Source organism: Campylobacter concisus (genome assembly GCF_003048605.1).
Classification (GTDB): Bacteria; Campylobacterota; Campylobacteria; order Campylobacterales; family Campylobacteraceae; genus Campylobacter_A; species Campylobacter_A concisus_BM.
In genome coordinates this window covers 108,813-166,483 of record NZ_PIRX01000002.1, presented here as the reverse complement: position 1 = coordinate 166,483, position 57,671 = coordinate 108,813, and the positions used below count along the sequence as shown (strand labels likewise).

Annotated in this window: 45 protein-coding genes (2 of these 45 cut by a window edge); 26 read left to right on the top strand and 19 right to left on the bottom strand. The window is 39.5% G+C overall.

The annotated features are described in order from the left end of the window. The 3 genes in view from CVS86_RS02100 to CVS86_RS02090 are tightly spaced (at most 29 nt apart) and all read left to right on the top strand, a layout consistent with a single transcriptional unit that may run on beyond the window. Positions 1-217 carry the 3' portion of a tannase/feruloyl esterase family alpha/beta hydrolase gene (locus CVS86_RS02100; protein WP_107790811.1) on the top strand. Its footprint begins 1,355 nt before the window's first position, so the window shows 217 of its 1,572 coding nt (coding positions 1,356-1,572); its start codon lies beyond the left edge, outside the window; its stop codon occupies positions 215-217. A 29-nt stretch (positions 218-246) separates the two neighbouring features. Further along, the gene (locus tag CVS86_RS02095; RefSeq protein ID WP_103645424.1) at positions 247-807 is read left to right on the top strand and encodes an NAD(P)H-dependent oxidoreductase; all 561 of its coding nucleotides are present in this window, start codon (positions 247-249) and stop codon (positions 805-807) included. Next, positions 804-1,034, top strand: coding sequence for a DUF2798 domain-containing protein (locus CVS86_RS02090; RefSeq protein WP_002940611.1), 231 nt, complete (start codon positions 804-806; stop codon positions 1,032-1,034). Before CVS86_RS02095 ends, CVS86_RS02090 begins: the two co-directional genes overlap by 4 nt. 38 nt (positions 1,035-1,072) lie before the next feature. Here CVS86_RS02090 and CVS86_RS02085 read toward each other — a convergent pair whose 3' ends face one another. Together CVS86_RS02085 and CVS86_RS02080 are read right to left on the bottom strand one after the other, a co-directional pair. Further along, on the bottom strand, positions 1,073-1,363 hold the full coding sequence (locus tag CVS86_RS02085; protein ID WP_107790810.1) for a DUF5339 domain-containing protein: 291 nt from the start codon (positions 1,361-1,363) through the stop codon (positions 1,073-1,075). Positions 1,364-1,474: 111 nt separating this feature from the next. After that, a complete protein-coding gene (locus tag CVS86_RS02080) occupies positions 1,475-2,119 on the bottom strand; it encodes a ferritin family protein (RefSeq protein WP_021091887.1) in 645 nt (214 codons plus the stop codon). Between the two features lie 136 nt (positions 2,120-2,255). Here CVS86_RS02080 and CVS86_RS02075 point away from each other — a divergent pair, with 136 nt between their 5' ends. The 11 genes from CVS86_RS02075 to CVS86_RS02025 all read left to right on the top strand — a co-directional run bounded on the left by CVS86_RS02075 (position 2,256) and on the right by CVS86_RS02025 (position 15,684). Next, positions 2,256-2,453: a hypothetical protein gene (locus CVS86_RS02075; protein WP_012140635.1), complete on the top strand. Its 198-nt coding sequence runs from the start codon at positions 2,256-2,258 to the stop codon at positions 2,451-2,453. Then, positions 2,446-2,715: a type II toxin-antitoxin system YafQ family toxin gene (locus CVS86_RS02070; protein WP_107790809.1), complete on the top strand. Its 270-nt coding sequence runs from the start codon at positions 2,446-2,448 to the stop codon at positions 2,713-2,715. The genes CVS86_RS02075 and CVS86_RS02070 overlap by 8 nt, the downstream gene beginning before the upstream one ends. A gap of 135 nt (positions 2,716-2,850) precedes the next feature. Further along, positions 2,851-3,507, top strand: a complete 657-nt coding sequence (locus CVS86_RS02065) for a thiol:disulfide interchange protein DsbA/DsbL (protein WP_103567132.1) — start codon at positions 2,851-2,853, stop codon at positions 3,505-3,507. An 8-nt stretch (positions 3,508-3,515) separates the two neighbouring features. Continuing rightward, on the top strand, positions 3,516-4,136 hold the full coding sequence (gene dsbI, locus CVS86_RS02060; protein WP_107790808.1) for a protein-disulfide oxidoreductase DsbI: 621 nt from the start codon (positions 3,516-3,518) through the stop codon (positions 4,134-4,136). A 47-nt stretch (positions 4,137-4,183) separates the two neighbouring features. Next, a complete protein-coding gene (locus CVS86_RS02055) occupies positions 4,184-5,833 on the top strand; it encodes a sensor histidine kinase (RefSeq protein WP_107790807.1) in 1,650 nt (549 codons plus the stop codon). 3 nt (positions 5,834-5,836) lie between these two features. Next, on the top strand, positions 5,837-6,517 hold the full coding sequence (locus CVS86_RS02050; protein ID WP_107790806.1) for a response regulator transcription factor: 681 nt from the start codon (positions 5,837-5,839) through the stop codon (positions 6,515-6,517). A gap of 69 nt (positions 6,518-6,586) precedes the next feature. After that, positions 6,587-6,769, top strand: a complete 183-nt coding sequence (locus CVS86_RS02045; RefSeq protein ID WP_107790805.1) for a hypothetical protein — start codon at positions 6,587-6,589, stop codon at positions 6,767-6,769. Positions 6,770-7,039: 270 nt separating this feature from the next. Next, the gene (locus CVS86_RS02040) at positions 7,040-9,877 is read left to right on the top strand and encodes a retention module-containing protein (protein WP_107790804.1); all 2,838 of its coding nucleotides are present in this window, start codon (positions 7,040-7,042) and stop codon (positions 9,875-9,877) included. 133 nt (positions 9,878-10,010) lie between these two features. Continuing rightward, positions 10,011-14,174: a hypothetical protein gene (locus CVS86_RS02035; RefSeq protein ID WP_107790803.1), complete on the top strand. Its 4,164-nt coding sequence runs from the start codon at positions 10,011-10,013 to the stop codon at positions 14,172-14,174. A gap of 150 nt (positions 14,175-14,324) precedes the next feature. Then, positions 14,325-14,861 carry a hypothetical protein gene (locus CVS86_RS02030; RefSeq protein ID WP_103637339.1) on the top strand — a complete coding sequence of 179 codons (537 nt, stop codon included), beginning with the start codon at positions 14,325-14,327 and terminating at the stop codon, positions 14,859-14,861. An 88-nt stretch (positions 14,862-14,949) separates the two neighbouring features. Continuing rightward, entirely contained in the window at positions 14,950-15,684 is a 735-nt protein-coding gene (locus CVS86_RS02025; RefSeq protein ID WP_107790802.1) for a hydroxymethylpyrimidine/phosphomethylpyrimidine kinase, read from the top strand. Positions 15,685-15,726: 42 nt separating this feature from the next. Here CVS86_RS02025 and ilvD read toward each other — a convergent pair whose 3' ends face one another. Together ilvD and CVS86_RS02015 are read right to left on the bottom strand one after the other, a co-directional pair. Then, positions 15,727-17,400 carry a dihydroxy-acid dehydratase gene (gene ilvD / locus CVS86_RS02020; protein ID WP_107790801.1) on the bottom strand — a complete coding sequence of 558 codons (1,674 nt, stop codon included), beginning with the start codon at positions 17,398-17,400 and terminating at the stop codon, positions 15,727-15,729. A 92-nt stretch (positions 17,401-17,492) separates the two neighbouring features. Next, positions 17,493-18,527 carry a type II asparaginase gene (locus CVS86_RS02015; RefSeq protein ID WP_107790800.1) on the bottom strand — a complete coding sequence of 345 codons (1,035 nt, stop codon included), beginning with the start codon at positions 18,525-18,527 and terminating at the stop codon, positions 17,493-17,495. Between the two features lie 361 nt (positions 18,528-18,888). Here CVS86_RS02015 and CVS86_RS10115 point away from each other — a divergent pair, with 361 nt between their 5' ends. The 5 genes from CVS86_RS10115 (at position 18,889) to CVS86_RS01985 (ending at position 37,930) form a co-directional block, all read left to right on the top strand. Beyond that, positions 18,889-22,098: a retention module-containing protein gene (locus tag CVS86_RS10115; RefSeq protein ID WP_107790799.1), complete on the top strand. Its 3,210-nt coding sequence runs from the start codon at positions 18,889-18,891 to the stop codon at positions 22,096-22,098. 172 nt (positions 22,099-22,270) lie between these two features. Further along, positions 22,271-23,677, top strand: coding sequence for a hypothetical protein (locus CVS86_RS02005; protein WP_107790798.1), 1,407 nt, complete (start codon positions 22,271-22,273; stop codon positions 23,675-23,677). A gap of 160 nt (positions 23,678-23,837) precedes the next feature. Then, complete coding sequence (locus CVS86_RS09805) at positions 23,838-28,280, top strand: hypothetical protein (protein WP_159070806.1); 4,443 nt, start codon at positions 23,838-23,840, stop codon at positions 28,278-28,280. A 314-nt stretch (positions 28,281-28,594) separates the two neighbouring features. Then, a complete protein-coding gene (locus CVS86_RS01990; protein ID WP_159070805.1) occupies positions 28,595-37,510 on the top strand; it encodes an Ig-like domain-containing protein in 8,916 nt (2,971 codons plus the stop codon). Positions 37,511-37,576: 66 nt separating this feature from the next. Further along, entirely contained in the window at positions 37,577-37,930 is a 354-nt protein-coding gene (locus CVS86_RS01985; RefSeq protein ID WP_021086308.1) for a hypothetical protein, read from the top strand. Between the two features lie 32 nt (positions 37,931-37,962). Here the strand turns inward: CVS86_RS01985 and CVS86_RS01980 are convergent, their stop codons facing one another. The 4 genes from CVS86_RS01980 to CVS86_RS01965 all read right to left on the bottom strand — a co-directional run bounded on the left by CVS86_RS01980 (position 37,963) and on the right by CVS86_RS01965 (position 42,862). Then, positions 37,963-39,729, bottom strand: coding sequence for an aryl-sulfate sulfotransferase (locus CVS86_RS01980; RefSeq protein WP_107790796.1), 1,767 nt, complete (start codon positions 39,727-39,729; stop codon positions 37,963-37,965). Positions 39,730-39,992: 263 nt separating this feature from the next. Continuing rightward, complete coding sequence (locus CVS86_RS01975) at positions 39,993-41,117, bottom strand: cytochrome d ubiquinol oxidase subunit II (protein WP_107790795.1); 1,125 nt, start codon at positions 41,115-41,117, stop codon at positions 39,993-39,995. After that, complete coding sequence (locus CVS86_RS01970; RefSeq protein WP_107790794.1) at positions 41,110-42,645, bottom strand: cytochrome ubiquinol oxidase subunit I; 1,536 nt, start codon at positions 42,643-42,645, stop codon at positions 41,110-41,112. Before CVS86_RS01970 ends, CVS86_RS01975 begins: the two co-directional genes overlap by 8 nt. 1 nt (position 42,646) lies before the next feature. Next, positions 42,647-42,862, bottom strand: coding sequence for a DUF4492 domain-containing protein (locus CVS86_RS01965; RefSeq protein WP_048809899.1), 216 nt, complete (start codon positions 42,860-42,862; stop codon positions 42,647-42,649). 126 nt (positions 42,863-42,988) lie between these two features. Here CVS86_RS01965 and CVS86_RS01960 point away from each other — a divergent pair, with 126 nt between their 5' ends. The 5 genes from CVS86_RS01960 (at position 42,989) to CVS86_RS01940 (ending at position 48,560) form a co-directional block, all read left to right on the top strand. After that, the gene (locus CVS86_RS01960; RefSeq protein WP_103598868.1) at positions 42,989-44,623 is read left to right on the top strand and encodes a CTP synthase; all 1,635 of its coding nucleotides are present in this window, start codon (positions 42,989-42,991) and stop codon (positions 44,621-44,623) included. A 159-nt stretch (positions 44,624-44,782) separates the two neighbouring features. After that, the gene (locus tag CVS86_RS01955) at positions 44,783-45,385 is read left to right on the top strand and encodes an outer membrane beta-barrel protein (protein WP_021089217.1); all 603 of its coding nucleotides are present in this window, start codon (positions 44,783-44,785) and stop codon (positions 45,383-45,385) included. A 312-nt stretch (positions 45,386-45,697) separates the two neighbouring features. Then, on the top strand, positions 45,698-47,272 hold the full coding sequence (gene recJ, locus CVS86_RS01950) for a single-stranded-DNA-specific exonuclease RecJ (protein WP_107790793.1): 1,575 nt from the start codon (positions 45,698-45,700) through the stop codon (positions 47,270-47,272). Between the two features lie 206 nt (positions 47,273-47,478). Next, positions 47,479-48,069 carry a hypothetical protein gene (locus CVS86_RS01945; RefSeq protein ID WP_225724075.1) on the top strand — a complete coding sequence of 197 codons (591 nt, stop codon included), beginning with the start codon at positions 47,479-47,481 and terminating at the stop codon, positions 48,067-48,069. A gap of 107 nt (positions 48,070-48,176) precedes the next feature. Next, complete coding sequence (locus CVS86_RS01940; protein ID WP_159070804.1) at positions 48,177-48,560, top strand: hypothetical protein; 384 nt, start codon at positions 48,177-48,179, stop codon at positions 48,558-48,560. A 24-nt stretch (positions 48,561-48,584) separates the two neighbouring features. Here CVS86_RS01940 and CVS86_RS01935 read toward each other — a convergent pair whose 3' ends face one another. Further along, positions 48,585-48,803, bottom strand: a complete 219-nt coding sequence (locus CVS86_RS01935; protein ID WP_103574159.1) for a hypothetical protein — start codon at positions 48,801-48,803, stop codon at positions 48,585-48,587. Between the two features lie 169 nt (positions 48,804-48,972). On the opposite strand from CVS86_RS01935, the gene CVS86_RS01930 reads away from it, so the two are divergent. Then, the gene (locus CVS86_RS01930) at positions 48,973-49,557 is read left to right on the top strand and encodes a hypothetical protein (protein ID WP_103570718.1); all 585 of its coding nucleotides are present in this window, start codon (positions 48,973-48,975) and stop codon (positions 49,555-49,557) included. Between the two features lie 137 nt (positions 49,558-49,694). After that, complete coding sequence (locus CVS86_RS01925; RefSeq protein ID WP_021092609.1) at positions 49,695-50,180, top strand: hypothetical protein; 486 nt, start codon at positions 49,695-49,697, stop codon at positions 50,178-50,180. A gap of 18 nt (positions 50,181-50,198) precedes the next feature. Here the strand turns inward: CVS86_RS01925 and CVS86_RS01920 are convergent, their stop codons facing one another. From CVS86_RS01920 to CVS86_RS01875, 10 genes are all read right to left on the bottom strand, one after another. Next, positions 50,199-50,831: a protein-L-isoaspartate(D-aspartate) O-methyltransferase gene (locus CVS86_RS01920; RefSeq protein ID WP_107790791.1), complete on the bottom strand. Its 633-nt coding sequence runs from the start codon at positions 50,829-50,831 to the stop codon at positions 50,199-50,201. Positions 50,832-50,891: 60 nt separating this feature from the next. Beyond that, a complete protein-coding gene (locus CVS86_RS01915) occupies positions 50,892-51,659 on the bottom strand; it encodes a carbon-nitrogen hydrolase family protein (protein ID WP_107790790.1) in 768 nt (255 codons plus the stop codon). Continuing rightward, positions 51,660-52,154 carry a hypothetical protein gene (locus tag CVS86_RS01910; protein WP_199906501.1) on the bottom strand — a complete coding sequence of 165 codons (495 nt, stop codon included), beginning with the start codon at positions 52,152-52,154 and terminating at the stop codon, positions 51,660-51,662. Further along, positions 52,141-53,163, bottom strand: coding sequence for a ribonucleotide-diphosphate reductase subunit beta (locus tag CVS86_RS01905; RefSeq protein ID WP_009494790.1), 1,023 nt, complete (start codon positions 53,161-53,163; stop codon positions 52,141-52,143). Before CVS86_RS01905 ends, CVS86_RS01910 begins: the two co-directional genes overlap by 14 nt. Before the next feature lie 71 nt (positions 53,164-53,234). Then, on the bottom strand, positions 53,235-54,359 hold the full coding sequence (locus tag CVS86_RS01900) for a PepSY-associated TM helix domain-containing protein (protein WP_107790788.1): 1,125 nt from the start codon (positions 54,357-54,359) through the stop codon (positions 53,235-53,237). An 80-nt stretch (positions 54,360-54,439) separates the two neighbouring features. Further along, positions 54,440-55,180 carry a spore coat protein gene (locus CVS86_RS01895; protein WP_107790787.1) on the bottom strand — a complete coding sequence of 247 codons (741 nt, stop codon included), beginning with the start codon at positions 55,178-55,180 and terminating at the stop codon, positions 54,440-54,442. 429 nt (positions 55,181-55,609) lie between these two features. Beyond that, positions 55,610-55,888 (bottom strand): type II toxin-antitoxin system RelE/ParE family toxin, encoded by a 279-nt coding sequence (locus CVS86_RS01890; protein ID WP_107790786.1) that lies wholly within the window; start codon positions 55,886-55,888, stop codon positions 55,610-55,612. Beyond that, the gene (locus CVS86_RS01885) at positions 55,869-56,102 is read right to left on the bottom strand and encodes a hypothetical protein (RefSeq protein WP_107790785.1); all 234 of its coding nucleotides are present in this window, start codon (positions 56,100-56,102) and stop codon (positions 55,869-55,871) included. The genes CVS86_RS01890 and CVS86_RS01885 overlap by 20 nt, the downstream gene beginning before the upstream one ends. Positions 56,103-56,146: 44 nt before the next feature. Further along, positions 56,147-57,601, bottom strand: coding sequence for a phage terminase large subunit (terL, locus tag CVS86_RS01880; protein WP_107790784.1), 1,455 nt, complete (start codon positions 57,599-57,601; stop codon positions 56,147-56,149). After that, a protein-coding gene (locus tag CVS86_RS01875) for a glutamyl-tRNA amidotransferase (protein ID WP_107790783.1) crosses the window boundary here: on the bottom strand, positions 57,555-57,671 show its 3' end. 390 nt of this gene lie beyond the right edge of the window; 117 of the gene's 507 nt are visible here — the last part of the coding sequence; its start codon lies beyond the right edge, outside the window — the gene reads right to left on this strand; the stop codon is at positions 57,555-57,557. The genes terL and CVS86_RS01875 overlap by 47 nt, the downstream gene beginning before the upstream one ends.

The window sequence follows — 57,671 nt, the reverse complement described above, 5'->3', positions numbered from 1 at the left end:
ACCTGGGATGAATCACTGCGGTGGCGGCAACGGCATAGATGACGTCGATCCGCTTAGTGCGCTTGAAGCGTGGCACGAAAAGGGCGAAGCGCCAAAGAGCATGCTAGCAAAAAGCAAAAGCTATGCTGGCAAGGAATTTTTAGTGTGTGCCTATCCAAAGGTGGCTACTTACGTGGGTGGCGACGCTAGCAAGGCAAGTAGCTTTGTTTGCAAGTAAATTTAAGAAAGTAAATTTAAGGGGCAAAAATGAGTGAAATTTTAGTCGTATCAGGTCACACCGACCTTGAAAATTCTTTTGCGAATAAGATCATTTTGGACGAGCTAAAAAAGCACTTGCCAGAGGCTAAATTTGACATACTAAGCGAGCTTTATAAAAACTACGCTATCGATGTAAAAGCCGAGCAAGAAAAGCTAGTAAAGGCTGATGTGATCGTGCTTGTTTATCCATTTTTCTGGTACGGCGTGCCATCGCTTTTACAAAAGTGGTTTGAAGATGTGCTAGTTCATGGCTTCTCTCACGGCAGCAAGGGAGATAAGCTACATGGCAAAAAGCTAGTGCTTTCATTTACCTCTGGCGCGCCTGAGGAGCTTTATAAAAAAGAGGCGCTTCAGCGCTATGAGATAGAGGAATTTTTGCCACCACTTAAGGCTTTAGCAAATATGTGTGGCATGGAGTTTGCAGGCTATGTTTATAGCGGAGGGCTATCGTATCAGAGCAGACACGATGAGGCAAAGCTTGCTTTGATGAGGCAAAAGGCGCTTGATCATGCAAAGAGGCTAGAGGAGCTGATAGGTAAAATTTCATGATACCGGCGAAATTTTATAGATATGTTTTTGCGTTTATAATGTCAGCATTTATGGCGTTTTTTATGTCATTTGTGCTGACGTATCTAAACCTTGGCTTTGTTGATGGCTTTGTGAAAATTTGGCTAATCGCTTATGTAAAAGCCTTTGTAGTGGCGTATCCTGTGCTTTTGCTAGTTTCGCCGTCTGTTGCAAAGATCACGCAAAATTTATGTAAAAAAGAGGGGTAAATTTGAAGTGTGGCTAGAGAGCCTAGCCACGCGGAGTTTTATTTTAAAAGACCTTGTTTTTTCATTTGGTCCATTACTTGAGCAAACATCTCTTTAGCTTGTTTGCAAGTAGCGTCTTGTTGCTCTTTTGGAAGTGCAGCAAGTTGATCCATTGATTGTTTCTTTTGATCTTCGTACATTTTTACTTGTTGCTCTTGACCAGCTTGTTTGTAAGCCTCAACCATCTTATCGATGTCTGAGAAGTAAGACTTGCAAGTATCTGTAAGATCCGCAGCGTTTAGGCTTAGTGCAAAGCCAATAGTGGCTAAAACTAGAAGTGATTTTTTCATATTTTCTCCTTGTGAAAAAGTATGCGAAAGTATAACATTTTTGATAGTGGTTGTGTGCTTAAAAAATTATAAATTTAGCCAAGACAAGCGCCTTGGCTATTTTGGCTATTTTTAGCCTAGAAATTCGCGTTTAAAATACTCTTTTGGAGCTTTGCAAAGTGGGCAAGCGCCTGGAGCTTTTTTGCCTCTGTGAACGTGTCCGCACACCTCGCAAACCCAAATATCTTCTTCGTCGCTCTCAAAAAAGCCCTCTTCATCAAGCATCTTTTTAAGCTCTAAATACTCTCTTTCATGCTCTACTTCAACCTTGCCGATCGCATTAAATAGCCTCTCAACATCTCTTAGCTCTTCTTCTTTTGCGATCTTTGCAAAGTCTGGATACATCGTCGTATGTTCGTAGTTTTCGCCAGCTGCAGCGTCAAGTAAATTTTTATCCATCTTATCGATCGGATCATTCATTAACTCGTGATATTTCTTAAACTCAGCCCTTGCGTGCCATTTTTCGTTTTCAGCTGCCTCGTAAAAGTGTCTGGCTATCGCGTGATAGCCAGCTTCCTTAGCTAGGTCGCCGTAAAGCTCGTACTTATTTCTAGCTTGTGACTCGCCAGCAAATGCCTTCATCAAATTTACCGCTGTTAAATTTTCAGTCACGCACTTCATCTCTTCGCCGCAACAGGTTAATGTGCCGCCGCCAACTTTTTGAACTTCGATCTCGTTGCCGCATTTCTCGCATTTGTATGTTTCGTACTGTCTCATTTTGACTCCTATTTTGATAAAATTTGAGCGGATTATAACCAAATAATTAAAATATGTAAATAATAATTTTTATTGATAACGTATATTATTTTTATAAATTTGAAGTTATAATAAAACAAAAATTTAAAGGCATAAGATGACTACAACTATTGATTTTAAAAATGCTGACTATGGATTTATCGAGCTTATAAAAGAGATGGCTAGGCAGGCAAATGTAGAATTTGAGCAAAGAGATAAAGTCTCAAGGCTTGACAAAGCTATCAAAGAGATCGAAAATGGCGAAGTAGAGAGATTTAAAACATTTGAAGAATTTGAAAAGAGCCTTGATGCTTGAGATAGAGTATTCAAAGAGTTTTAAAAAAGCTTTTAAAAAGCTAAATGAAAACGAAAAAAAATTAACTAAAGATATCATCTGGCAGTTAGCAAATAACGAGGAATTAGCATCAAAATATAAAGATCACGCTCTTATTGGAAGCTATAAAGGATTTAGAGAGTGCCATGTTAAGCCAGACTTGCTCTTGATATATAAAAAACAAAATGAAATTTTACTTCTTACATGCGTTGAAATAGGAAGCCACAGCGAACTTTTTCAATAAATTTAACAAAATCACTAAATCCATCATCATAAATTTAAAATAGACAAATTTCAGCCAAAATTTATTCTAGCGTTAAAAGTGCGGTTGAACTTGGTTGTAGAATAACTCAAAATAAATCATCCAAAGGAGATCATCATGAGTTTTCTATCTAAATTTAGTAAGGCTATCTTTGCCGTTGCGGTAGCTGGAGCGATCAGTGCTAGCGCATTTAGCGAGGGCGAGGACTACGTCAAGCTCGAAAAGCCACTAAGTGTCGGACAAAACACGCTAGTTAAGGTTTTTAGCTACGCTTGCCCATTTTGCTATAAGTACGACAAGAGCGTCACTCCAAAGGTAGTTGAGAAAATCCCTGGTCTAAAATACGAGCCATTTCACCTAAAGACAAAGGGCGATTATGGCGAGGTTGCGAGCAAGGTTTTTGCCGTGCTTATCACTATGGACGAGGCAAAGGGTGTTAGTTTATTTGATGAAAATTCGCTATTTAAAAAGGCTAAATTTGCCTACTACAAGGCTTATCACGACAAAAAAGAGCGCTGGGGCGATGGCAAAGACGTTGAGGGCTTTTTAAAGACTGGACTTGATGCAGCTGGTGTTAGCAAAGCAGACTACGAAAAAGAGCTAGCTAATCCAAAAGTGACTGAGCTACTTAAAAAGTGGGACGAGAGCTACGATGTGGCTAAAATTCAAGGTGTGCCAGCATTTGTCGTAAATGGCAAATATCTCATCATGACAAAATCAATCAGCTCACTTGACGGCATGGCAGCACTCATCGAAGAGCTTCTTAAAAAATAAGGCGCCACATGAGCTTTTTTAAAAAAATGGCTAAATTTCAAGACTCACGCATCTCTTGGGCGATCCTAGTCTTTGTGAGCATCGCGCTTGTCGTTATCGCGCACTCGCTCTTTCAAAACTACGCCTATATGCCACCTTGCGAGCAGTGCGTCTATATACGTTTTGCCTTTTTATGCATGGCGCTTGGCGGAGTGATAGCTATCATAAACCCTAAAAATTTGCTCTTTGCCTTAGTTGGCTATCTCTTTGCCTTTTGGGGAGCGGTGCAGGGCATAATGTATAGCGTGAAGCTAGCCAAAATCCACGACGCGGTGCATGGCGACGATCCTTTTGGCGTGCAGGGCTGCTCGACTGAGCCGCACTATCCATTTGGCTTGCCGCTTGAGAAGTGGGCGCCTGACTGGTTTATGCCAACGGGCGACTGCGGATATGACAGCCCTATGGTGCCTGACGGCGCGGTGCTAAGCGATCTTCAAAAGAGCATAGTTGATCTTTACGCAGACGGCTGGTATCTTATCCCGTCGTCTAAATTTATGTCGATGGCTGATTGCACGCTACTTGGTTTTGGCATTTGCTTTGTTGTGCTTGCACTTATGCTTGTTTCAAAGCTTTTATCTTTTAAGAAATAAATTTTAGTTAGCCCTATTTTTGGGCTAACTTAGGATATACTGCACGCATGGGTATTAATTTAAAATCACAAAATATTAAAATTTATGCGATCATCTTGCTAGCAAGCCTCTTTGTCGTGCTTCTTGGGCTAAACAGCTACAACAATGCAAAAGAAAAGATCATCGAACTATCTGATAAAAACAACATCGCAGTTAGTAAAAACATCGTTAGCAACTTTCAAATTTGGCTTGATGAGCGTCTAAATTCGCTCGTCCGTGCGTCAAAATTTATCCAAAACTCTGGCATCATAGATGACGATGCTAAGGTGGCAAATTTCATAAAGCTCTTTAAAGAAAATGCAAAAGAATTTGATCTCATGCAGCTTCTAAGAGAGGATGGCGAGATCTTTGTAGATGGGCAAAAGATCTCAGAAGAGGTGATGTCAAAGCGTGAGCGAGCGGGGCTTATCTGGTATGTCGAGACAAAAAATACAAATGCCCCAAGCGTAAATTTCATGCAAAATCACAAAATTTTAAAGGACTCTACTTTAAATTTATGCGTGCCAGTTGAAAAAGACGGGAAATTTGAAGCAGCACTTTGTGGCGTCGTGCGAATAGGCACTATCTTTGATAGCATCAAAAACTTTAGTCTTGCGCCAAATTCTTACTCATTTTTGGTAACTCACAGCGGCGAGATCCTCACATCGATGGCTGATGCGACGCTTAAAAAAGAGATCGAGGAGAAATTTAAAGAGCTATTTTTAAAAGATGAGGACATCACTAGCCTAAAGATAGGGCAAAATTTGATCCAAGTAGCCGAGATACCGACGATGAACTGGTTTATCGGAGCTGGCACAAACAACGAAGAAGAAATTTTAGCCATGACAAGAGAGGCGCTAAAAAACGCCCTAAATTTACTCTTTGCCTTCGTCGCACTTGCGTTTTTGGCAAACAGCCTGCACAACTTCATGTATAACAAGATAAAAAAGGTGCAAGATGAGTACGAGACCTTGCTAGCGCACAGAGCCAAGATGAGCGAGGCTGGAGAGCTCATAAGTGGCATAAGTCATCAGTTCATCCAGCCAGTAAATTCGCTAAAACTGATGCTAAGCTCGGCGATAATGCTAAAAAAAGAGGGCAAGCTAAGCGATGAGGAGCTTGTAAATTTACTAGAAAAAGGGCAAAGCTCGATCGAGCTTCTTTCAAAAACAATCGAAATTTTTAGAAATTTTTACAAAAGCGCTGAAAATGTGAGCGAATTTGAGATCCAAACAAGCGTTAGAAATTTAATAACACTTATGCACACAGAGCTTAGCCGTGCAAACGTGAGCGTGAAATTTAGCGGATTTGAAGAGATGAGGGTCTGTCAGATAGAAAACATCATCCAGCAAATTTTGCTAATCCTAATCCACAACGCAAAGGATTCACTCGTTGAAAGCTACAAAGATGAGCCGCTAAAACGCGTGATAGAGCTTAAATTTAGAAGCTTTGAAGATAAGTGCTACATCGGCGTTTATGATGGTGGCAGTGGCGTGAGCTACGAGATGAGTAAGAAAATTTTTACCTGGCTAAACACGACTAAAAAGCAAGGAAATGGCATAGGACTTTACTTTGCTAAAAAGCTCGCGCGTGAGAAGCTAAATGGCGACATCACGCTTGCGCACAACCTAAAGCCAACGATTTTTGAGCTAAGCTTTGATAAGAATTTAAAGGGTTAAAAGATGCAAGAGGCGCTAGAAATTTTAAAAAAAGTATCTATCTTAGTAGCTGAGGATGACGAGATGGCAAGGGAGCTCATCATCACTGGGCTTAAGCCATACTGTGGTCAGGTCGTAGGCGCAAAAGATGGGCAAGATGGGCTGGAGAAATTTAAAAAACAGGGCTTTGACATCGTGATGAGCGACATTCACATGCCAGTGCTAAATGGCTTTGAGATGATGAATGAGATAAAAAAGCTAAAACCTCATCAGAAATTTATCGTCTTTACTTCATACGACAGCGATGAAAATTTGATCAAAAGCTATGAGCAGGGGGCGACCTTGTTTTTGAAAAAACCTATCGATATAAAGGATCTTAGATCGATGCTAATAAGCCTAAGCTTTGACCGAGATGAGAAGCTAGTACGCCTAAGTGATGAGGTGAGCATAAATTTAAAAAGAGAGAAAATTTATAAAAATGGCAGCGAAGTCTATCTAAGCTTCTTGCAAAATAAGATATTTTGGCTATTTGCTTACAACCTAAACAAGCTCGTGACTTACGAGATGATAGAGGAGTTTGTCTATGAGAGCACTGAAGTAAGCAAGGCTGCTATACAAAATGTCGTACTTCGCCTAAAACGCGAGCTTGGCGTGAAATTTAAAAACATCAGCGAGAGCGGGTATATCTTAGTCGCCAAGAGCTAAAAAGCATAAATTCAAAATAGTAAAACTAATATCTTTATCTAAGAATATCTTAAAAGTAGTGATAAATTTATGTCACAACTAGCTAAAATTTATAGAAAAAGAGATAAAAATTTGCAAAATTTGATAGATAAACTTAAGAAAATTTATGTCACAAGTGGGTATAAATTTATGATAGTTATAAATAAAAAACATTTTGATATAAAAAGGCTAAATTTAGTGGCAATAAGGCTAGATAAAGGCTTCTTTGGTTAAGAATTTATACGCTTAAAATGAAAATTGTTATGTGACATTTTTGGGTTATTTTATCAACTACTATGCTATTTTGATGAACAAAAGCTTAAAAATTTAAAATTTATAATAGATAAACATAAAAAATTTCACATATTTATAAAAAATTACACATTATTAACCCCTAAACTTAGGCTTTTCTTAAGGGTATTGTACCAAAGTACAATATAACTAAATTTTTTTCTTAGCTAAAATCTTGATATAGATCAATAAAATCAAAAGGGAGGCACTAAGATGCAAAAGTTAGGCGTTATCAAAAATATCCTAGGCGGTGAAATCGTAGCTGTTGATAAAAGTGGCAACGAAAGAGTCTTGAAGGTGGGCGATAGCATTTTTGAAGGCGAAACCTTAAAGGCTAATGGCTCTGCAAAAGCAGTGATCGCAGCAAATGACGGTAAAGAAGTCAGCTTGCAAAATGGCGAAAGCCTGAGTCTAGATAAAGAGGCAAACGCACTTAGTGACAACCCAGAGATAGCCTCTATCCAAAAAGCCTTACTAAACGGCGCAAACATCACTGATCTTGAAGAGACTGCAGCAGGTGGCAACCAAGGCGGTGGTAACGCTACTGGAGATGGCGTAAGTTTAGGCGCTGCAAGCTTTGCCGAGGGCGGCCACTACTCAAATATCAATGAAAACTATAGAAATTTAACCGACGCAAATAGAGCTTTTCAAACCCCAGAAAGCTCAATAGGTGGATATAACGATGCAGGTACAGATGCAGATACGACAACTCCTATCTCGCCAGCTACACCTGTCACGCCGAGTACTCCACCAACACCAAGTACTCCTGGCGTCACCGTAACCCCAGGTACTCCTTCACCTGCTAATCCTCCAGTCATCACGCCTCGCCCTGGTGCAGTAGAGATCACTACTAGCATCGATCCTGCTGCTAGCGAGGCAAGGGAGAGTGGCGCTGGAGCAAACGGCGAGGGCGGACACTATCTTGTTTATAAACTAGGTCTATCAGGCACTCCAGTAAGTCCAAGCGGCGAGACTACAGATCTAGGTTTAAATTTCCTCGGCGGCACTAGAGGAGAGGACTATTCAAGCGTAGTTGAGTATTCAACTGACAATGGAGCGACATTTCAGCCACTAACAGGCTACACGATAACTGGCGTAAATATAGAAGATATCTCAAAAGTGCAAGTAAGGATAAAGGTGCTTGACGACTATGGACAAGCAAATTTAGACCATCACAACCAAAATGAAGGTAGCAGGGCAGAAATTTATGGTGTAGATGATAACAATAGCCCAGTAAAAAACGGTCTCACCCAAGGTGTTGAAAATTTTGGCGTTTATAAAGAAGGTGTAAGTCTAAGCGTCGCTCCAACTAGCAGCTATCTACTACCAACAACAGCCGCAAATAGAGCCGAAGGCTACATCATCGATAATGATGATAATCTAGAGATAACAAGCGATCTTAGCTATGCAGATGGCAACAACTACCGCATAAAAACCTTAGATGGAGATGATACAGTAACTATCAAAGCAAATGTTAAAGGCACTCAGATCAACACCGATGATGGAGATGATATTGTAAATTTTGATAAGGCTGGTATTGCATTTGGCAGTGAAAATATCGATGAGCATGCAAGTATCAATATGTATGAAGGCAACGATACTGTAAATATAAATGAGGCTATGAAATTAGGCAAAGCTCACATAAGTCTTGATTTTTATGAAAATAGCACAGGCAAAGATACTCTAAATATAAATGCAGATGTCACTGGTTTAGGTACTACAAATAATAGCTCTTTTTATCTTGGCGGTGGTGATGACGCGATAAATATCAAAAACGCAACTGTAAGTGGGGTAAATATAGATGCTAGCAAAGGCGCAGATACCATAAGTATAGATAATGCCACTATAGAAAAGACAAACATTTTCTTGACACATCGCGATAAGTTAAACGAAGCTGATAAGGTTGATATAAACGACGCTACCCTTATAGGTTCATCGATAGGCGTTTATAACTCTTCTTATAATGGCGAAATGGCTGATTTAAATAATGATCAAGTGATAAATGTGCGTGGCAAGACAAGCTTTATAAACACAGGCACTAATGATAGCGGTGGGCTTAGTGCAACCCATGTAAATATAAATGGCACTGACAGCGATAAGATACTTTTTACAGGCGCTTCAAGCATTCATGGCAAAGAGATCAATATAGATCATGCACTATTTAGTCATGGTGGCGAGATAGGAAATTACGTTGGCGATCAAGGTAGAAACTACTTTTCAGATGCTACTGTAACACTTTCAAATACCCAAACAGATGATAAAGTTGGCTTTAGATTTGATGCTGGAAATGACACTTTGACATTTAATGGCAACAACACTTTTGGTAATGGCGCTGAAGGTTCAGGTGCTGGTATAGACATGGGTGGTGGCAACAACACTATAAATTTCGTGGGTAAAAATAGTGCTGCTAGTTTAAATTTAGAAACTGGAGACGGAGCTGATACTATAAATATAGGCGGAGAAACTAGCTTTGGAGGAACATTTACAGGCAGTACTGATAGCAATACCTTTAAACAAAGGGTTAGCATATCAACAGGTTCAGGCGATGATACTATAAATATCGACAAAGGCGCTGTTTTAAAAGCTGCGACAATAAATACTGGCGATGGCAACGATAATGTAAAGTTAAATGGAGAACTACAAGACACACCTGATTATTGGCATTCTACTAGTAGCATAGATCTAGGTAATGGCAATGACACTATACATGTCGGCAAAGATGCAATAATGGGAAGTGGTACAACTATCAAGGGTGGTGCAGGCACTGATACGCTAGATATTGCTGGAAATATCGACTTTAGCAAGGTAGCTGGCTTTGAAAAACTTACTCTTGGTGGCAGTGAAAACAACGTAACGCTAAATTTAACACTAGATGATGTGCTAAATATAACTCGTGGAAACGCGAGCAACACACTTAGGATAGATGGTGAAGATGGCGATCATGTACATATGAGTAGGGACGACTTTACACCAGGTGCGTCAAGTGGTGGATATACAACATTTACGGCCAATACATTTACTATCGAAGTAAAAGACGAATTAGTTTTCTAATCAAATTTCATGCCCTAGTCTCCCAAAACTAGGGCAAATTCTTACAAAATTTCAAATTTTAGTACCATAGTACAATTTACAAATCTTTTTCAAGATATTAAAATACGTTCAAAATTTTAGATAAGGAAGTAAAATGGCAACAAGGATAGGCGTAATCAAAAGCATCTCACAAGGATCAAGCGTAATCGCAACTGCAAAGGACGGCACACAAAGAGTGTTAAAAGTAGGCGATGAAATTTTTCTTGGTGAGACTATACAAACAACTGATTTTGACTCAAAAGTAGTCATAACTGCAAACGATGGCAAAGATATCGCGATCATCGGAAAAGATACTCTAAATTTAGACAAGAGTGTAGCTCACAACGAGAGCTTTGGAAATGATAGCGTAGCTGATGTAAGCGCTATCCAAAAAGCACTTCTTGATGGTGCAAACATCACTGATCTTGAAGAGACCGCAGCTGGTGGTAACCAAGGTGGCAACGCTGGCGGAGACGGCGTAAGCTTAGGTGCTGCAAGCTTTGAAGAGGGCGGTCACTACTCAAACATTACTGATGATTATAGAAATTTACCTGATTCAAACAGAGTCTTTCAAACTCCAGAAAACTCAATCGGCGGCTACAACGATGGCAATGACGCAGGCAATGCAACTCCTGTTGCACCAGTCATACCTCCAATCAGTGTTGATATCAAAACTTTAACTGATGATTTTGGCACTATAACTGGCGATTATAGCCTAGACGCACCAAGCGTACCTCGCACAAATGACGCTACTCCAACCATAAGTGGCACAGTTGAGCCTACTGCTGTAAGAGCGGTTGTTAGCGTGCTTGACAAGAACGGACACGAAGTCTTTACAAAAACTCTAAATCCAAGCGACTATACTGATGGTAAATTTAAATTTACAACTGATGAGTTAAGCGTAAATGGTAGCCATGATGGCGACTATGAAGTAAAAATAGTAGCAACTGGAAGAGACGGCAGTACTGCAACCGATACTGGTAATTTCGTGCTTGATACAGTTGCAAAAATAACTATAAATGTTGAAACCGAGATGAGCCTTGTTAAAGAGTCTGAGATGAGTAGCGGACTAAAAGGAAATTTCTGGTTTAACCATATCTATGAAGAAGGCGTAAGAGGTACTGAGCTAAGAGACTTTAAAAATAAAATACCTGGCGGTTTTGAAAATACAGAATATGCTCATAACGGTATGAAGCAAAATGATTTTATCGAATACTATATGAACAACACTAAGCCTTGGGCAAGTTTTAAAGCAAAAGAGCTAAATTTCCAACAAGGTAAAGGTGGCGATAGAGATAATGTTGATAGTGATGCTGGAACAGTCTCAGGACTAGATGGCGCTCATAATATGATAGGCAAGGTCGATCTTGATGGTAATGTAGTAACCCCAAATAATGAGTGGGTAGCTCCAAATTTCAAAGCACTTGAGTATTTCATCGACAACGCAAAAGGAAAAGGTAGTGATATTCATATCGTAAGAGATGCTCCTAATGGCAAAAATACAACAGCTGGTGCGATGATAAATTTAAAAGGCACTATGTATCTTGAGCCGGGCGATTATAAATTTGACGCAAAAGGTACTGATGATAGCGTGAGATTTAAGGTTGATGGCGTTACTATGGTTGATTATGACACTATTCACTCAGAAAATAGAGCCACAGTTACAACTTTACATGTTGATAAAGCAGGATACTATGACTTTGATATGAGCTACGCAAACTATATCTTTTGGGGCAGGTTAAAACTAACAGTTTCAAAAGATGGCGGACCTGAGAGCATACTTGGCTCAGAGGCAAGTGGCATAAAACTAAATTCAACCGACTTTGACAGCTACGTAGATACAGTAACAAGAAATGTCTATAAAGTAACTCAAAAGATCACAGGAACTGTGGATAATGTAGAAGACGGACAGATCGTAACTGTCACATCAAGCACAGGCGAGAGCCATACAGCTAAAGTGGTGGATGGCAAATATGAAGTTGAGTTTAAAACAAGCGATCCAAAAGCGACATACACAGCTAAAGTTAGCGACCTTGTAGGCAACGAGGCGCAGGCATCATCAACTAAGCTAAATGTCGCTAATACAGACCTAATAGATGCTATAGATAATGATGCAAGCAATGTAAGTGCAAATACAAATACAGGTATAAACGATGCAACTAAATATTATAAATATACAACAGATGACATCGCTCAAACTGATAAATTTTCATCTAATGCACCACTACCAGTACTAAGCGACAAGACACCGACATTTACAGGTAGCATAGATAGCAGTGCAACTAAAGCGATCATCACTGTACTTGATAAAAATGGACATAAAGTCTTTACAAAAGAGCTTAGCCAAAGTGAATTTTCAAATGGTAAATTTGAAGTCACATCTGATAACTTAGAGGATGGTAGCTATAACATCAAAGCAACTGCTGTCTTTGCAAATGGCGACAAGAGTACGATAGTTAGCGAATTTGTAGTTGATAAGACACCAGTTACTATAGAAAACATCAAGATTATCGAAAATGATGAAGAGGGGCAACACCATACGATCAATTTTAACCTCAAAAACTATGAGGATGGAGATAAGATCGAGAGTATAAAAGTGGTAACAGCTGACGGAACTACTAACGTAATCTCTGTTGGCACTACTAAGCCAACTAATGGTGTGCTAAGCTTTGAGTATGATCACAAGATAAAACTAGGCGATAAGATCGAAGTTGAGATGACTGATAAAGCTGGCACAAAATATACTCATGTAAATGAAATTTTAGTTCCAACTATGACGCAGTTTGAAAATGGCAATGACACAACTACAAATGCAAATAACCGCTCAGCTGAGAAGTTGTGGGGCACTATGGAGATGAGTGAGAGTGGCCTTAGAGCTGATGGCTCAAGGATCGTTTCAAATGACGCTATCCCATACCTAAGAGCTGTGATCCCAGAGGATACAACAGCAGGCAATGCTAGCGACAATCAAACTGTAAGTGAGTTTTTAAATAGCGGTAGAGGCATAGCATGGGGCACTGGCGATGTTAGATTTGTAGCAACTAACGTTGATAAAGGTGTTTCAAAAGATCTATTATCTCAAGCGATAGAAAAACCAATAGGCAATGTAACGCCTGATCACTACGACAGACTTACAGGCTATAACAACAGACTTGATGCCGCTGGCAAAATGGCTGATGGTGTTTATGATGTATCTATAAAAGGCAAATACCAAGGTGGAGATGAGCTACTTTACAACTCTATCAGATTTACGATCGATGCAACAGCTGCAACGATAAATGACTCAAAATTACACTACGATGCAGCTGCAAATAAAACCACATGGAGTGGAAATTTAAGTGAAAATGGCGTTGGTGCAAGCTATACGCTAAAAGAGCACTTTGAAGAGACAGTAAAAGGCATAGCTTTAAAAGATAGCATCACTTTAAGAGATGCAAATGGACACATCATAACTGCAAATTCTGTAACGCTTGATGATAATGGAAATTTCGAAGCAGTATTTAACGGCGAAGTAAAAGCAAGTGATGTCTATCTACAAATTTCTGATATCGCTAAAAATACAATAGTAGATGCAGAAAATAATAACAATAACAATGTCATCACAACAAGCGAAGGCAACGATATCATCAATGTTGGAGATGGAAACAACGTGATCAATGCAGGACGCGGTGAAAATGAAATTCGCACAGGCAATGGCAACAACGTAATCATCACAGGAGATAACAACGACGTCATAACCACAGGAAGTGGCAACGACTACATAGACGCTGGCAGAAGTGGCTATACTGGCATGAACAAAGGCGATCTAGTAAATGCTGGCGCTGGCGATGATAAGGTTGTATTTACCTTTGATAATCCAAGAGCAGCTCTATCTCAAAGCCTAGATGGCGGCACTGGTACAGATACACTTATCATGCGTCCAGTGGCAAAGGATGGCACTATCGACTTTGATAAGATAGACAACAAAGGCTTGAATAACGCGATCAAGAGTTTTGAAGAGATCCAACTTGGCATGGATGAGCATGGCAATGACAACCAAGATGTTAAGCTACTAAATTTAAAAGCGGATAATGTATTTAGCATCACTGATGATGTAAATACTATCTTAAAAATAAGTGGTGACAACAATGATAGCGTTTCATTAAAAGGATTTACTGCGGCTGCAGATCAAAGTGGTGTCCAAGCTGGATATACAAGATATGAGGGTCAAACAAGCTCAGCTACTCCGACAACTATCTACATAGATGTAGATAATGATATAAACAAACAACTTGTATAAAATTTGGGCTTTTTAGCCCAAATTTTTTCTTTTAAATTTCTATTTTTACTCCCAAAAAATGCCTTTAAAAACCATCTTTGTACCAAAGTACAATATACAAATTTAATAAAAAACACTAGAATAAATCAAAAATAAAAGTAAGGAATAAAGATGGCAGCTGTAGCCGGTAAGGTAAAAAGCGTCACATCTGATGTTATAGCGATAGATAAAAACGACCGTGTAAGAGTTCTAAACGTAGATGATGAGGTTTATATAGGAGAGAGTATAAAGGGTGAGAGCCAAAGTGCTAGCGTGACTATCACTGCAGTGGATGGTAGCGATATATCACTAAATGGATATGACACGATATGGCTTGATAGTAGCGTGGTAAGTGCTGATACAAGCGCCGAAAATAGCATCGATACTGATGCACTTTTTAGAGCGCTTCTTGGAGAAAACTACGCTGAGATACTTGATCAGATGAATGAAAAAGTAGAAGATATGTTTGCAAAAGCGCAGCCAAATGAGGCTGAAAATAGCTCAAATAGCCTTGAGAGCAGTGAAAATTTAGCGCACAAACATAGCGCAAATGATGAGATTTTATCTGACTCAAACGAGCTAAAAGTAGATAACTCTTATGAGCATGCAAATTTTGACGCAACTACGATATATATCGAGATCGATAACGATCTAAACAAACTTTCATAAATTTGAGCCTCTTGGCTCAAATCATTTTAAAAAACTCAAATTTAACTAACATCTCTTATAATAAGCCAAAATTTACAAAAGGAAAACGATGAAGAAAATTTTAATCATCGCAGGCTCTTGCAATAGTGGCACAGCAGGGCTTCAGGCTGATATAAAGACATGCGCTAAGCTAAATTGTTACAGCGCAACGGCGGTCACTTCGCTAGTTGCTGAGACCACAGATGCGATAAAAAGCGTAGTTTGTTTAGAGTCTAGCTTTGTTAAAGATGAACTTAGCACGCTTGCGGAGGAATTTAGCTTTGATGCCATAAAGATCGGCATGCTATTTAGCGAGGAGATAATGGACGTGGTGCATGATTTTTTACTCACTCAAAAGTGCAAGATCGTGCTTGATCCAGTCTGCGTCTCAAAGAGCGGCCACAAGCTCATAAAAGATAGCGCAGTAGAGAAGCTAAAAGAGCTAATGAAGCTTGCCACCGTCGCCACGCCAAATTTAGATGAGGCAAACGTCCTTTTTGGAGGGAATTTTAAAGATCTGCCTTGCGATATCATCGTGAAAAAACATGTAAGTGAGGATAGCAGCATAGATACGCTTTATAGAAAAGATGGCTCACTGCAAAATTTCAAAACCCCGCTTGCTAGCCCGCTTGTGATGAGCGGCACTGGTTGCACTTTCTCAACGGCGCTTGCTTGCTACCTTGCAAAGGGCAAGAGCTTGGAGGAGGCTATAGGGCTTTCAAAAGAGTATATTTGTCAGGTTATAAAAGAGAGTATCGACACAAAGCTAGGCAAAAACCGCCTACTTTGGCACGGAGCAAAGTAAATTTAAGCCTAAAATTTAGGCTTAAATTTGATAGTTTTTAAACTACGCTTCTAATATCGCTCCATTGCTTGCGTTTGTGACTAGTTTTTGATACTGCCTTAGCCAGCGAGAGGTTAGCGCTTTATCGACTGGTTTAAATTCCGCTCTTCTCTTTGCGATCTCAGCTTCGCTTAGGCGAACGTTTATCTCGTATTTATCGACGTCTATATCGATGATGTCGCCGTCTCGTAGCAAGCCTATCATGCCGCCTTCTGCCGCTTCTGGGCTTACGTGACCGATGCTTAGACCTCTTGTCGCCCCGCTAAAGCGACCATCTGTGATGAGCGCTACGTCCGCGCCAAGTCCTCGTCCCATGATGAGCGAAGTAGGGCTTAGCATCTCTTGCATGCCAGGGCCTCCGCGTGGGCCTTCGTAGCGGATGACGACGACATCGCCTTTATCTACTTTACCGCTTGAAATTCCAGCTATCGCTTCATCTTGTGAGTTAAAGCAGACCGCTTTACCGCTAAATTTACGCTCGCCAACGATGCCAGCCGTCTTGATGACACAGCCTTGCTCGGCTAAATTTCCAAACAAAATGGCAAGTCCGCCAACTTGCGAGTAGGCATTTTCCACCTTGTGAATGACGCTTTCATCTTTTATGTCGCTAGATTTTACGCGCTCGCCCAAAGTTTCGCCGCTAACTGTTAGGTTGTCTAAATTTAACATGCCATTATCTCTGCGTGAAATTTCTTTTATCACCGCATTCATACCGCCAGCCCTGCCGACATCCTCCATGTGCACGTTTGGCAAGCTTGGGCTGATCTTAGCTATGTGAGCGATGTTTTGGCTGATCTTATTTAGCTCTTTTATCTCTAAATTTACGCCAGCCTCTCTTGAGATAGCTAGCATGTGAAGGACAGTGTTGCTACTGCCACCCATCGCCATATCAACGACAAGTGCGTTGCGGATCGCCTTTTCATTTAGTATGTTTCTTATCTTAAATTTCTCATCAAGGGCGATCTGACAAATTCTACGAGCAGCCTGCCTGATGAGCTCCTCACGCTCTGGAGTAAGTGCAAGGATAGTGCCGTTGCCAGGGAGCGCTATGCCCATCGCTTCGCAAAGCGTGTTCATAGAATTTGCCGTAAACATACCGCTACAGCTGCCACCACTTGGACATGCGTTGCACTCGATATCTCTTAGCTCAGCCTCGTCTATCTCTTTGGTTTCAAATTTACCAACCGCCTCAAACGCAGTCGCAAGGTCTATCGGCCTGCCATCTTTTGTGTGGCCTTTTTTCATCGGACCACCGCTTACGAAAATGGTTGGGACATTGACTCTTAAAGCGCCCATAACCATGCCAGGGACGATCTTATCGCAGTTTGGCATACAAACAAGCGCGTCAAGTGCGTGCGCGTTCATCACGGTCTCAATAGAATTTGCGATGATCTCGCGGCTAGGCAAGCTATATAGCATGCCTCCATGCCCCATCGCTATGCCGTCATCCACGCCGATGCAGTTAAATTCAAACGGCACACAGCCATTTTTGCGAATTTCATCTTTTAAAATTTGTGCGTATTTGTTTAAGAAAAAGTGCCCAGGGATGATCTCTATAAAGCTGTTTGCAACGCCGATAAATGGCTTAGCAAAGTCCTCGTCTTTTAGCCCAGTCGCACGTAAAAGTGAGCGGTGCGGGGCTCTTGTGTAGCCTTTTTTGATTATATCGCTTCTCAAATTTGATCCTTTTTTAAAATTTGAGAGGATTTTATCACATCTAAAGTATCAAAAATTTTAAAGCTTGGCCGCGCATGGCAGCCAAGTAAATTTTAGTATTCGTCAAAGAATTTTTGAATTTCTTTGGTGTCGCTCGTCTTTGTGAGGGCTAGCATGAGTAAAATTCTAGCCTTTTGTGGGTTTAGATCGCTTGCGGTGATGAAATTTCCATTGTCATCCATCTTTTTACTGCTATCTACGTAGCCGCTACCAACTATCGCGCTTCTTACTATTTTTATGCCTTTGGCGTTTGCCTCTTGAAGCACGGTAAATACATTGTTGTGGATGCTGCCATTACCTGTACCTGCGTGGATGATGCCCTTTGAGCCAACATCTATCAGGTGTTTTGCGATATCGCCGTAGTCATTTGCGTGTGAGTAGATGATATCAACTCTTGGTAAGGTCTCTAACTTGCTTATGTCAAAGACGCTGTTTGCGGTGTGTTTTTTGAGGCTTTTTGTGCTATAAACGACCTTACCATAATAGACCCTGCCGATGGCACCAGTGTTTCTTGACTTAAATGTATCGACTGATGAGGTATTTGTTTTTGTAACCTCTCTAGCAGCGTTGATCTCGTCATTTAGCACGACCAAAACGCCATTGCCAATGCTTTCTTTGCTAGCTGCTACGCTTACTGCGTTATATAAATTTAGCGGACCATCAGCGCTCATAGATGTGGCACTTCTCATAGCACCTACTAAAACTACAGGCTTATCTGACTTGACGACCAAATTTAAGAAGTAAGCAGTCTCTTCGAGGGTATCAGTGCCGTGAGTTATGACGATACCATCCACGTCCTTGCTGGCAAGTAGCTCATTTACACGCTTTGCAAGCTTTAGCCAAATTTCATCAGTCATGTTGTTTGAGCTGATGTTTGCTACTTGCTCGCCTTTTACATTTGCTAAATTTGCTATCTCAGGTACGGCTTTGATGAGGATATCGACGCCAAGTTGAGCCGCGTCGTACTGGGCATTTGTCGCGCCACTAGCGCTTCCTGCGATCGTACCGCCTGTGGCTAAGATGACGACGTTTGGCTTTGCATAGAGCGAAGCAACTAGAATGCAGATCAATAAAACTAGCTTTTTCATAGCTATCCTCCTAGTAAGAATTTTTACGCATTTTTAAATTTTCGTAATACCAAACCAAGCAAATAGACAAAAAATAAAGTAGCTCAAATAAATTTTTAAAATATTTTTATAAATTTAAAAAATATTATTTTCGCTCATTTTATCACAAAAAGCACACGTTAAATTTAACTCTCTCTTAAAAGATAAGACAGATAAAATGAAATTTGCCTTATTTTGATCAAAATGATATATAAATTGATAATGTAAAATTGTCATATATGTGTCACAAATGCCGAATTTAAGGGCCTTATTGTACCTAGGTACAATATACATGAATTATAAAATTCATTAAAATGCGAGAAAAAATTTAACAAGGATGAACATGGCAGCAAAACTAGGAAGTATAAAATCAATTTCAGGTCAAACTGAAGTGATCGCAGTTGATAAAAGTGGAAATGAGAGAATTTTAAAAGTTGGCGATAGCTTGTATGAGGGCGAGAGCATAAAGACAACTTCAGCTGATGCGAAGGTAGTCATCGTTGCAAATGACGGCAAGGAAGTCTCAGTGGTAGGCGAAGATACTATCTCGCTTGATCCAAAAGAGGTAGCAAGCGCACAAAGTGCTAACCCAGAGATCGCAGCGCTTCAAAACGCTCTTTTAAATGGTGCAAACATCACAGATCTTGAAGAGACAGCAGCCGGTGGTAACGCAGCAGCTGGTGCTGGCGGAGACGGCGTGAGCCTTGGAGCAGCTAGCTTTGCTGAGGGTGGCCACTACGCAAATATCAATGAAAATTTTAGAAATTTAACTGACGCAAATAGAGCTTTTGACTCTTTTAATAGCCCAATCGGCGGTTATGCTGATAATGGCGACAATAGCACGAGCGATAATGTTGCACCGCAAAACCCAGCAAACCCTGTAACACCAGTAACTCCGGTTACTCCAACAACCCCAGTAACTCCAGTGGCTCCAGTAACGCCTGTTGCTCTAAGCGTATCGCTTGAAGGTAACGGCGAGGCAAGAGAGGCAACTCCAAACGAGTATCTAGTATATAATCTTGGCCTATCAGCTGCTACAAGCTCAACTACACCTACTGATCTAACGCTAAATTTAAGCGGTGCAAGTGCAGGCAGAGACTACTCAAACGCTATGGAGTATTCACTTGATGGCGGACATAGCTGGACAGCGATACAAAATGGCGGCACGATAAGCGGCATCGCACCAAGCGATATCGCAAATGTAAAGGTTAGAGTGCAAGTGATAGATGACTACGGTCAAACAGCAGGTAATCAAAACGAGGGCACAAGCAGCGAGGATCTAGGTGCAAATATCGCTCCTGGCATAAAAGACTACGGCGTTTATAAAGAGGGTGTAACTCTTAGCGTGACTACAAACAACGCAGCTATCACATCTGGCGAGGCTGAGGGCAAGATCATCGATAATGATGACAATATAAATATCACAGAAAATATAGATGCATCTACAGAGGGCTTAAACCCTGCTCTTGTAAATTCTGACCCAGATAATGGCAACACCATGAAAACTATCATAGACACAAAAGATGGTGATGATACGATAACTATAAAAGAGGAAGTCTATTTTTCAAGTGGGTTATATGATCTAAAAGAAAATGCCAATGATGTCATAAAAATGGGCGATGGCGACGATGTGTTTAATACAGAAAAAGATGCTGTTGTAGAAAACACTAGGATAGACCTTGGAAACGCTGGCGGAGAGAAAAATCAAGATACACTCAATATAAATGGAACTGTTATAACAGATACAAGATTTACAAGTCACGATGGCAATGATGTATTTACTATAAAAGATGATTCTGGTCCAAGCCTTGGTAGTACTATTTTAGACAATGTCTTGTTTAAAACAGGAAGTGGCAACGACACTGTAAATATCGAAAAAAGCGATAATCATCAGCTTATAAAAAATACCAAAATAGACACCGGTGCTGATAACGACACCGTAAATATTAAAAGCGACATGTATGCTTACGTTACTAATAACGGAACAACTGACGAGACTGAGTATGCAGGAAGCAGAACTGATAGCTTTATAAAAACAGGTGAGGGCGACGACACTATAAATGTAACTGACGCAAGTATCAGTAGAGTTGATATCGATACAGGCGACTCAGACACAGGCGATATGCTAAATTTTATCAGTGCAGGCATATATAACTCTGAAATAAAAAGTGGCAATGGCAATGATAAGATCGTACTTCAAGATACCAAAGCAGATGTCATGGATATCTACACAGGCGAGGGCAATGATAGCCTAACTATCAAAGGCAGCACTGAAATAAAAAATAATAGCGCCACACATAATGACCCTATAAGCTCACCAGCTCACGTGGCAAATCCAGTAGCTAACCAAGCTGGAATTTACTCAAACTACATAGAGATGGGCAAAGGTCGCGATACACTAACTATCGAAAGAGGCGCTGAAATTTCAAACACTAAGATAAACACTAGCTCAGCTGATGCTGGAGTAAGTGACGATAGAGACAGCGTAGATGTTACTGGCGCTAAATTTAACAACGCTGCCATTGAGACTGGATATGGCGATGATGAGATAAATTTAAAAGATGTCACCATGATCTCAAACGATGGATTTAGCACATATATCGGCGCAGGCGGCGGAAATGACACTATTAACGTCTCTGGAAATAGCTCATTTGACAAGGCTATCATCTACACAAATGGCGGAGATGACCGTGTAAATGTCGATGGTGATGTTTCTATGGTGGATTCAAACATCATGCTTGAAAATGGCAACGTAACGCTAAATGTCGCAAGAGCTACTGGTCTAGTTGATACAAACATAGAGGGTGCAGGCGTTGGAAATGCTGGTGTAAAAACCGTGACTATCGATAACGCTGAGCTTAGAAGGGTTACTATAAATACCGCGGATGACGGCGATAGCGTGACTATCGGAGCTGGCACTCATGATAACACCGATGTTAAAATTTTCACTCAAGGCGGAGACGATACGATAAATATCAACGCTGACCTAACTGGCACATCAAATGTAAATTTAAGTCCAGCTGCAGGCGAAGCTGCGCATGACTACGATACATCAAACATCAACTCAGGCAAAGGCAACGACACTATCAATATAGCTGATAACGTGACGCTAACCAACACCTATCTTTCAGGTGGCGACGGCAATGACTTAGTCAATCTTGGCAAGGACGTAAGCCTAAATGGTACTGCTATAAATGGAGGTGACGGCATAGATACGCTAAAAGTTCATGACGCATCATTTAATACGACAAATGCTGGCAAGATAAGTGGCTTTGAGGTGCTTGATATGTCAGATATTAATGCTGATGCTAAATTTATATTTCATAATGCCTCAGATATCGCAAATTTCATAAAAAATGTCGGTGGAGAAGGTGCGACATCGTTAATCGTAAAAGGTGTAGAAGGTGTTGGTAAATTTGAAGAAGGCTCATCTGAAATAGCAAGTGCTGGTAAAGAAGATAGCAATGGAAACCACGTATATAGCGTAAATGATGGCGGTCAGACATTTACTCTTACAATAGAAAATGATATTACTATAAATCCCTCAATGTAAATTTTAGACCCATTTTTGGGTCTAAACTCCTCTTGCTTCATTTAATAAAATTTTTTATACAAAAAGCCTAAATTTAGGCATTTCTTTTGATAATCAATATAATTTATATTTCAATGTGATTTAAAAACGCTTATTAAAATCCAAAAGTCAATTTTTTTAAGAAAGGATTAATATGAGCGTAGAAGTAGCCGACAAAGAGGGGTTAAATTTAAGCGGTGGCGTGATCCAAAATGGCAACCAAAATGACCCTCACGTGAGGATCATAGAGGAGATAAAGTCGCTTGAGATACTTGAGTCCAAGAATTTTCTTGCTGAGCTATACGGACAAAGGGTGGCAGACGCGAGGCCAAAAGCGCAGGATCAAATTTTAAACATCGCAGACGCAACCACGAGCGCAAACGATGTGCGTTTTGACAATGGCAACGACATAGTCGATATGACAAGATCTATCGTAAATGATGCCAAGATAGACGCAGGAGATGGCGATAATAAGCTAAGAATTCACGATAATATCGAGGTTAGAGGGCTGAGATTTGACGCTGGGGCTGGCAATGACGAGATAGAGATAAGAAACAATGTCGGCATAAAAGATCATACGCTTTTATACACAAATAACGGCGATGATAGCGTGAAAATTTATGGTGCGACGATGGAAAATGCTGCCATTCATACAGGTCTAGATAACGACGTTATAGATATCCAAAGATCTGAGATCAAAAACGGCGCAGATATAAGGCTTGGCGGAGGAAATGACACTATAAATACCGACTGGGTGGGCTTTTTTGGTGATACAAAAATTTCTCTTTCTAGCTTTACAAATCCAAACGAAGTAGATACGCTAAATATGGACAACACTATCTTTAACGGACACACTACTATCGAAGCGAATGATGGCGAAAAGACCACTATGAATATAAAAGTGTGCGGTGGAGACGGCGAGATAGATATAAAAGGCTCACATGCAAATTTAGACCATATGCCGCTTTTTGATATGAATTTCCTTGGGCCAAAATTTATGGGTGACGTTAAATTTGACGGCAGAAATAACAAGGTCAATATGCACATAGACGACTCAGAATTTCATGGTAAAAATAACGAATTTTACTTCTCAGATAATCAAAATGATACTTTAAATGTGACATCAGCTATCATAAAAAATTCTAAATTTTATCTAGGTGGTGGAGACGATACAGTTAGTTTAACTATGACAAGAACAGATATAGATAATAATACTCAAATATTTGGTGGAAAGGGCTATGATACTCTTGTGCTTGATAATAATATCGACTTCTCAAAGGTCTCTGGCTTTGAAGAATTAAAAGTAACGAGCGGTGCTTATGTGACATTAAATGGTAATGATGTGGCTCATTTAAGTGACATTTTAGACAATGGCTCTAATGTAGTTAAATTTAGCGAGGCGCATGGGACCGTAAAACTTAATGGTTTTAGCGAAACTAGCGGAGCAGAAAATGGCTACCATAGATATGAAAGTGCCTATAATACGCACTTGTCAGACGGTAGCGATCGTCAAGGTACAGTCTATATAGATATAAAAGAAGACATTCACGTCGATCTTTAAATTTAGATCCCTTTTTGGGATCTTGCTTATATTTATCAAAAATTTAAATTTTAAAACCCACTGCAACAGCGTAATCTTATGAATTAACATCATATTTACATTACTTTATATTTAAAAGAAATATTTATAATGTGTCAAATTGATTTTAAAGGAGGCAGCGATGGCTGTTAAAGTAGGTGTTATTAAAAACATTCTTGGCTCCAAGGAAGTAGTAGTTATAGACAAAAATGGCAACGAAAGAGTTGTTGTCGCGGGAGATAGTTTATACGAGGGCGACGTTGTTAAAGCAAACGGCGCAAAGGTAACTATCGCATCAAACGACGGCAAAGAGTTCGAGCTAAAAGATGGCGAAACTCTAAATTTAAATAACGACCTTAGCTCAGACAAAGAGGTAGCAGCTATACAAAAAGCCCTTTTAAAAGGTGAAAATTTAGCAAATCTCGAAGAGAGTGCCGCTGGCGGCAATAGCGGTGGCAGAGGCGGTGACGGCGTGAGCCTTGGCGAGACAAGGTTTGAGCATGGCGGTCATGAAAGTTCTGATGTATCAGCTAGCTTTAGATCACTTTCGGATACTTTTGGCGCTGTAAAACTAACTAACCAAGAGGTAAAAGGTGGCGGTAGTGATGTTTTTGATGGTTCAGATAGTGATATAAATTCTGCCATTGCACCTGTAGCCCCAGTTGAGCCATCACAACCAGAAAATCCAGCTCCAACTCCGCAGCCTAAACCGGTTGAGCCAGTAGAGCCTAAACCTGAACCAAAACCAGAGCCAACTCCAGAACCTAAACCAACTCCAGAGCCACAACCTAAACCTGAACCACAGCCTGAGCCTAAACCAGAACCTAAGCCAGAACCTAAACCTGACGAGAGCAAAGATATAGTTAAAAATATCTCGGTTGAAAACAAGTCAGAATTTGGCTATGAAAAGAGCTCAGACGACAAATCATACCTAGAGTACAACCTAAAAGGCGAAGTAGCAAAGGCTGATGCTGATAAAAAGGTAGATGTGACGCTTAAATTTAGCGGAGAGGCAACTGCTGGCAAAGACTATGAAAACGCAGAGTACTCGCTAGATGGCGGTAAAACTTGGCAAAAGCTAGATAATAGTGGCGTGATAAAAGATGTGAGAGCTGGCGATATAAATAAAGTAAGCGTTCGTGTTGAAGTGACAAACGATCACGACCAAAATGAAGGCACACTTGATCCATCGGAGAAAATTTTCACAGATGCAGATAAGGGCGTAGAAAATAATGGCTACTTTAAAGAGAGCGTTTCGCTAGAAGTTAGCATAGGAGATAACAAAGCCACAAAAAATAGCTTTATTGTTGATAATGATCATAACATTACTATCACAAGCGAATTTCACAATGATAAATTCTTTGATGCTACGTTTAAAAATAATGGCAATAACACTTTAAATTTTGAAAATGCAACTATAAGCCGTGATGAGAATAAAAAGATACCTAGTGACATAGTTTTTGGTGATGGTGAGAAAAATAATGGAGTAGATATTATAAACTCAAATAATTCAAATTTAAACTGGCTAAATATCAAAACCCAAGGTGGAAATGACACCATTAATATAAATGGCGGAAGACACGAGAGACTTCACGTCGAAACTGGCGCTGGAGATGATGTCGTAAATTTAAACGGCGGAACTTACATAGGCACCAAACCTTATCAAAGTGGCTTCACGCTTGATAGCGGAAACGATGTATTAAATTTAAATGGCACAAAAGATAATCATGTAAAAATGACAGATATGTACCTAAGAACTGGCTCAGGTGAGAGAGACGAGATAAATATCAAATACGCTGATATCGATTCAACATACAAAAATTCAGCCAACCACATCATCGCCGAATCAAAAAACAATACCGTAAATGTTGAAAACTCAACTTTAAAGGGCATCAACATAGGCACAGAGACCAACACAGGCACTGATGTAAATAGAAGTCCACTAAATTTCGATCTAAATTTAAAATCATCTACTCTTAATGATGTAAATCTCAACACTATCTACAAAACTCACGTAGTAGTTGAAGATACAAAGGTAAATGGCAACTTCCCAGAAAATGCTACAAAGTGGAATTTTGCAGATACAGATGATACTTTAGAGCTAAGATCAGGCACTTTAAATGATATGACTGTTAATCTTGGTAACGGCGAAGATAAAGTCGTCGTCTCAAAAGCTATGAAGCTTGATGGATACACTACGATAAATGGTGGCACCAACTACGAGACCGATACGCTTGTGATAGACGGCAATGTTGATTTTAATAAATTTAAGAGCTTTGAAGAGTTACAAGTGACTGGCAACGAGAAGGTCAGCCTAAAACTAGAAGAGCTATATGATATGCTTGACATTAAAAATAGCGATAGCAAACATATCTTGACAGTCACAGAGGCAGCTGGCGGGGTAGAGCTAGCAGGCTTTAAGCTTTCAGAGTCCGGAAGAGGTCCAAAAGATGGTTTTACAAGATATGAGGGCGACTTTAGCTTTCAGGAAAATGGCAGATCTTATACGAGAAAAGGCTATATCGATGTAAAAGATGGTATCAATGTCGATCTTGATGCTAAGCCAGAGCCTGCGCCAGTCGAGCCTGTAAATCCAGCTCCACAACCTGAGCCTCAGCCAGAACCTAAACCAGAACCTAAACCTGAGCCAAAACCTGAACCTAAGCCAGAACCAACTCCACAGCCAACGCCTGAACCACAGCCTGCGCCTGATCCAGAGCCAGAATATATAAATGAATATGACTCAAAATATGTAAAAAACATAGGCATATATGGCGAACAAGGCTTTCAGATCGAAAACCATGAAAGATCGAATATGTGGGAACATAACAATTTAATATTTGAGCTAAGGGGTGAAGTGGCAGAAGCCGATGTGGATCAAAAAATCGATGTAAAGCTTAAATTTAGTGGCGAGGCGACTTACGGCAAAGACTACGATAAAATTCAGTACTCAATAGGCGGGAAAGAGTGGATAGATCTAGATAGTAGTGGCGTCATAAAAGGTCTAAGAGCGGGCGATATCAACAAAGTAGTTGTTCGTGCAAATGTAATAGACGATAAAGAGCTAAATGAAGGCAAGCTTTTATCTGAAGATGAAGATAGTGGAATATTTTATTATCAATGGGATAAAGAAAAGTTATTTAAAGATGCAGATAAGGGCGTTGAAAATAATCACTACTACAGCGAGAGTGTCATCTTAGAATTTAGTATAGATAACGCTAAATATACGTATAATGGTGGTATCATAGATAATGACCATATAACAACTGTAAATAGCGAATTTCACAACGACAAACGCTTTGATGTAGAGTTTTTTAAAAATGGAGATAATGTCTTAAATTTCAACAATGCAACCGTAAGTCATAAAGAAGGAGAAGATCCTAGTAAGATCTATTTTAGTGAAGTATATAGTAACTCTGGAGACATTGAGGTTAATATCAATAGTTCAAATTTAAATTGGCTTGATATTAGAACTAATACTGGAAAAGATAAGGTTGAAATCAATAACTCAAATTTAAATAATGTCACTATCGACACCCGCAACGAAAACGATACTATAAATATAAATGGTGGAACGCACGAAAAAGTTGAGATCAATGCAGGCTTTGGCAATGATGTCATAAATATAAATGGTGGCGTTTTTAACAAAGAGACCATCTATCTTGGCATTAACAGCGATATCTTAAATATAACAGGTACAAAAGCTGATCATGTAAAAATGACAGATATTGACATAAGCACTAATTCTAATAAGCTTAATGGTACCTTCCAATGGGTTGGTAATGAATTAATTAAAGGCGATGAAGACGTTATAAATATCAAATACACTGACATTAACTCAACAACATCAGCAGAAAAAAGTGCGATCTATGCAGGATCATCAAAAGGTACTATAAATATAGATAGCTCAAACCTTGATAACGTAGAACTAAATGGAGGCAGTAGAGTCCCTTCATTTGGAGAAACTTATCATACAGATATAAATTTAAAGTCATCTACCCTAAAAGATGTAGATATCATGGCTTATATAAATGAAATGCATGTGGTAGTTGAAGATACTCACGCATCAGCTAGTGGTTTGCCAGCTGAACACCATGCGAACTGGATTTTGAGTGGACATGAAAATGCAAAAGATTATTTGGAGCTAAGATCTGGAAGCTTAACTAATATTAAAATAGATCTATCGGATGGCAGTGATAGTGTCTTTATATCTAAAGATATGAAGCTTGAGGGTGGCACTAGCATTCTTGGTGGATACTCAGACAATAGAAGTCGCTATGATCACGATACGCTTTTGGTTGATGGTCAGATAGACTTTACAAGGGTTAAGAGCTTTGAAGAGTTAAAGGTTACTAGCAATGAAAAGGTCACTCTAAAAGCTCTTGATATAGCTGATATGCTTGATGTCGGACACGAACATAGTAATAATTTGCTTCAAATAACTGAGGCAAGTGGCGGAGTAAAACTTGAAGGCTTTAGTAAATCTGCTGCTAACGCAGTAGAGGGCTTTGAAAGATATGAGGCGAATTACGGCACAACTACAGCTTATATCGATGTAAAAGAAAACATCCACGTTGATCTTTAAAATTTAGACCCTTTTTGGGTCTAAATTTCTTTCTATATAAATTTACAAATATTTTCTATAAATTCTATTATCCTTTTAAAATTTAATATAATCAAATAAAAACATTTGTAACTTAAAATATCATTAATCAATTCTTACTAGAAAATTAAAATTTATATAATCGTCATAGAAATATCATCTATTAATTACAAAAAATTCTATAAATGTAACATATAATAAAATAATGTAACTATATTGTACCTAGGTACAATTTACAATTTCTCCTAATAGTTATAAAATAATGCCAAAATTAATTTAGCCCAAAAGGAATGAACATGGCAAAGAAACTAGGCACAATTAAGTCTATATCAGGTTCTGCTGAGGTTATCGCAGTAGATAAAAGTGGTAACCAAAGGGTACTAAAAGTTGGTGATAGCCTTTATGAAGGTGAGACGGTAAAAACAACTTCAGCTGATTCTAAGGTTGTGATAGCGACAAATAATGGAAAAGAGCTATCAATGATCGGCGAAGATACGCTAAGCCTTGATCCAAGGGCAACTACTGGTGATTCACAAGTAGCAGCACTTCAAAAAGCCTTATTAAATGGCGCAAATTTAGGCGACTTAGAGGAAACAGCAGCTGGCGGTACAAGCGGCGGTCGTGCTGGTGATGGCGTTAGTCTTGGTGAAACCAGATTTGAGCATGGTGGGCATTATTCAAATGTAAGCACTAGCACTAGTGCGATAAATTCGTTGGGCGGTTTTGGTTTTGCTAGCCCAGAAACAGGCGTAAGAGGCGGCCTAGATAATGACGGCACTGGCGGCGGCACAGGTTTTTACATCGACACTACAGCTCCAGTAGTAACTATAAATTCTATTAACCCAGTAGATACAAACGAAAAAGCAGATGGCAACCCAGACAAAGGAATTGTAACTGGTAAATCAGACGAGCCAAATGCTCCAGTAGTAGTAAAAGATAAAGATGGCAAAATAATTGGTAGTGGTACAACTGATGATAAAGGAAATTTCGAAGTTCCAACTGATGCAATCAAAACAGGCGATAAAGTAACAGTAGAAGTAACTGATAAAGCTGGCAACACTGGTAAAGGTGATGGCACAGCTGGTAATACAGTTTACACAGATACAACTCCTCCAACAGTTGAAGACGTTAAAGTAACTCCAGTAGATGAAAACAACCCAGCAGATGGCAACCCAGACAAAGGAATTGTAAAAGGTCATTCAGATGAGCCAAATGCTCCAGTAGTAGTAAAAGATAAAGATGGCAAAATAATTGGTAGTGGTACAACTGATGATAAAGGAAATTTCGAAGTTCCAACTGATGCAATCAAAACAGGCGATAAAGTAACAGTAGAAGTAACTGATAAAGCTGGCAACACTGGTAAAGGTGATGGCACAGCTGGTAATACAGTTTACACAGATACAACTCCTCCAACTGAGCCAACAATCACATTTGTTGAAGATATCAATCCAAAAGATGGCAAGCTAAATAAAGCTGAAAACGGTAGCGATAGTGATAACGCTAATACAACAGCTAAAATTTCTATCCCAACAGATGCAGTAGTAAATGATGTGATCAAATACACTGTAAATGGTGAAGAAAAATCACATCCTATAACTGATGCTGATAAAGCAAAAGGACACATAGAGGTTAAAGTACCAGTAGTTGATGGTAAGACTTCAACAGTAACAGCTAAGATCGTTGATCAAGCGGGTAATGCTAGTAAAGAAGTATCTGGTAGTGTAGATGTGGATCTAACTATCGGCAATCCAAAAGTTAGATTTTTAGAAGATACAGATAATAACGGTGTTCTAAGCGTTGCTGAAGTGGCTGCTATAAAAGACGGCAAAGCTCACTGGGTAATAGATATCCCAACAGACGGTAGCATAAAAGCTGGTGATGTGATCCAGTCAATAGACAGCAAAGGCAATTGGGTTAAATTTGTTACTATAACTGATGAGATGATCAAAGATGGTAGATTTGAAGCTACATTTAACGTTGATATAGAAAAACTAAGAAATGGCAAATATGAGACTCCAGAGTATAGATTTGCTGATGATGCTGGCAACATTAGCGACTCATCAAAAGCTACGCTTACACTTGATTCAGAACTAACTCGCCAACCAAGCAACCCATCTATCAAATTCCCAGAAGATACTAACGAAGATGGTAAGATATCTGACAAAGAGAACAAAGAAGGCGATAAAGATGCTGGCAAAACAACAGCTGAAGTAGTCATTCCAAAAGATGGCAGCGTAAAACCAGGCGATAAGCTAATAGTTACTGATGACAATGGCAAGGAGACTGTAAGACCAATCGAGCAAAGTGATATCGATAAGGGTAGCATCGATGTTCCAGTTGATCTAAACCCAGGTAAAGATAACAATGTAACAGCAGAGATCATCAATCCAAATAACCCTAACAACCCAGGCAAGGATAGCAAGGTGATAGGTGAAGATAGTGAGAATACTAAAGCTCCAGAAGCTCCAGTAATCAATGAAATAATTGATGATGTTAAAGGCTATGGAGAAGATACTAAAGTAGGTAACGTTCTTGATGTTAAAGGTCATCTAACAAATGATAAAACTCCAACTATCAAAGGCACTGCAAAAGCTGGCTCAAAAGTAGAAATTTATGATAATGGCGACAGAATAGGTGAGACAACAGCTAAAGCTGATGGTTCATGGGAATTTGCAGCTCCAGAACTTACTAAACAAGGCGAGCATAAATTTACAGCAACTGCTGAGAATAAATTTGGTAAGAGCACACCAAGCAATGAAGCTACAATCGATCTAGATTCAATTGCTCCAAAACTTGATAACGTTAAAATTACTCCAATCGATACTAATAGCAAAGCCGATGATACAGCAGAGCTAACTATGGGAACAGGTCATACAGATACTCCAAATGCTGAGATATTATTTAGAGATGTAGATAACAACATTATAGGAAAAGGTCACGCTAACAGTGCAGGTGACTTCTTAATTCAACTAGATAAAGCTGTTCAGCCAGGTACTCCAGTATTTGTTCAAGCAATAGATAAAGCTGGTAACGCAGGTACAGAAATGGCTACGGCTGGCAATATAGAGCATCCAAATGATCATACAGCTCCATCAGAGCCAACAATCACATTTGTTGAAGATATCAATCCAAAAGATGGCAAGCTAAATAAAGCTGAAAACGGTAGCGATAGTGATAACGCTAATACAACAGCTAAAATTTCTATCCCAACAGATGCAGTAGTAAATGATGTGATCAAATACACTGTAAATGGTGAAGAAAAATCACATCCTATAACTGATGCTGATAAAGCAAAAGGACACATAGAGGTTAAAGTACCAGTAGTTGATGGTAAGACTTCAACAGTAACAGCTAAGATCGTTGATCAAGCGGGTAATGCTAGTAAAGAAGTATCTGGTAGTGTAGATGTGGATCTAACTATCGGCAATCCAAAAGTTAGATTTTTAGAAGATACAGATAATAACGGTGTTCTAAGCGTTGCTGAAGTGGCTGCTATAAAAGACGGCAAAGCTCACTGGGTAATAGATATCCCAACAGACGGTAGCATAAAAGCTGGTGATGTGATCCAGTCAATAGACAGCAAAGGCAATTGGGTTAAATTTGTTACTATAACTGATGAGATGATCAAAGATGGTAGATTTGAAGCTACATTTAACGTTGATATAGAAAAACTAAGAAATGGCAAATATGAGACTCCAGAGTATAGATTTGCTGATGATGCTGGCAACATTAGCGACTCATCAAAAGCTACGCTTACACTTGATTCAGAACTAACTCGCCAACCAAGCAACCCATCTATCAAATTCCCAGAAGATACTAACGAAGATGGTAAGATATCTGACAAAGAGAACAAAGAAGGCGATAAAGATGCTGGCAAAACAACAGCTGAAGTAGTCATTCCAAAAGATGGCAGCGTAAAACCAGGCGATAAACTTATCGTTAAAGACAACAGCGACAAGCCAAAAGAGCACGTTATCACAGAAAAAGATATCGAAAATGGTAAGGTTGAAGTTGCAGTTGATATTAAAACAGGAGATAAGACAACTATAACAGCTGAGATCGTCAATCCAAACAATCCAAGCAAGCCAAGCGAGGAAATTTCAAAAGATATCACTGAGGCTTCTTCTACCGTCCAAGTAACAATCGACGAAATTTATGATGACGTAGCTGGTGGTGTAGTAAATGGTGATGTTAAAAATGGTCTAACAAACGATAATCTACCAACATTCAAAGGTAGTGCAGCTCCTGGTGCAACAGTAGAAATTTATGAGAGCTTCTTAACAACTACAGAAAAAACTCTAGTTGGTAAAACAGTAGCTGACGCTAATGGCAAATGGAGCTTTACTCCAACTGAAGCTATGGGTGATGGCCTACACTACTTCGAAGCACATGCTACTGATAGTGCAGGTAATAAATCAATCACACCTAAGGTTGAGCTAGATGTAGATGCAACAGCTCCAAGTGTTGAAAACCTAAAAGTAAGCCCACTAGATATTAGCAACCCAGCTGATAACACTCCAGAAAAAGGTAGAGTAGAGGGTAGCTCTGATACACAAGATGCTAAGGTTATTGTTAAAGATGAAGCTGGTAATGTAATTGGTGAAGGCAAAGTAGGTGGAGATGGCAAATTTGTTATAGATACTACTAAACCACTAAACCCAGGTGATAAAATAAAAGTAGAGATCACTGATGAAGCTGGCAACACTGGTAAAGGTAGTGCAGTAACAGGTAATGATATCATCCATACTCATGCTACAACTCAAGTAACAATCGACGAAATTTATGATGACGTAGCTGGTGGTGTAGTAAATGGTGATGTTAAAAATGGTCTAACAAACGATAATCTACCAACATTCAAAGGTAGTGCAGCTCCTGGTGCAACAGTAGAAATTTATGAGAGCTTCTTAACAACTACAGAAAAAACTCTAGTTGGTAAAACAGTAGCTGACGCTAATGGCAAATGGAGCTTTACTCCAACTGAAGCTATGGGTGATGGCCTACACTACTTCGAAGCACATGCTACTGATAGTGCAGGTAATAAATCAATCACACCTAAGGTTGAGCTAGATGTAGATGCAACAGCTAATGCTCCAGTAATAAATGCTGTAAATGATGATGTAGATAGCCACACTGGCAACGTTTTAGACGCTAAAACAAAAGTTGCTCTAACAAACGACAGCACACCAACTCTTGAGGGATATGCTGAGCCTAACTCGGTAGTAACTATATATGAGATTAGTGAACTAAGTGGCGATAAGAGAGCTATAGGAACTACTACAGCTGATAAGCATGGTGGTTGGAAATTTGAACTACCTCAGCTAGAAGATGGCGAGTATCAATACACTACAAGAGCACAAGATAAAGCAGGAAATATCTCAGACTTCTCAGAAACAGTGGTAGTTAATGTTGACCTAGTAGCTCCGTCTGAGCCAACAATCATATTTGTTGAAGATATCAATAAAAAAGATGGCAAGCTAAATAAAGCAGAGAACGGCAAAGATGGTGACAATGCTAGCACAACAGCTCAAATTTCTGTTCCAGGCGATGCTGAAGAAAATGATGTGATCCACTACACTGTAAATGGTGAGGAAAAAACACATACTATAACTTACAATGACAGAGTAGCTGGCTACATAGAAGTTAAAGTACCAGTAGTTGATGGACAAACTTCAACTATCACAGCTAAGATCGTTGATCAAGCAGGCAATGCTAGCGAAATGGTAAAAGAGAGCATAAGCTCAGACTTTACAGCTCCTAATACTCCAGTTATTACCGCTGTGATTGATGAATGGTATGGTGGCGTTGAATTTGATAACGTTCTTGGTAAAGACAAAGGCTTAACAAACGATAATACTCCTAAATTTAAAGGCACAGCTGAGGCTGGTTCGACTATCGTTCTTAAAAATGGAAACGAAATTATAGGTGAGGATATAGAAGTTAAAACTAATGGTACTTGGGAATTTACACCAAAAACTCCACTTGCTGATGGTGAGTATAATGTAACAGCTACAGCAACAGATAAAGCTGGCAACGTTAGTAATCCGTCAAATGTAGCAACCATCAATGTTGATACTAACTGCGCTAAACCAGTTATCACTGAGATTATAGATGATGTAGCTGGTGGCGCTGTAAATGGCGACGTAAAATTTGGCTTAACAAATGATAACTTGCCAACGCTAAAAGGTACTGCAGAGGCATTTGCAGAAGTTAAATTTATGATCGACGGTAGACCTGTATTTAAAGATGGCAAGCAAGTTTCTGTAACGGCTGATGAAAATGGCAAATGGGAATATACATTAGAGGTAAATTCTAACTGGGGTGGCAAAGTTCATGCTGCGTTAGAAGATGGTCGCCATACTTTTGAAGCACAAGCAACTGATAAAGCAGGAAACAATAGCAAGCCATCTGACGTGGTAAGCGTAGATGTTGATACTACCGCGAGAGCTCCAAAAGTAATGATCACAGCTGATGCAGACGACAACAACATCTTGACAGCTACTGAAGCGTCTGCTTTAACTGACGGCAAACTAAAATGGGTTATCAAGCTACCAGAGGATGCAAAAGAAGGCGATAGAATCGAAGTGTCTAATAGCCATAGAGAGTGGGTAACTGTATTAACCCTAAGTGCTGCTAACGTAGCTAAAGGTGAGGTTGTAAGAGATGATTTCAGTGCTGATTTTGTAAAAGGTAGACCTGGTTTCCAAACTCCATCTTATAGGATAGTAGATCAAGCTGGTAATATCAGTGCAGAGGGTACAGACTCAGTTAGATTTGACAAGACTGCTCCTACAGCCCCAGTTATCAAAGAGGTTATTGATGACCATAAAGGCTATGATGATGATACTAGAGTAGGCGACGTGCTTAAAGTAGAAGGTGGTTTAACAAATGACAATACCCCAACTATCAAAGGTACAGCTGAGGCTGGTATAAAAGTTGATATTTATGACAACGGCAAGTTTATCGGAACTACAAAAGCTGATACTAATGGCAACTGGGAATTTACACCGAGCACAAGCGCAGTACTACCTGATGGCAAACATAGCATTACTGCGGTAGCTAAAAATGCTCTAGATGTAGAAAGTGCACCTAGCAATGCAGCCAACATAGATGTCGATACTGTAACACCTAAACCAACTATAGATAGCATTACCGACAATGTAGAAGGTGGTATATATAAAGGTGACGTTAAAGGTGGTTTAACAAACGACAATAGACCGGTATTTGAAGGTAAGGCCGAAAAAGGTGCATTTATTGAGCTTTTCGATAATGACAAAGTAATAGGCGCAACTAAAGCTGGTGAAGATGGTAAATGGACAATACAGCCAAAAGAGCCAATGGCTGATGGCAAGCATAATATGGTCGTACAAGCAACTGACCTAGCTGGAAACAGAAGTAGATCTGACCAAACATCTTCAGATGTAGACACAACAAGTCCTGGCGTTGTCAAGATCACAGCAGTTTGTGACGATGTGGCTGGCTATAACGGTAAAGTAGGAAATATCCTTGGTGTAAATAATGGCCTAACAGACGATAGTACACCAACTATCAAAGGTACAGCAAAACCTGGTGTAACTATAACAATTAAAGATGGTGACAAGGTTGTTGATGGAGATATCAAATATAATGGTGATGGTTCTTGGGAATTTACACCAAAAACTCCACTTGCTGAGGGTAAACATGAGTTAACCGCAATAGCTACAAGCAAGACCGGTGTAGTAAGCAACCCTTCAAATGTGGCAGCTATAGATGTTGATACTAAGATAGCAGATGCGAAAGTTGAATTTATCGAAGATACAAATAACGATGGTAAATTTAGCTGGAAAGAAAATATAGAAAATACTCACACAGGACGTCTATCATGGAAGGCTCTTATACCAGATGATGGTAGCATAAAAGCTGGTGATATATTCCACTATAAATGGGATGAAACAGGCTGGCATGAGCGCGCTATAAGTCAAGCTGAAATTGATAGAGGCTACATTGGTGAGATGAAAAATAACCAAATTGACAAAGATCAGCCGGATGCTGGTAAGCCTATGCCTTATGGTAAAAATGCAAACGGAAGCGTTTATGTTGCTGAAGCATACTTTAGCGATGCAGCTGGCAATAAAGGTGCTAAAGGTAGCGATAAAGTGGTATTTGACTTTAGTGATAATCAGCAAGTTGCGACAACTAACGTTAAGATCACAAGCATCTATGATGATGTTAGAGGTGGCCACGTAGGCAATCTTATCACAAATGAGGCTGCGCAAGTTGCAGGCTTAACAAATGATAAGACACCAACTATAAGTGGAACAGCTGAGGCTAATGCAAGCGTAAAAGTATCTGTAGTTGATGGTAAGTCACATAGTGTTTGGGAGAAAACTATAACAGCTGAAAGTGATGGTAGCTGGAAGGTAACAACTGATGATATTGCCGACGGTAACTACTCTGTAACAGCAGTAGCTACAAATAAAGCTGGTGTGGTTTCAAATCCTTATGTAGTATCAAATCTTGAGATAGATACAACTATTGCTCAACCGAACATTTGGATTAAAGAAGATGCAAATCAAGATAAAATCTATGATAAAGCAGATTATGAAAATCCAGCAAATGGCAATGGTGATATAACATTTGTTGTAGATATACCACAAGATCGTGTAACTATAAAAGCTGGGGATGTTTTCCACTATATGATCAATACTAATAATCCAAAATGGGGCAATATAAACGGTTATACCGAAGATATTACTATAACTGAAGCAGATATCAAGAGCGGTAGTATAAGTCGAGTGGTAACTCTTTGCGATGATGGCAAAGACTTTAATATGAGCCATGACGGTATGATAGTATCTATGAATGGATACTTTAAAGACCTAGCCGGTAATGCACTTTCTAATGATACAATGGTAAGGTTTGATCTAAAGAACACTTATGGCGGTAAAGTAAGAAGCACTAGAAGCTTGCCAGATGATATCTTAGACAATGATAGTGTTGATCTAAGCAAGGCTGCTCACTTAGATGAGCCAAAAGCTGAGCTAAATGTTCTAAATAACAATAAAATAGGCGTTAGCGCAAATGATCTTTTAGAAACACCAAAAGATCATATCATGAGTGAAGGTAAGTCAGAAGCTAAACCTTCTTATGCTACTGCAAGCTCACATGCTGGCGAAGAAAATATAGCTACAACTCATCCTATCCAAATCGAAGAGAAAGTAGAAAACCACTTCTAATTTCTTAAAAGCAGGGCGGATAAAGTCTGCCTTGCTTTGAATTTGTTTGCGGTGAAGGGAGTTTGTATGCAAAGCGAGAAGACAAAAAATTTACTCGATGAAGTAAATGAAACAATAGATTTTATATTTAGAACATGTAACAGAAATGGTGGCACAAAGAAGGCTTTAGAAGATAAAAAGCTAAGTAGAGAAATTTTAAAAGATAAATTTAAATCGATCTTTTTAAAATTTGGCCAGATAGATGAGGCTAGTTTTAAGAGTGCGATCCTCGCAAATGAGGAAGCAAAAGAGCTAAATGAGATAGCGATGGCTCTTGAGATAGACAAAGATGTAAGCTTGCTAGAGCTAGAGCGAGCGATAAATTTTGACCTAACTAGCGTCAAAGAAGAAATTTATAAATTTCAAAACAATATCCGATAAAAATGGTGTGAGAGGGGGTCTCACACCAAAATTTAATAACTAAACACTTCAGGATCGATAACCATCGCTCTATAAGCGACATCATCTCTTGAAGCAGAATCCACATCCATCTCAAATTTTATATCATTTGTCTTCGGGTCGATCTCGACTAAGACCATTTTGATAGTCTTGTCAGGGCGAAGTAAATTTACATTTGAGCTTGAGATAAAGTAGGTGCTTTTATCCTTTTGCCACTCGACATTGCTAGTAACCGCGCTATAAAAGTCAAATCCACGCTCCTTACCAAACTGCCAAGTCTGCTCAACCGTGCCCTTTTTCTCATCTATCTTGTATTCAACCGCACGGGAGTATTTGTCCTCTTTAAAGGCTGGCTGCTCCATGCCTCTAGCATCGCCATTGTCAAAGACGCTTAGGTGTTTTACGCTACCTTTGTTGTCATATCTTGGTGTTAGCCACGCAGTGTGCTGTGTCCATGACCAGTCAAATTCGCCCTCGCATTTTGAGTTTTCACATTTTATCTTATTGCCTTTGCTATCGACTGGAGTTAGCACTTTTGCTTTAAAGTCCTCGCTCCAGCCCTCAGGCGAGGCTAATATCCATTTTACTTTTTTATCGCGTCCTATCTTTACGATGCCTTGGTGACGAAGCGAAAGGATGATGCTATCATCGCTCTCATCGTATGAGATAGAATTTACATGCGCCCAGTTTCTGCCTGTACCAGTAGAGGTGATATCGCCAAATGGCTGATCGTCGCTTATCTTGATCTCTTTTGCATCCATATCGATATTTAGGCAAACAGCTCTAGCATCAAGCGCTTTTATGAGGTTGCTACGATAAACGTTGTTGCCAAAAATTTCATTTAGATCCCACTCTTCGACCACCTTGCCAGTGTTATCGACCTCGATGATGTGGTCTCTTATGGTGTGAGAAATTTTGCCATTTTTGTGATGATAGTTGTATTTGCCAACTCTAAGTAGTGAGTGATCGCCCTTTAATGGCATAACTTCGTGGCTTAGATCGATGTAGCCTCTAGGTAGTGGGCGGTTGTAAATTTCTTTTCCCATTAGATCATATCTAAGATATCTTTGAGCCATGCCAAAGCTGATATCGCCGTTTTTTAGCTGATGAAAGCCCATCATCATACCCCCATCCATCACTCTTCTCTCGCTGCGGTCGTAAAATTTCTGATAGTCAAGGTACCATCTGACCTCGCCCTTGGTATCTACGATGTAGTTTTCGGTAAAGTCGTTCCAGCTAGCAGCTCCACCATTTTTCCAATCAAGCGGTTTATAGACGCTTGTGATCGTATTATTTATGAGATAGAGCCTGTTTTTAAAGGCAGGATCGACCTTTTTGACGCGAGTTTTTTGCATGTGCGAGAACCTAAAATCACGGCTATATGTGACGATAGGTTGGGCGTAAATTTTATATGTCTCAACCTTTTTAGCTCCATTAAATGTGTAACTAAGCTCGACCTCATTTAGATAGTCAGGATAAAGTCCCCAAATAGGCACGCCGTCATGTGTGAGTAGGGCATGCTCTGAAACGTTGTAGTCGATATCGATACCGCCATCTGGCTTGCCTTTTACTTTGACGTGGATATCTTTGATATCTTTGCCAGCACTATCGATGATAGCAGTTAGCGGCGATACGTCGTAGGGGTTTATAAAGACTGAGCCAAGTTCTCCTTGAACCTTTACTTGATGAGCTAAGACTCCAGCGTTTAGTGGAGCACTAAAGCCAAAACCACTCACCAAAACAGCCGCAAGGGCAACTGAACCTAAGAAATTCTTGCTCATTTTCGCTCCTTTGTGAAATTTAATGATATCTTACTACCCAAATTTCACGCAAAACTAACGCTTATATAAAAAGATGCTTAAGTAAATTTATAAAGAAGTGGTTTTAAAGGGTGAAAATAAAAGAAGAATTTAGGAGCAAATGCCCCTAAATTTTAGTTATTTGCGTCAAATTTCTTAAGAGAAAAAAGAACAAATTTGTAGCTAATAAATAGCGTTACTGGCCAAAGTGCCAAAAAAATTCCTGCTTCTAACATCTTTTATCCTTAGTATGCGTGATGATCGTTTTTGATCTCATCTTGCGTGATCTTCTTGCTATCTATCGCTCTCCAAACTACGACGATATAGGCAAGCACGAAAGGCACTAACAAGCTAACATATGCCATAACGCCAAGTGTGTAGTGGCTTGAGCTTGCATTTTTGATAGTTAGCGAACTAGCAAGGTCGCTAAATGACGGATAAAATGCGGTGCCATTTAGTCCTGTTATCAAAAATAGCGCGGTCACAGCTAGCGTAACGCCAACGCCGTAAGCGAAAATTCCGCGAATACTCTTTGTAAATGCCCCTTGGAAAATTCCAACAAGCACCAAAAGCACGCCAACAAGAAGCAATATGCCAGCGATAGGCATCTCGATCAAATTTATAGCGTATTTGTAAGCAACAAGGCTAACTACGCCGTTTGCGTCGTATGCAAAGCCATCTTTTGTAAGTATCCACGCAAGAAATCCTAGGAAAAATGGCAAGAATAGCACGGTATTAACAAGCAGCTGTTTTCTAGCGTTTTGTATAAATTCGCCATCAGCAATGTTGTTCATAAGATATAAGCAGCCGCCTATACGAGATAGGAAAAACATCGCTATGCCAAGCAAGTACAAGTAAGGATTTGATAAAGCTTCAAGACCACGAAATGGAGTCTTCCACTCGACAAAGTTGTGTTCATTTAGCACAAAATCACTACCGCTAAAAAATGTGCTAACCGCCATGCCGATAAGGATAACGCCAAGTGAGCCATTTATGAAAAGGAAAATTTCATAAGTTCTAGCGCCTAAGAAGTTATCAGGCTTTTTGCGGTACTCGTAGCTTACAGCTTGGACTATAAAGCAAAATAAAATAGCCAGCCAAACCCAGTAAGCGCCACCAAAGCTAGTAGCGTAAAATAGCGGGAATGCCGCAAAGCACGCGCCACCAAACATAACAAGCGTCGTAAATGTAAGCTCCCATTTTCTACCGATAGAATTTATGAGCATATCTTTTTTAAGCTCGTCCTTACCAAGGCTAAAGATGAGTGTTTGACCGCCTTGAACAAACATCATAAACACCAAAAGTCCGCCAAGAAGGCTAACTATAAACCACCAATAAATTTGTAAATTTTCTAAGCTTAAACTATGCATGGTCGTTAAATCCTATCTTTATTTGCTTAAGCATGATCTTGATCTCGGCAATCAGCAAGACCGTAAATAAAACAGCAAATAATATAAATGAAATTTTTACGTTTGAGTCAGATAAATTTGTAGCTCCGACGCCAACGGTCATGAGATCTTGTATTACCCAAGGCTGACGGCCGACTTCTGCTACTATCCAGCCAGCCTCAGCTGCGATGTAGCCAAGCGGTATAGTAAAGAGGCAGATCCACAAAAAGGCTCTTATGTTTTCAAATTTATATTTTTTTGAAAGATTTAGATAGAGCGTAATAGCAAAAAGAGCTATAAAGTAAGTGCCAAGCGCGACCATGATGTGGAAGCTATAAAATGTAAGCGCAACTGGTGGCACAGCATCTTTTGCATCTTTAAGATAGCCATATCCTAAGAAATTTAGATTGCTCTCTAAATTTGAAAGTGAGCTTTTCATAAGACTCTCGTCATTTGCTTTTTTGGCCTCTTTGTAGTTTTTAAGAGCTTCGATAGCTACTTTACCCTTTGCCATCTTCTCTTCTACGCTTATTAGATTGTGCTCGCTGTTGCCATAAAGTAGGTCATTTATGCCCGGCGTAAATGAGTTAAGCTCTCTGTTTGCCATGATGCCAAGTGCGTAAGGTACTTTTATCTCAAACAAAAAGGCATCGCTCTCATCGCCAAGCTTTTTAGCTGGGTTTAAAATACCAGCTGCAACTAGGCCAGCGTTTTGCTCGCCCTTATAAAGTCCCTCCATGGCTGCTAGCTTCATAGGCTGCTTTTGAGCTGCAAGATATGCGCTCTCGTCGCCACTAAGTAGTAAAAATGCTGAAGTGATAAGGCCAAATGCGCTAGCAACGACGATACTTTTTTTAGCAAGCAAGATGTGGCGTTTTTGGATCAAAAACCAAGCAGAAATTCCTATCACAAAAATAGCTGAGATAGTGTAGCCGCTAGTTACTGTGTGTAAAAATTTAGTGATACCAAGTGGATTTAGCGCGACTTCGAAGAAATTTTGCATCTCCATTCTAGCGGTATCTGGGTTAAATTTCATGCCTATTGGATACTGCATCCAACCATTTGCGATCAAGATCCAAAGTGCGCTTAAATTTGAACCGATCGCAACAAGCCATGTTGAAAGTAGGTGAAATTTCTTACTAACCTTTTCCCAGCCAAAAAACATAATGGCAAAAAATGTACTCTCCATGAAAAATGCTAGCAAGCCCTCGATCGCAAGTGGAGCGCCGAATATATCGCCGACAAACCAGCTATAATTTGCCCAGTTTGTACCAAACTCAAACTCCATGATGATGCCAGTAGCTACACCAATAGCGAAATTTATACCAAAGAGCTTTAGCCAAAATTTCGTTATCTCAAGCCAGGCCTTATCGCCAGTTTTGACATATATCGTCTCCATAATGGCGATGATAAAACTTAGCCCCAACGTAAGCGGGACAAACAAAAAGTGGTAAATGGCAGTCAGCGCAAACTGAGCCCTAGACCAATCAACAAAATCCATCTCAGACATTTTATTCCTTTATTAAATTACGAATTACAAATTCGCTTTTTTCTTCGTCAGTTTGAAATTTGGTATTAAGGGTCTCGTCAAAGATGAAGACCTTTAATATCCCAAACATAATGATAAGCTTTATCGCTATGAGAAGCCATAGTTTCTTGCCTATTTTCATATTTTTAAAGCCGTCTACATATAATGAGGCGATGTTTTTTAAGCAGTTTTTAATCATGATGTCGAAGTCTATAACAAAAAAACTTAAAGAATAATTTTTAAAAATTGCACGATTAATGCCTTACTAAATATTTAAGGGGTATAATCGGCAGATTAAAAAATAACTAAAGTTAAGGAAAATTTGATGGCAAAAGAGACGAAGTATATTTTTATCACAGGTGGCGTTTTAAGCTCACTTGGAAAAGGCATCGCAGCTGCGTCTATCGCGACATTACTTAAAAATTCTGGCTTAAAAGTGAGCGTTTTAAAAGCTGACCCATATATCAACGTAGATCCTGGCACGATGAGCCCGCTAGAACACGGCGAAGTCTTTGTCACAGACGATGGCGCGGAGACAGACCTAGACCTTGGTCACTACGAGAGATTTTTAGATGAGAGCTTAAGTCAGGACAATAACTTCACAACGGGCAGAGTTTATAGCTCAGTCATCGAAAAAGAGCGACGTGGCGACTACCTTGGAAAGACTATACAAGTGATCCCTCACATCGTTGGCGAGATAGTTGATCGTATCAAAAAAGCAGGCGAGGGCAAAGATGTGCTCATCGTTGAGATAGGCGGAACCGTTGGCGACATCGAGGGACTACCATTTTTAGAGGCGATAAGAGCCTTAAAAGTAGAAGTTGGCAAAAAAAGAGCGCTAAATATCCACCTAACGCTTGTGCCATTTATCAAAGTAGCTGGCGAGCTAAAGACAAAGCCAACCCAGCATAGCGTAGGCGAGCTAAGACGCATAGGCATAAGTCCAGATATTATCATCTGCAGGTCTGAAATGCCACTAAACCGCGAGCTAAAAGATAAGATCGCAGCAAGCTGTGGCGTAGAGAAAAACTGCGTCATAGAGAGCTTAGATAGCGCAAGTATCTATCAAATTCCACTTTCATTTTTAAAGCAAGACATCCTAGTGCCGATCGCTGAAAATTTAGGCTTTGGTGAGCTAAAACCAGACATGGCAAACTGGGATAGCCTAGTAAAAAGGATCATCGCTCCAACAAACGAAACAACAATCGCCTTTGTAGGCAAATATATCGATCTAAAAGAGAGCTATAAGAGCCTAACCGAGGGCATCATCCATGCTGGAGCAAATTTAGACGCTAGGGTAAATTTACGCTGGATAGATAGCGAAAAGATAGAGGAGAGTAATGTAAATGAGCTTTTAAAAGATGTGGATGGCATCTTGGTAGCTGGCGGCTTTGGCGAAAGAGGCGTTTTAGGCAAGATGCAGGCCATAAAATTTGCTCGTGAAAACAAGATCCCATATCTTGGAATTTGCCTTGGTATGCAGCTAGCGATGATCGAGTTTGCAAGGGATGTTTTGGGCTTAGAAGATGCAAATTCTATGGAGTTTAACAAAGAGTGCAAAAATCCTATCATATATCTAATAGATAGCTTCATTGACGCCCACGGCAAAAAGCAGATAAGAACGCACACAAGCCCACTTGGCGGCACGATGAGACTAGGTGCTTACAACTGCGACATCAAGCCAAAGACGCTTTTGGCTGAAATTTATGGCAACGCAAAGAGCGTAAAAGAGCGCCACCGCCACCGCTACGAGGCAAATCCAAAATACAAAGAGGTATTTGAAAAGGCTGGCCTTATAGTAAGTGGCGAAAGCGACGGACTAGTAGAGGCGATCGAGCTAAAAGGACATCCGTGGTTTGTAGGCGTGCAGTGTCACCCTGAATTTACTAGTCGCCTAACTAGACCAAACCCTGTGATACTAGGCTTTATCAAAGCAAGCTTGGCTAATCACGTAAAATGATAAATTTGGCAAGTTTCTTGCCAAATTCTCTTTAAATTTCTCTCAAATTTATATTAAGAACTGGAATAAATATATTATTTATAAATTTTAAATCATTTAAGTATTTTTTAATCTTGCTAAACATACAATGCTTACGCAATCATTTATAAAGGAGAAAAAATGAAGAATTGCGTTTTAAAAAGTGTTTTGGCACTTTCACTTGCTAGCTCATTTGCATTAGCGCAAGGCGGATTTGTCGGATTAGAAGGTGGCTACGACTTTAGCTCAAAGTTAAGCAGTGATGGCGATAGCATAAAAGACAATAGACCAAATATTGGCATAAAAGGTGGTTATGATTTTGGCGTAGCTAGAGCTTACGGTGGTTATTTCTATCATGCAAAGGCTAAAGATAGCGATAGAGGTTCAATCAACGGCGTAACTGGTTCATTAGATACAGAATGGACAAATCATAAATTCGTAATAGGTGGTGACTATACTCCAGCTATTACAGATAACTTTAAATTAATTGCAGGACTTTATACTGGTATTTCGGTAATGAATTTTAAATCTAGACTTAATACAAATGTTGTTAGGGCTAGTTATGATGTTACTAAGTCTGGCTGGTTACTTGGCACAAGACTTGGTGCTGAGTATAGCTTTGATGAGCATAATGCGCTTGAGTTTGGTGTAAAAATTGATAGATCGTGGTATAACATTGACGATATTGATAATGTCAAAGCAACAGACATGGGCGCTTACCTAGGCTACACATATAAATTTTAATTTTTGGGGTCTTATGACCCCTTATTTTTACTTAAAATTTCTCTCATTTTTTACCTCAAATTTACAATAGCTAATTTATAAAGAGTATCAATTTAACAAAAGTTTTTTGCCCTAAAAATCTTACTTTCAATGAAAATTATAAGAAATTAAATTTCAAAAAGATATAATCAAAGCATTCAAAATAAAGACGAAAGATTACGATGAAAAAAAAGCATTTTTGTTGCCAAATTTTTGGCAGTTTGGGCGTAAATTTAAGTGAGCAAATAGCATTAGTAAAAGTTGGCAGGGCGTCAAAAAGTCCTTGCCAAAGCTATGTTAACTAAAGAGGATATTAGGAATTTACTAGCACGTAGATTTTGTAACGACATACACAAAAAACTTAGTGAAATTCCAACGCCAAGCGCCCTAAAAGATATCTATAAAGGCGCTAATCGCATCAAAGAGGCGATCGAGAGAAACGAGCATATCGCTATTGTTGGCGATTATGACGTTGATGGCGTGGTTTCAAGTGTGATTTTAGCTGAGTTTTTTGACGATCTTGGCGTAAAAAACTACCTAGTAAAGATCCCAAACCGCTTTAAGGACGGATACGGCTTAAACCCTGAGATCATCGATGAGCTTGCAAACGATGTGAGTCTAATAATCACCGTCGATAACGGCATCTCGGCTAATGAAGCAGCTAGCATCTGCAAAGAAAAAGGCATAGATCTCATCATCACAGATCACCACATGCCACCAGCCGTTTTACCAGAAGCCTACGCTATCATCAATCCAAAACAAGAGGATTGCAATTTTCCAAATATCGAAATTTGCGGTGCTGAAGTGGCTTGGTATTTGGTTGGAGCGCTAAAGGATGTTTGCAAGCTAAACTACGATATGAGCAAGTTTTTAGAGCTTTTAGCCATCGCGATAATAGCTGATATGATGGAGCTAAGAGATATGAACAGGATGCTTGTTCGCATGGGTATTTGCAAGTTAAATGCCTCGAAACGCTCGGCATTTTGCGTCATAAAAGAGTTTTACGGCAAGGATAAATTTGAGTGTGATGATATCAGCTTTCTTATAGCGCCTCTTATAAATTCAGCCGGACGCATGGACGATGCGATGAATTCATTTAACTTCTTGCGTGCAAAGAGCATCGAAGAGGCCTACGACTACCTTGATACGATTATCGAGTTTAACAACTCCAGAAAAGAGGAGGAGCGCCAACTCTTTGAGTGCTCGTTAAAGGACGTAAAAGAGGACGATGAGGTCATCATCACTTGGGGCGAGCAGTGGCATGAGGGCGTGATAGGCATCGTGGCCAGCCGCCTGGCAAAGCACTTTGCAAAGCCAGCTATCGTCTTTAGCATCGATAAAGGCCGCGCAAAAGGCAGTGCTAGAAGCGTTGGCAAGCTTGATATCTTATCACTCATCGCAAGCCACGAAGATCTGCTAACAAGCTACGGCGGTCACAAAGGTGCAGCAGGGCTAACGCTTGCGCCTAAAAATTTGGAAAAATTTAAAGAGGCGATAAATAAAAGCTGCTCATGCCTAAATATGCAAGAGTGCAAAAGCTCAGATGAGCTACTTGGCGACATAATGCCAAGCGAGATCGACTTTGAGCTACTTGAAATTTTGGAATTTTACGAGCCGTACGGACAGAAAAATCCACGCCCAGTCTTTAAGATAGAAAATGCCGTCGTTAAAAACGAGAGGCTCATAGGCAGGGATCAAAACCACTTAAAACTTATCTTGCAAAAAGACAACAAAACGCTTGAGGCGCTATTTTTTAACTTTACAAGGCACGTCAGAGTGGGTGAGATGGTGGATATCATCTTTTGCGTGTCTAAAAATTCGTTTCGTGGGCTTGTTACGCCACAGCTTTTGATAAGAGAAATTTTATAGCATTTTGCCTAGTCGTTTGAAATTTAACGACTAGGTGTTACTTTTTAATAATTAAAAATTTTATAAATTTACCTTTATAAATCCCTAAAATACGAACTTTATAAACAGAGTAAATTTATCAATGCTTATTTAATATTATAAATTAATAATATTTTAAATAAAAATCCGTAAAATTACATTTACATTATATTTTTAAAGGATTGAAAATGAAAAGTTCATTTTTGAAAGCTAGCATGATTGCATGTGCGGTTTGCTCATTTGCTATGGCAGAGGGAGCATTTATTGGTTACGAGGGCGGATACTCTTTTGCGTCAAAGTGGAAAGAGAAAACAACAGACGGCGAGAGCGGAACCGTTAGAAAAGGTCAGTTTAACAGCGGTGTAAAAGCTGGTTATGACTTTGATAGTTTTAGAGCTTACGGTGCTTATTTTTATAGTTTTCAAACAAAAAAGCAAGTAGACAATGACACTGATGACAGATTTACTGTTAAATGGAAAAAACATAGCTTATTAGCTGGAGCCGACTATACTCCAAGCATCACTGAAGATATTAAGCTTGTTTTAGGTGGCTACACTGGCGTATCTAGACTTTTGATAAGTAGAGATGACACAGATCATAAATTCTATGACACAGGATTTGTTTTAGGTGCTAAATTTGGTGCTGAGTATCTACTTGATCAAAACAATATCCTAGAAGCTGGTATGAAAACTGACTACACTTTCTACAAAGCAGATGATGTTAGTAGGGTTAGAGAGAGCAACATCGGTCTTTACGTAGGCTACACTTATAAATTTTAATATTAAACATTCCCTCCTTAAGAAATTTGCGTCCTAGTTTGGGCGCAAATTTATCTCCTTAGTGTTTTTATCACTAAATTTAATATACTTTCCAAAAAGGATACAAAATGAAGAAAATAATATTGTCTCTATCTATGCTCTTGACCTCTATGTTTGCGGTTGATTGTGATAACGCATTTATTAAAGCTGTTGTAAGCATGATCGATGAGCCAGCTCCCACAAGAGTCGATGAAAATAGCGTAATAATGGGTGCTACATGTGAAAATGAGACCCTAAAAACAACGTTTGTTATAAATGATAGCGAGGATATTAAATTTAGTAAATTTACCAAAGATCAGATAGAGGAGTTTAAAAAGATGCAGACTGAAATGCTAAAAGAGGACTTTTGTAGTAGTAAAAATCCTCTTATCGATAAAGCTTCGTGGATATATAGCTACGAGGACGGCAAAAATTTTACTGTGATAAATTTGACAAAAGAGGATTGCAGGTAAATTCTGGGGTTGCCCCCAGGAAATTTAAGCTTTTTTGTCTTCAAGCTCTTTTAGATGAGCTTTTACAAACTCACCAAATTCGTCTTGAGTTAGCACTCTTTTAGCAAGTTTTTCCTTGCATTTTTTGCCAAGCTCGCCAAGTGTTGCTCTATTTTTTTGGCTTTGTGATTTGCCAAATTTTGAAAGAATCGCATTTAGCTCATGCTCTTCGCTGAAATTTACTAGCTCTTTATCTAGTGCCATTTTCTCTCCTTTGATGAAAATTTCTTCTAATTTTAAAATTTAATAGTAAATATAAATAAATTTAAATTTTAAAGGCTAAAAATAGCGAAAAATAGGGCTTTGTTAAATTTAAATTTCATATAGATTAAAAACATGGCTATAAAATCACGAAAATTTTTAAAGGAGAAGTATGAAAAATTTACTTGTAAAATCAAGCTTGGTTTTAGCTTTAGTTAGTTCAGCTGCACTTGCTCAAGGTGCATTTGTCGGTGGCGAGGGCGATTATTCGTTCAACTCAAAGATAAAAACTAAAAATATCGCAAAAAGCGAAAAAAATAACTTCAACAAAGGTCACTACGGACTTGGCTTTTATGGCGGTTATGATTTTGATAGCTATAGAGCGTATGGTGGCTACTACTACGACTTTAAAGCTAGAAAAAATGCTGGTGAAGCAGACGCAAAATGGAGCAAACATAAGCTTTTAGCAGGCGCTGACTACACTCCAAACATCACTGAAAACTTTAAAGCTGTGCTTGGTGGTTACGCTGGTCTTGGTTATCTAAGTGTTAGACAAAGCTTTGAAAACGAAACTAGCAAGAAAAATTTCAAAGGCTTGCTAGTTGGCGCAAAAGCTGGTGGTATCTACTCATTTGACGCTCACAACGCACTAGAGTTTGGTTTAAAGGCTGATAAGACATTTTATAAGAAAAACAGTGGCGCTCAACTAAGAGATACAAGTGTGGGAATTTATACAGGCTACACTTATAAATTTTAATAAATTTTAATTCAAGGCAAGGCTTAGGCTTTGCCATCTTTTACTCACGTAGATGATTTGTTAAAATTTTAACCTATCCAAGCAACCTTTAAGCGGGGGGGGGTAGAATGTACTCTACTTTAAAAAAAAGGAAAAAAATGAAAACAAAATCACTCTATCTTATTATGTTATGTGCTATCTTTAGCGGCTGCACACTTCCAGATCTGCCAAGCCCACCAAAATCAACAAAAAGCAAAAGCACAACAATTACTTCGTCGGTGTCAAACTCTGTTTCTGGTATAAAAGTATCAAAAGAATATCAAGCCAAATTTGATAGTGCAAAACCTAGAATGCAAGAGTTTTTGTCAAACATGGCATGCTATAAGGCTAATAAAAATGATAAATATATGGAAGGCGGTAAAAGAGCACCTGCTTTAGGAAAAGGTAATGGCGTTATAAAAACATTTAAATATACATATGCAGAATGTGTGGACATCTTGCGTATAGAAAATGTTAAATTTATTACCAAAAATGCTTTTAGTTTTAGTGTTACTTTTATTACGCCAGATAGTGAAGAAATAGCCAAATTTGATAATTTTAGATTTACACAACAGCCAAGCGGTGAGTGGCTGGTTAGGTGGTAGTTGTAGAGGTAAAAGCCTCTACTCTCTGCCTTCAAGAAGCGGCACAAAAAAACACTCGTCTAAAAACTCTTTTTCTAAATTTCCATCTTCATCTTTTCTAAATTTAGCGATAAATTGCTTGCCATCTTTTTTCATCGGAGCGACCAAGATGCCGCCATTTTTTAGTTGAGCGAATAAATTTGGCGAGATCTCATCAGCAGCAGCCGAGAGTAAAATTCTATCAAACGGCGCGTAACTTCGCCAGCCGTTGTTGCCGTCATCATATCTTACGTGTACGTTTTTGATCTTTAGCGTCTCAAAGCGTTTTTTGGCCTCCATGGCTAGCTTTTCTATGCGCTCGACGCTAAAAATTCTATGCGCGAGCTTGCTTAGTATCGCTGCTTGATAGCCGCTGCCACAGCCTATTTCTAGGATGTTATCCACGTTTTCGCACTCTAGCGCCATGGTCATCTTTGCTACAGTTAGCGGCGAGCTGATCCATTGGTTGCCAAGGATTGGCTGCGCGTCAAGCTTGTAAGCGTGCGCAGTGATAGGCACGAAAATTTCACGCTCGGTAGTTGATATCGCGTCAAACAAAAGCGGACTTAGCGTGATCTCATCAGCTATGTCGCTAGCTAAATTTTGGCATTTTATCGCTTCTAATTGGGTCAAAAATTCTATCCTAAACAAATTTTAAATCATTATTATACGATTTAAAGCTTATCTTAAAATTTATAAAAGCCCTAAACTTTTCTTTATCTGTGTGATCAAATTTGCGTCAAAAACTGCGCTTTGCTCTAGCGTGCCATCTGGCAAAAAGACCCCAGCGGTCTCAAGATCAAGCGAGCTTGAGATCATGACGTAGCAGTTATTTGCGATCGCAAGTGCCTTGCAAAGGCTAAGGTAGGCTTCCTCTCTGGTCTTGCCCCACATAGCTGGCACCATGATGATATCACATCCCCTTAGCTTTGCCCAAAGCCTGCTATCACGCAGCTCAAAGCATATCAGCACGCCAAGCTTTAGCCCTTTAAATGTAAATGCATTTATATCGCTCACTTCGCCGGCGGCAAAGATCTCGTGCTCTAAATTTGGCCTAAAAAGCTCAGCCTTAAACTGCGAATGAAAGACATTGTTTGAGTTAAGAAGTAAAAATTCGTTATAAATTTTTGGTTGGTGAGGATTTAGATTTGAAATTTGAGCGAGCCCTGCGCTTTTGTTTAGGCTGCTAAGGTGCGTAAAACCAAGAAATTTATCTGGGCTAAGCGCCTCTTGCAAGCGCTCAAGCAGCATCGCATCAAAGCTGCCTATCATGCCACCTAGCATCGCTTTGTTCGCCCCAGCAAAAAAGCCGTCAAAGTCGTAGCCGCTGATGCAAAGCTCGCTTGCAAGTAGGAGAGAGTTTTCAGGCGCAGCCTCAACTAAATTTGCAAGCTCTTCTAGTCGATCTGTTGCACTTTTTGCCTTTAAAGTTAGGCTTATTAGGTTTAAATTTTCGCTCATTTATTTTCCAAATACAAATATAGTTTGCTTTGGCGCATGGCAATTTTCTGGAATTCTAAAATCCATATCCGTCCCGCCAATTTCAGGAGTTGGCTTTAGCAAAACTGTTATGGCCGTAGTCTTGTTATCACGCTGTGAAAGCGGATCGTTAAAGACCCAGACTTCATACGAAAACGAGGTTTTATCGTCAAAATATACCACTCTAGTCTCTTTTAGGTCGGTGGATTTAAAGCTACATACCCTATTTATCTGCTTTAAAACATCGACAAAAAGAGCCGACCCGATAGGTGCTAGACTTGGCCTGACATCGCCAGCTGGCATGCTTTGGTAGATGATAACATATTTGGTTTCGTCTGTTTTGACAAGTATGTAAGGGTTAAAACTATTTAATAGATCCTTATTTGCTATGTCGATCGCCCTCTGGCTGCTACTGCTCGCACACCCCACAAAAAGCACGCAGGCAAGGGCTAAGATGCCATTTTTAAAAGTCATCAAAGCTGATACTTCCCTTGCTGTAGTTTGTCACCTTTGCTTCAAAGAAATTTGACTTTTGGTCGTTAAATTTAGCAAAGTCATCGACCCATTTGATCGGGTGAGCGACGTTGTATTTGCGTTTTAGGCCGATCGCAACTAGACGCTGGTCGATGAGATAGTGGATGTATTGCTCGATGATATCGTCTGTAAAGCCCATTATTTGGTTTTGGGTGATGTATTTGCCCCATTTGATCTCTAAATTTCCAGCTTTTTCAAACATATCATAAATTTTTGCCTCAGTCTCAGGCGTGAAAAGATCAGGCCTCTCTTTGCGGACCGAATTTATCATGTTTTGAAACAAAAGCAAGTGTGTGATCTCGTCGCGTTGGATGAAGCGGATCATCTGTGCTGAGCCTAGCATCTTGCCAGCGCGAGCTAGAGCGTAGATCGCCGTAAAGCCGCTGTAAAAATAAATGCCCTCTAAAATTTGGTTTGCCACCATCGCTAGAAGTAGCTTCTCATCAGTCACTTCACCTGCAAGCTCTTCATAGACGCTTGAGATGTAGTCGTTTTTCTCGCGCAAGACGTCGTCGTGCTTCTCCATCTCGTAGATGAGGTCGGTGTTGTCGCAGATCGCCTCGACCATGACGGCGTAAGACTTGCTGTGGTTTGCCTCTTCGTAGGCTTGGCGGCTTAGCACGGCGTTGATCTCTGGCGCGGTGATGTAAGGGTTGATGTTGTCAGCTAGGTTGTTTGTCTGGAAGCTATCCATCGAGATGAGCTGGCTCCAAACTAGGTCATACATGCGTTTTTCGGCCTCTGTGAGGTTGTAGGCGTAGTCGCGCACGTCGTCTGTTGTATCGACCTCTTTTGGAAACCAGGTGTTGGCCTCCATGAGGTCCCAAAGCTTTAACGCCCACTCGTATTTCGCCTTGGTGAAATTTAAAATGCCGTGTGGGTTGCCGTTAAAGACTCTTCTGTCGGTCAAATTTTCATTTGAACTTGGGTTGTATATGCGTTTTCTGTTCATAAATTTCTCTCTTGTCTGTGGTAAAAATTTCTTAAAATCTTATCCAAAGCAAGGTAAAAATTTACTTTTATTTAGACGGCTTTGCTCCTTTTTATGGTCATCAAAAAGCCAGTTATTATTAGTAAAACGGCGATCACGCAAGAGACGGCAAAGACGACCTGACCGACCTCGCCAAAGATCTCTCCAGTATGCAGGCTAAGCACTTTGCGGCCAGCTTTTTTGGCCTCTGGGATGCTATCACTCTTGCTAACAAGCTTATTTTCTTTTATCTTGCCAGCGCTTGCGTCAAGCTTTAGCTTGCCTACCTGATTCTCGGCAGTTTCGTAGTTTATGGTGTAGGTGCTTTGGTTGTTTTCAGGCACGTTTATCGTGAGTGATTTTAGCTCTAGCGTGACATTTTCTTTAAAAATTTGCTCTGCAGTCTCGATCTCTTTAAATTTCTCGTTACTTATCGGGATCAAATTTCGCTGCGGTGCTGTTTTTTTCATCTCGCTTGGTTTTAGGTCGAAAAATATGCTATTTACACTGCTTCTGACCCAGCCATAAGACCAGTAAAGGCCAGTTAGCGACATCACGACAAGCAGGATCGCCACGTAGGTGCCAAGGCTCGTGTGGAGGTTGTAAAAGCAGGCGTAGCCCTTTGTGTTTGGCTTGATTTTTAGCGAATTTAGCAAATTTCGCTTGATCGCTGGTGCGTAGAGGATGAGGCCGCTTATGGCAAGAAGTGCCATGATGATCGAGCTAATGGCGACTATTTGCTTGCCGATGTTGGCTGGAACTTTGCTATTAAGCAGGGCAAGGCCTAAATTTCTATGCAGGCTTAGTATTATCATGCGAGTTTTCTCGCCCAAATCTTCGCTGATCACCTCGCCATTTCTTGGATCGATGAAGAAATTTAAGAGCTTTTTATCTTTAGTGACGCTGATGCTATAAGCTTTGTTTTCACCGCCGATTTGTACGTTTTCAAGCGTGTCAAATTTGATCTCACTTTTTGCTTTGGCGAGGATCTCGCTTAAGCTTAAATTTGGCTTTTTGCTAGGTGCTAAATTTATATATTTTTCATTTATCGCAGACTTGATCTCCTCTCTATAAGAGGCAAATGGCGCTGCAAGTGTCATGATAAGTAGCGGTATAGTCGCGATCAGACCGATTATTAGGTGGATGTTGAAAATGATTTTGTTACGCTTGAAAAGCATATATCTCCTTTTAATTTTAATAACGAATATTAATTTATTTTTTGTTAAGCAGAGATAAAATTTAGAAGATTATTTTTTAGTTATCTTGATGTGATTTTTGATTTTGCGGCTGGCAAAAGTAGCTCAAATGTTGAAATAGCCGCATTTAGATCTTTTTTATCTAAAAATTTAAACGGCCTTAGCAGGTAGTAAAGTGGCTTAAATTTCACTATTAATCGCAAAGAGTGCTTGTAAATTTCGCTGCCATTAGCCTTAACGTACTCATCAATCGCCTCTTTTACAAGCTCGTTTGAAATTTTTTGTCGGTAGAGCTCGTGGATGAAAACTAGCAGATCACGACACTTTCTAAGCTCTAGATCATCGCTAAAAAATTTTGACTCAAAATCAATAAAATTTATCTCGTCATTTTTTATGGCGATATCCCTAAGGGCTGGGCGTCCGTGCGCGAAATTTAGCGCGTGAAGTCCAGCTAATGCGCGGGCTACTTTTAGCAAAATTTCATGCTTAAAATTTTCATCGGTGCTATATTTAAATATCCTAGCAACTGGCTCGCCAACATCTTCTATAACGAAAAATTCATCACTTTTTAGCACGATTTTTGGAGCAGGGGCATTTGCCTTGTTTAAAATTTCAAGCTTTTTTATCTCGGCAGCAAAAGATTTATAAGGGTTTGGTTTAAAAATTTTAGTTAAAAAGCTGCCTTCGATGCTCTTTTCAATGCGTTTTAACCAAAATTTTTGCCCATCAAATTCAAAGCTAAATACACGCTCATCATGGTGATTTTTTAAAATTTCATTTACATATTGTTTTAAATTTTGCATGTTGTAAATGTAGCAAAAGAATTCTAAATTTTTATATATGTTTGACGTAAATTTTTGTGAAAAATGAAAAAATTTGTGAGCAAAAAAGAGATTAAATTCATGGTGGAGTTAAGCGAAAAATGATTTTAGCTTTAAAGTCCGTTATTATCGTATTTTTAGAAAATTAAAAGCAAGATTTTTTACACTCAAACTTACATTCGAGCTTTTAAGGTTCAAGTGATTAAATTTTTGGTTATGAAAAGTTTAGTTTTCAATACAAAATAATTGTAAGTGCCTAAAATAGGGGATTGTAAAGTAGTAAAGTTAAATGGTTTAAGTTTCAGACGCTTAAAGTGGTCGTTTTGGCTTAAGAAAAATTAGTTTTCATCTCTTTTTTGCTCGAAAACTTAATTAAGGTTATTTTGTGAAACGTTATCGCTTTTATACGTTTCACGCTTCCCACTCGTTAGCCTTGTAAATGCCTAGTATATAAATAACCTCATCATCTATCAAGTAAGGTATTACATAGCTTTTAAATATCAAATCTCTAGCATTATTCTTTTTTACTTTTTGGCTAAGTCTATGAGCTGTGGGTGTATCTTTTAAATCTAAGCACTTATTAAAAACATCATCGACAAAGCTGTTGGCTCTATTTACGCTATCCTTTGCGATAAACTCTTTTATTGTGTTAAGCTCGTCAAAAAAGCGATTATGAAATTTTACGTGCATATTCGCCATCTTTTATCTGCTCTATCATCTTGCGTGCTTGAGCTTCGTCTATTAGCCCTTTGCCTTGTAGTGCTTCATCGGCTCGTGCGTTTAGCTCGTCTGCATAGCCGTCATCAATAATTAGCTTTTGATTAGTCGTATTAGCTAGAGCCTTACTTATTGCTACTATTTGGCTTATTAGTGCCTCATCTGCTCGTATTGTTAATGTTTGCATTTGTAACCCTTTCTTTTGATTATTTTAGCTTGTATTGTTAAAATTTAGTCTGAAATATGTCCCCAAATCCCGCTAGGCTTATTTTTAAACTCACTAATTGCCATTGTAAGTGTATCGACTTGATCGTCGTGTAAGTGGCTATTATCGGCGGTAAATTTCTCGCACTCGTCTACAAAATCACTAACCCACGCTCCAGCACTAGGCAAATTTACATATCCGCTCTCAATGTAGCCTACAACGTCTAAAACTCTAGTGTATTTATCTTTTTGTGGCGTTACGGCTCTTACTGGGATATTGTTTTCACGTCTTATTTTTTGAATTAGCCCAGTTCCACTTGATTTGTCCTCTATGTAAAACATTAGTCCGTTATACGTTGATCTATGCTTAACAAAAAAATCTTTAGTAGTATTTTCAAGCTCTACTGCGTCCCATTTGCCACGTTTTAAGTCTAGTAAATAAATAGCGTTGTCATATCCTAAGCCAGCTAATAATAAAACGCTGTAATCGTTTTGCTCGCCGGTCTTTTGGGCTGTGTCCATAAAAACGCCTACACGCTTAATTCTTGGTGCTACATCATAGCGACCAAACCACGCCCCTTGTATAATATCCCCGCCCTTAGTGCTTGGGTGCTGTTGATAAAGGGCGTTCCACGCATAAGAGCCTAAGGCACTTTTTATTTTTAATAGTCTGCTTAGGTCGTATCTTTCTGGGTGTAATGCTTCACCCTCTTTTCGGTGCTCCTCGTCGTGTTCGGCTATTGCTGGAAAGGATAAAATCTCCCACTTGTCGCCGTCTTTTTGAGCTTCTTGGATTAATCGCCCTGCTAAATCGTCCTCATGCCACCTTGTCATGCCTAATAATATGCCACTCTTAGGACTTAGTCTTGTGTAAAGGGTTGTAACATACCAGTCCCACACTCTATCCCTAAAAGTAGCACTATTTGCTTCTGCTGCGTCCTTAATAGGGTCGTCAATAATTGAAATATCTGCACCCATGCCCGTAATGCCTCCACCTACGCCAGCACTCCTATACGCGCCCGTGTGTCCTACAATCTCAAATATTTCGCTATTTCTAAGGGCGTTTTGAGTTGCGGTTACGACACGTTTGGAGTTTAGCTTTGTTTCGGGGAAAATTTCGGCGTAAGGCTCACTCATTATTATTCTCTGGACGTCCCTATTCATTCTTGTGCTTAGATCACTTGAATAAGAGCTGGCTATTATTTGCAAATTTGGATTTTTACCAAAAGCCCACGCTGGAAAAGCCCTACTAAATAACTCGCTTTTGCCACTTCTAGGCGGTGCAAATATCATTAGGCGAGGCTGTTTCCCCTTCATTACGTTAAGATAAAATCGCTCCAGCTTATCTGCAATTTCTTTGTTAAACCAGCCGACTTGATAGCTTGGATTAATCTCGGTTACAAAACGAATTAGGCTACGTCTTGCCAGCTCGTTTTTAATTTGCTTTTGAGAGTATTGTGTCAAGTGTTTCGAGTTCATCATTACTTAACCCTGATAAATCTAGCTCTGGCTTTTGATTTTGCTGTGTATTGTTATTGTTTATAATCGTTTG

Coding starts and splice junctions, on each gene's coding strand:
- CVS86_RS02090 (WP_002940611.1), top strand. CDS start 804: ATGATACCGGCGAAATTTTATAGATATGTTTTTGCGTTTATAATGTCA.
- terL (WP_107790784.1), bottom strand. CDS start 57,601: ATGATGAACTCGAAACACTTGACACAATACTCTCAAAAGCAAATTAAA.
- CVS86_RS02075 (WP_012140635.1), top strand. CDS start 2,256: ATGACTACAACTATTGATTTTAAAAATGCTGACTATGGATTTATCGAG.
- CVS86_RS02015 (WP_107790800.1), bottom strand. CDS start 18,527: ATGAAAAAGCTAGTTTTATTGATCTGCATTCTAGTTGCTTCGCTCTAT.
- CVS86_RS01945 (WP_225724075.1), top strand. CDS start 47,479: ATGAAAAGTTCATTTTTGAAAGCTAGCATGATTGCATGTGCGGTTTGC.
- CVS86_RS01895 (WP_107790787.1), bottom strand. CDS start 55,180: ATGCAAAATTTAAAACAATATGTAAATGAAATTTTAAAAAATCACCAT.
- dsbI (WP_107790808.1), top strand. CDS start 3,516: ATGAGCTTTTTTAAAAAAATGGCTAAATTTCAAGACTCACGCATCTCT.
- CVS86_RS01955 (WP_021089217.1), top strand. CDS start 44,783: ATGAAGAATTGCGTTTTAAAAAGTGTTTTGGCACTTTCACTTGCTAGC.
- CVS86_RS01930 (WP_103570718.1), top strand. CDS start 48,973: ATGAAAAATTTACTTGTAAAATCAAGCTTGGTTTTAGCTTTAGTTAGT.
- CVS86_RS02080 (WP_021091887.1), bottom strand. CDS start 2,119: ATGAGACAGTACGAAACATACAAATGCGAGAAATGCGGCAACGAGATC.
- CVS86_RS02005 (WP_107790798.1), top strand. CDS start 22,271: ATGAGCGTAGAAGTAGCCGACAAAGAGGGGTTAAATTTAAGCGGTGGC.
- CVS86_RS01960 (WP_103598868.1), top strand. CDS start 42,989: ATGGCAAAAGAGACGAAGTATATTTTTATCACAGGTGGCGTTTTAAGC.
- CVS86_RS01890 (WP_107790786.1), bottom strand. CDS start 55,888: ATGCACGTAAAATTTCATAATCGCTTTTTTGACGAGCTTAACACAATA.
- CVS86_RS01915 (WP_107790790.1), bottom strand. CDS start 51,659: ATGAGCGAAAATTTAAACCTAATAAGCCTAACTTTAAAGGCAAAAAGT.
- CVS86_RS01975 (WP_107790795.1), bottom strand. CDS start 41,117: ATGCATAGTTTAAGCTTAGAAAATTTACAAATTTATTGGTGGTTTATA.
- CVS86_RS01905 (WP_009494790.1), bottom strand. CDS start 53,163: ATGAACAGAAAACGCATATACAACCCAAGTTCAAATGAAAATTTGACC.
- CVS86_RS01935 (WP_103574159.1), bottom strand. CDS start 48,803: ATGGCACTAGATAAAGAGCTAGTAAATTTCAGCGAAGAGCATGAGCTA.
- CVS86_RS02055 (WP_107790807.1), top strand. CDS start 4,184: ATGGGTATTAATTTAAAATCACAAAATATTAAAATTTATGCGATCATC.
- CVS86_RS02030 (WP_103637339.1), top strand. CDS start 14,325: ATGGCAGCTGTAGCCGGTAAGGTAAAAAGCGTCACATCTGATGTTATA.
- CVS86_RS01885 (WP_107790785.1), bottom strand. CDS start 56,102: ATGCAAACATTAACAATACGAGCAGATGAGGCACTAATAAGCCAAATA.
- CVS86_RS01980 (WP_107790796.1), bottom strand. CDS start 39,729: ATGAGCAAGAATTTCTTAGGTTCAGTTGCCCTTGCGGCTGTTTTGGTG.
- CVS86_RS10115 (WP_107790799.1), top strand. CDS start 18,889: ATGGCAGCAAAACTAGGAAGTATAAAATCAATTTCAGGTCAAACTGAA.
- CVS86_RS02040 (WP_107790804.1), top strand. CDS start 7,040: ATGCAAAAGTTAGGCGTTATCAAAAATATCCTAGGCGGTGAAATCGTA.
- CVS86_RS02035 (WP_107790803.1), top strand. CDS start 10,011: ATGGCAACAAGGATAGGCGTAATCAAAAGCATCTCACAAGGATCAAGC.
- CVS86_RS01925 (WP_021092609.1), top strand. CDS start 49,695: ATGAAAACAAAATCACTCTATCTTATTATGTTATGTGCTATCTTTAGC.
- CVS86_RS02085 (WP_107790810.1), bottom strand. CDS start 1,363: ATGAAAAAATCACTTCTAGTTTTAGCCACTATTGGCTTTGCACTAAGC.
- CVS86_RS02065 (WP_103567132.1), top strand. CDS start 2,851: ATGAGTTTTCTATCTAAATTTAGTAAGGCTATCTTTGCCGTTGCGGTA.
- CVS86_RS02095 (WP_103645424.1), top strand. CDS start 247: ATGAGTGAAATTTTAGTCGTATCAGGTCACACCGACCTTGAAAATTCT.
- CVS86_RS01970 (WP_107790794.1), bottom strand. CDS start 42,645: ATGTCTGAGATGGATTTTGTTGATTGGTCTAGGGCTCAGTTTGCGCTG.
- CVS86_RS09805 (WP_159070806.1), top strand. CDS start 23,838: ATGGCTGTTAAAGTAGGTGTTATTAAAAACATTCTTGGCTCCAAGGAA.
- CVS86_RS01985 (WP_021086308.1), top strand. CDS start 37,577: ATGCAAAGCGAGAAGACAAAAAATTTACTCGATGAAGTAAATGAAACA.
- CVS86_RS01940 (WP_159070804.1), top strand. CDS start 48,177: ATGAAGAAAATAATATTGTCTCTATCTATGCTCTTGACCTCTATGTTT.
- CVS86_RS02070 (WP_107790809.1), top strand. CDS start 2,446: ATGCTTGAGATAGAGTATTCAAAGAGTTTTAAAAAAGCTTTTAAAAAG.
- CVS86_RS02045 (WP_107790805.1), top strand. CDS start 6,587: ATGTCACAACTAGCTAAAATTTATAGAAAAAGAGATAAAAATTTGCAA.
- CVS86_RS01990 (WP_159070805.1), top strand. CDS start 28,595: ATGGCAAAGAAACTAGGCACAATTAAGTCTATATCAGGTTCTGCTGAG.
- CVS86_RS01900 (WP_107790788.1), bottom strand. CDS start 54,359: ATGCTTTTCAAGCGTAACAAAATCATTTTCAACATCCACCTAATAATC.
- CVS86_RS02050 (WP_107790806.1), top strand. CDS start 5,837: ATGCAAGAGGCGCTAGAAATTTTAAAAAAAGTATCTATCTTAGTAGCT.
- CVS86_RS01965 (WP_048809899.1), bottom strand. CDS start 42,862: ATGATTAAAAACTGCTTAAAAAACATCGCCTCATTATATGTAGACGGC.
- CVS86_RS02025 (WP_107790802.1), top strand. CDS start 14,950: ATGAAGAAAATTTTAATCATCGCAGGCTCTTGCAATAGTGGCACAGCA.
- recJ (WP_107790793.1), top strand. CDS start 45,698: ATGTTAACTAAAGAGGATATTAGGAATTTACTAGCACGTAGATTTTGT.